Source organism: Mucilaginibacter sp. P4_A11 (assembly GCF_056402535.1).
Map to the genome: position 1 here is coordinate 1 of NZ_JBFUHE010000026.1, position 57671 is coordinate 57671.

General features: G+C 41.2%; 54 protein-coding genes and 2 riboswitches (1 of these 56 running past the window's edge). Of the genes, 31 read left to right on the top strand and 23 right to left on the bottom strand.

Going from position 1 to position 57671, the window contains the following annotated elements; genetic code table 11:
* Nucleotides 1-320 precede the first annotated feature (320 nt).
* Nucleotides 321-1661, bottom strand: a complete 1341-nt coding sequence (locus AC1DUD_RS29915; protein WP_477381414.1) for a sensor histidine kinase — start codon at nucleotides 1659-1661, stop codon at nucleotides 321-323.
* A 150-nt stretch (nucleotides 1662-1811) separates the two neighbouring features.
* Between AC1DUD_RS29915 and clpB the strand changes: the two genes are divergently transcribed.
* Nucleotides 1812-4430 (top strand): ATP-dependent chaperone ClpB, encoded by a 2619-nt coding sequence (gene clpB, locus AC1DUD_RS29920; protein ID WP_477381416.1) that lies wholly within the window; start codon nucleotides 1812-1814, stop codon nucleotides 4428-4430.
* A gap of 80 nt (nucleotides 4431-4510) precedes the next feature.
* On the opposite strand, the gene AC1DUD_RS29925 is transcribed toward clpB, so the two are convergent.
* The 3 genes from AC1DUD_RS29925 to AC1DUD_RS29935 form a co-directional block, all read right to left on the bottom strand.
* Nucleotides 4511-5746 (bottom strand): homoserine dehydrogenase, encoded by a 1236-nt coding sequence (locus AC1DUD_RS29925; RefSeq protein ID WP_477381418.1) that lies wholly within the window; start codon nucleotides 5744-5746, stop codon nucleotides 4511-4513.
* Nucleotides 5746-6801 carry a homoserine O-acetyltransferase family protein gene (locus AC1DUD_RS29930; protein WP_477381420.1) on the bottom strand — a complete coding sequence of 352 codons (1056 nt, stop codon included), beginning with the start codon at nucleotides 6799-6801 and terminating at the stop codon, nucleotides 5746-5748. Before AC1DUD_RS29930 ends, AC1DUD_RS29925 begins: the two co-directional genes overlap by 1 nt.
* Nucleotides 6802-6891: 90 nt before the next feature.
* On the bottom strand, nucleotides 6892-8211 hold the full coding sequence (locus AC1DUD_RS29935; RefSeq protein WP_477381422.1) for an O-acetylhomoserine aminocarboxypropyltransferase/cysteine synthase family protein: 1320 nt from the start codon (nucleotides 8209-8211) through the stop codon (nucleotides 6892-6894).
* A 247-nt stretch (nucleotides 8212-8458) separates the two neighbouring features.
* A riboswitch (SAM riboswitch) is annotated at nucleotides 8459-8569 on the bottom strand.
* 340 nt (nucleotides 8570-8909) lie between these two features.
* Between AC1DUD_RS29935 and AC1DUD_RS29940 the strand changes: the two genes are divergently transcribed.
* The gene (locus tag AC1DUD_RS29940) at nucleotides 8910-9848 is read left to right on the top strand and encodes a hypothetical protein (RefSeq protein ID WP_477381424.1); all 939 of its coding nucleotides are present in this window, start codon (nucleotides 8910-8912) and stop codon (nucleotides 9846-9848) included.
* On the opposite strand, the gene AC1DUD_RS29945 is transcribed toward AC1DUD_RS29940, so the two are convergent.
* A complete protein-coding gene (locus tag AC1DUD_RS29945) occupies nucleotides 9845-10960 on the bottom strand; it encodes a trans-sulfuration enzyme family protein (RefSeq protein WP_477381426.1) in 1116 nt (371 codons plus the stop codon). The genes AC1DUD_RS29940 and AC1DUD_RS29945 overlap by 4 nt on opposite strands.
* A 95-nt stretch (nucleotides 10961-11055) precedes the next feature.
* On the opposite strand from AC1DUD_RS29945, the gene AC1DUD_RS29950 reads away from it, so the two are divergent.
* The 9 genes from AC1DUD_RS29950 (at nucleotide 11056) to AC1DUD_RS29990 (ending at nucleotide 20433) form a co-directional block, all read left to right on the top strand.
* On the top strand, nucleotides 11056-11574 hold the full coding sequence (locus AC1DUD_RS29950; RefSeq protein ID WP_477381428.1) for a hypothetical protein: 519 nt from the start codon (nucleotides 11056-11058) through the stop codon (nucleotides 11572-11574).
* A 92-nt stretch (nucleotides 11575-11666) separates the two neighbouring features.
* Entirely contained in the window at nucleotides 11667-12860 is a 1194-nt protein-coding gene (gene mqnE, locus AC1DUD_RS29955; RefSeq protein ID WP_477381518.1) for an aminofutalosine synthase MqnE, read from the top strand.
* A 106-nt stretch (nucleotides 12861-12966) separates the two neighbouring features.
* On the top strand, nucleotides 12967-13599 hold the full coding sequence (locus AC1DUD_RS29960; RefSeq protein WP_477381430.1) for a histidine phosphatase family protein: 633 nt from the start codon (nucleotides 12967-12969) through the stop codon (nucleotides 13597-13599).
* Between the two features lie 7 nt (nucleotides 13600-13606).
* A complete protein-coding gene (locus tag AC1DUD_RS29965) occupies nucleotides 13607-14350 on the top strand; it encodes a menaquinone biosynthetic enzyme MqnA/MqnD family protein (protein ID WP_477381432.1) in 744 nt (247 codons plus the stop codon).
* A gap of 182 nt (nucleotides 14351-14532) precedes the next feature.
* Nucleotides 14533-15345: an SDR family oxidoreductase gene (locus tag AC1DUD_RS29970; RefSeq protein ID WP_477381434.1), complete on the top strand. Its 813-nt coding sequence runs from the start codon at nucleotides 14533-14535 to the stop codon at nucleotides 15343-15345.
* Nucleotides 15346-15569: 224 nt separating this feature from the next.
* Nucleotides 15570-16046, top strand: a complete 477-nt coding sequence (locus AC1DUD_RS29975) for a hypothetical protein (RefSeq protein WP_477381436.1) — start codon at nucleotides 15570-15572, stop codon at nucleotides 16044-16046.
* A gap of 149 nt (nucleotides 16047-16195) precedes the next feature.
* Entirely contained in the window at nucleotides 16196-18403 is a 2208-nt protein-coding gene (locus AC1DUD_RS29980) for a bifunctional alpha,alpha-trehalose-phosphate synthase (UDP-forming)/trehalose-phosphatase (RefSeq protein ID WP_477381438.1), read from the top strand.
* Between the two features lie 118 nt (nucleotides 18404-18521).
* A complete protein-coding gene (locus AC1DUD_RS29985; RefSeq protein ID WP_477381440.1) occupies nucleotides 18522-19373 on the top strand; it encodes an N-acyl homoserine lactonase family protein in 852 nt (283 codons plus the stop codon).
* A 481-nt stretch (nucleotides 19374-19854) separates the two neighbouring features.
* Nucleotides 19855-20433, top strand: a complete 579-nt coding sequence (locus AC1DUD_RS29990; protein WP_477381442.1) for a cupin domain-containing protein — start codon at nucleotides 19855-19857, stop codon at nucleotides 20431-20433.
* Between the two features lie 154 nt (nucleotides 20434-20587).
* Here the strand turns inward: AC1DUD_RS29990 and AC1DUD_RS29995 are convergent, their stop codons facing one another.
* Nucleotides 20588-22372 carry a glycoside hydrolase family 15 protein gene (locus tag AC1DUD_RS29995; protein ID WP_477381445.1) on the bottom strand — a complete coding sequence of 595 codons (1785 nt, stop codon included), beginning with the start codon at nucleotides 22370-22372 and terminating at the stop codon, nucleotides 20588-20590.
* A 145-nt stretch (nucleotides 22373-22517) separates the two neighbouring features.
* Between AC1DUD_RS29995 and AC1DUD_RS30000 the strand changes: the two genes are divergently transcribed.
* The 8 genes from AC1DUD_RS30000 to AC1DUD_RS30035 all read left to right on the top strand — a co-directional run bounded on the left by AC1DUD_RS30000 (nucleotide 22518) and on the right by AC1DUD_RS30035 (nucleotide 31682).
* Entirely contained in the window at nucleotides 22518-23153 is a 636-nt protein-coding gene (locus AC1DUD_RS30000) for a peroxiredoxin (protein ID WP_243487725.1), read from the top strand.
* Between the two features lie 140 nt (nucleotides 23154-23293).
* A complete protein-coding gene (locus AC1DUD_RS30005; RefSeq protein WP_114937866.1) occupies nucleotides 23294-23491 on the top strand; it encodes a cold-shock protein in 198 nt (65 codons plus the stop codon).
* 126 nt (nucleotides 23492-23617) lie between these two features.
* The gene (locus tag AC1DUD_RS30010; RefSeq protein ID WP_477381448.1) at nucleotides 23618-24850 is read left to right on the top strand and encodes an MFS transporter; all 1233 of its coding nucleotides are present in this window, start codon (nucleotides 23618-23620) and stop codon (nucleotides 24848-24850) included.
* Between the two features lie 280 nt (nucleotides 24851-25130).
* The gene (gene hemF / locus AC1DUD_RS30015; RefSeq protein WP_477381450.1) at nucleotides 25131-26045 is read left to right on the top strand and encodes an oxygen-dependent coproporphyrinogen oxidase; all 915 of its coding nucleotides are present in this window, start codon (nucleotides 25131-25133) and stop codon (nucleotides 26043-26045) included.
* A gap of 96 nt (nucleotides 26046-26141) precedes the next feature.
* Nucleotides 26142-26540 carry a hypothetical protein gene (locus tag AC1DUD_RS30020; RefSeq protein ID WP_477381452.1) on the top strand — a complete coding sequence of 133 codons (399 nt, stop codon included), beginning with the start codon at nucleotides 26142-26144 and terminating at the stop codon, nucleotides 26538-26540.
* 161 nt (nucleotides 26541-26701) lie between these two features.
* On the top strand, nucleotides 26702-29293 hold the full coding sequence (gene gyrA / locus AC1DUD_RS30025) for a DNA gyrase subunit A (protein ID WP_477381454.1): 2592 nt from the start codon (nucleotides 26702-26704) through the stop codon (nucleotides 29291-29293).
* Between the two features lie 5 nt (nucleotides 29294-29298).
* Nucleotides 29299-30417, top strand: coding sequence for a tetratricopeptide repeat protein (locus tag AC1DUD_RS30030; protein ID WP_477381456.1), 1119 nt, complete (start codon nucleotides 29299-29301; stop codon nucleotides 30415-30417).
* Nucleotides 30418-30422: 5 nt separating this feature from the next.
* On the top strand, nucleotides 30423-31682 hold the full coding sequence (locus tag AC1DUD_RS30035; RefSeq protein WP_477381458.1) for a tetratricopeptide repeat protein: 1260 nt from the start codon (nucleotides 30423-30425) through the stop codon (nucleotides 31680-31682).
* Nucleotides 31683-31964: 282 nt separating this feature from the next.
* Here the strand turns inward: AC1DUD_RS30035 and AC1DUD_RS30040 are convergent, their stop codons facing one another.
* On the bottom strand, nucleotides 31965-33182 hold the full coding sequence (locus tag AC1DUD_RS30040) for an epoxide hydrolase family protein (RefSeq protein ID WP_477381460.1): 1218 nt from the start codon (nucleotides 33180-33182) through the stop codon (nucleotides 31965-31967).
* Between the two features lie 851 nt (nucleotides 33183-34033).
* Here AC1DUD_RS30040 and AC1DUD_RS30045 point away from each other — a divergent pair.
* From AC1DUD_RS30045 to AC1DUD_RS30060, 4 genes are all read left to right on the top strand, one after another.
* Nucleotides 34034-34894, top strand: a complete 861-nt coding sequence (locus AC1DUD_RS30045) for a glycosyltransferase family 2 protein (RefSeq protein ID WP_477381463.1) — start codon at nucleotides 34034-34036, stop codon at nucleotides 34892-34894.
* A gap of 172 nt (nucleotides 34895-35066) precedes the next feature.
* Nucleotides 35067-36143, top strand: a complete 1077-nt coding sequence (locus AC1DUD_RS30050) for a GNAT family N-acetyltransferase (protein ID WP_477381465.1) — start codon at nucleotides 35067-35069, stop codon at nucleotides 36141-36143.
* A gap of 20 nt (nucleotides 36144-36163) precedes the next feature.
* Nucleotides 36164-36967 (top strand): phytanoyl-CoA dioxygenase family protein, encoded by an 804-nt coding sequence (locus AC1DUD_RS30055; RefSeq protein ID WP_477381467.1) that lies wholly within the window; start codon nucleotides 36164-36166, stop codon nucleotides 36965-36967.
* Nucleotides 36968-37081: 114 nt separating this feature from the next.
* Complete coding sequence (locus tag AC1DUD_RS30060) at nucleotides 37082-37876, top strand: SDR family NAD(P)-dependent oxidoreductase (RefSeq protein ID WP_477381469.1); 795 nt, start codon at nucleotides 37082-37084, stop codon at nucleotides 37874-37876.
* A 75-nt stretch (nucleotides 37877-37951) separates the two neighbouring features.
* Here AC1DUD_RS30060 and AC1DUD_RS30065 read toward each other — a convergent pair whose 3' ends face one another.
* Nucleotides 37952-38146: a hypothetical protein gene (locus tag AC1DUD_RS30065; protein WP_477381471.1), complete on the bottom strand. Its 195-nt coding sequence runs from the start codon at nucleotides 38144-38146 to the stop codon at nucleotides 37952-37954.
* A 207-nt stretch (nucleotides 38147-38353) separates the two neighbouring features.
* On the opposite strand from AC1DUD_RS30065, the gene AC1DUD_RS30070 reads away from it, so the two are divergent.
* The 4 genes from AC1DUD_RS30070 to AC1DUD_RS30085 are packed head-to-tail and all read left to right on the top strand — an operon-like array spanning nucleotide 38354 to nucleotide 41347.
* On the top strand, nucleotides 38354-38797 hold the full coding sequence (locus AC1DUD_RS30070; RefSeq protein WP_477381473.1) for a DUF4442 domain-containing protein: 444 nt from the start codon (nucleotides 38354-38356) through the stop codon (nucleotides 38795-38797).
* Between the two features lie 9 nt (nucleotides 38798-38806).
* Nucleotides 38807-39262, top strand: coding sequence for a GNAT family N-acetyltransferase (locus AC1DUD_RS30075; protein WP_477381475.1), 456 nt, complete (start codon nucleotides 38807-38809; stop codon nucleotides 39260-39262).
* A gap of 17 nt (nucleotides 39263-39279) precedes the next feature.
* On the top strand, nucleotides 39280-39912 hold the full coding sequence (locus AC1DUD_RS30080) for an AlbA family DNA-binding domain-containing protein (RefSeq protein WP_477381477.1): 633 nt from the start codon (nucleotides 39280-39282) through the stop codon (nucleotides 39910-39912).
* Nucleotides 39913-39964: 52 nt separating this feature from the next.
* Entirely contained in the window at nucleotides 39965-41347 is a 1383-nt protein-coding gene (locus tag AC1DUD_RS30085) for an MATE family efflux transporter (protein ID WP_477381479.1), read from the top strand.
* Here AC1DUD_RS30085 and AC1DUD_RS30090 read toward each other — a convergent pair.
* From AC1DUD_RS30090 to AC1DUD_RS30115, 6 genes are read right to left on the bottom strand one after another with little or no spacing between them, the layout of a single operon-like run.
* Nucleotides 41344-42246 (bottom strand): histone deacetylase family protein, encoded by a 903-nt coding sequence (locus AC1DUD_RS30090; RefSeq protein WP_477381481.1) that lies wholly within the window; start codon nucleotides 42244-42246, stop codon nucleotides 41344-41346. The two genes, AC1DUD_RS30085 and AC1DUD_RS30090, sit on opposite strands and share 4 nt — an antisense overlap.
* A gap of 5 nt (nucleotides 42247-42251) precedes the next feature.
* Entirely contained in the window at nucleotides 42252-43106 is an 855-nt protein-coding gene (locus tag AC1DUD_RS30095; protein ID WP_477381483.1) for a bestrophin family protein, read from the bottom strand.
* A gap of 12 nt (nucleotides 43107-43118) precedes the next feature.
* Nucleotides 43119-44402: a kynureninase gene (gene kynU / locus AC1DUD_RS30100; protein WP_477381485.1), complete on the bottom strand. Its 1284-nt coding sequence runs from the start codon at nucleotides 44400-44402 to the stop codon at nucleotides 43119-43121.
* Nucleotides 44403-44427: 25 nt separating this feature from the next.
* The gene (locus AC1DUD_RS30105) at nucleotides 44428-45030 is read right to left on the bottom strand and encodes a DNA-3-methyladenine glycosylase (RefSeq protein WP_477381487.1); all 603 of its coding nucleotides are present in this window, start codon (nucleotides 45028-45030) and stop codon (nucleotides 44428-44430) included.
* Nucleotides 45027-45674 (bottom strand): alpha/beta hydrolase, encoded by a 648-nt coding sequence (locus AC1DUD_RS30110; RefSeq protein ID WP_477381489.1) that lies wholly within the window; start codon nucleotides 45672-45674, stop codon nucleotides 45027-45029. Before AC1DUD_RS30110 ends, AC1DUD_RS30105 begins: the two co-directional genes overlap by 4 nt.
* On the bottom strand, nucleotides 45674-46150 hold the full coding sequence (locus tag AC1DUD_RS30115; protein WP_477381491.1) for a GAF domain-containing protein: 477 nt from the start codon (nucleotides 46148-46150) through the stop codon (nucleotides 45674-45676). The genes AC1DUD_RS30110 and AC1DUD_RS30115 overlap by 1 nt, the downstream gene beginning before the upstream one ends.
* A gap of 74 nt (nucleotides 46151-46224) precedes the next feature.
* Here AC1DUD_RS30115 and AC1DUD_RS30120 point away from each other — a divergent pair, with 74 nt between their 5' ends.
* Together AC1DUD_RS30120 and AC1DUD_RS30125 are read left to right on the top strand one after the other, a co-directional pair.
* Nucleotides 46225-46926, top strand: coding sequence for a DUF3291 domain-containing protein (locus AC1DUD_RS30120; RefSeq protein ID WP_477381493.1), 702 nt, complete (start codon nucleotides 46225-46227; stop codon nucleotides 46924-46926).
* 7 nt (nucleotides 46927-46933) lie between these two features.
* A complete protein-coding gene (locus AC1DUD_RS30125) occupies nucleotides 46934-47182 on the top strand; it encodes a hypothetical protein (RefSeq protein WP_477381494.1) in 249 nt (82 codons plus the stop codon).
* A 226-nt stretch (nucleotides 47183-47408) separates the two neighbouring features.
* On the opposite strand, the gene AC1DUD_RS30130 is transcribed toward AC1DUD_RS30125, so the two are convergent.
* The 4 genes from AC1DUD_RS30130 to AC1DUD_RS30145 form a co-directional block, all read right to left on the bottom strand.
* The gene (locus tag AC1DUD_RS30130) at nucleotides 47409-48122 is read right to left on the bottom strand and encodes a Dph6-related ATP pyrophosphatase (protein ID WP_477381496.1); all 714 of its coding nucleotides are present in this window, start codon (nucleotides 48120-48122) and stop codon (nucleotides 47409-47411) included.
* 46 nt (nucleotides 48123-48168) lie between these two features.
* Nucleotides 48169-48855, bottom strand: coding sequence for an SIR2 family NAD-dependent protein deacylase (locus tag AC1DUD_RS30135; RefSeq protein WP_477381498.1), 687 nt, complete (start codon nucleotides 48853-48855; stop codon nucleotides 48169-48171).
* An 85-nt stretch (nucleotides 48856-48940) separates the two neighbouring features.
* Nucleotides 48941-49513, bottom strand: a complete 573-nt coding sequence (locus AC1DUD_RS30140) for a DUF6580 family putative transport protein (protein ID WP_477381500.1) — start codon at nucleotides 49511-49513, stop codon at nucleotides 48941-48943.
* Nucleotides 49514-49565: 52 nt separating this feature from the next.
* Complete coding sequence (locus AC1DUD_RS30145) at nucleotides 49566-51518, bottom strand: TonB-dependent receptor plug domain-containing protein (RefSeq protein ID WP_477381502.1); 1953 nt, start codon at nucleotides 51516-51518, stop codon at nucleotides 49566-49568.
* 120 nt (nucleotides 51519-51638) lie between these two features.
* A riboswitch (cobalamin riboswitch) is annotated at nucleotides 51639-51834 on the bottom strand.
* Between AC1DUD_RS30145 and AC1DUD_RS30150 the strand changes: the two genes are divergently transcribed.
* A complete protein-coding gene (locus tag AC1DUD_RS30150) occupies nucleotides 51808-53136 on the top strand; it encodes a serine hydrolase (RefSeq protein WP_477381504.1) in 1329 nt (442 codons plus the stop codon). Its footprint overlaps the riboswitch before it by 27 nt.
* 65 nt (nucleotides 53137-53201) lie before the next feature.
* Nucleotides 53202-53936 carry an SRPBCC family protein gene (locus AC1DUD_RS30155; protein ID WP_477381506.1) on the top strand — a complete coding sequence of 245 codons (735 nt, stop codon included), beginning with the start codon at nucleotides 53202-53204 and terminating at the stop codon, nucleotides 53934-53936.
* Between the two features lie 111 nt (nucleotides 53937-54047).
* On the opposite strand, the gene rplT is transcribed toward AC1DUD_RS30155, so the two are convergent.
* The 5 genes from rplT to AC1DUD_RS30180 form a co-directional block, all read right to left on the bottom strand.
* The gene (gene rplT / locus AC1DUD_RS30160; RefSeq protein ID WP_076369188.1) at nucleotides 54048-54392 is read right to left on the bottom strand and encodes a 50S ribosomal protein L20; all 345 of its coding nucleotides are present in this window, start codon (nucleotides 54390-54392) and stop codon (nucleotides 54048-54050) included.
* Nucleotides 54393-54474: 82 nt separating this feature from the next.
* Entirely contained in the window at nucleotides 54475-54675 is a 201-nt protein-coding gene (gene rpmI, locus AC1DUD_RS30165; RefSeq protein WP_090525627.1) for a 50S ribosomal protein L35, read from the bottom strand.
* Nucleotides 54676-54770: 95 nt separating this feature from the next.
* Nucleotides 54771-55337 carry a translation initiation factor IF-3 gene (infC, locus tag AC1DUD_RS30170; RefSeq protein ID WP_090525629.1) on the bottom strand — a complete coding sequence of 189 codons (567 nt, stop codon included), beginning with the start codon at nucleotides 55335-55337 and terminating at the stop codon, nucleotides 54771-54773.
* Nucleotide 55338: 1 nt separating this feature from the next.
* Nucleotides 55339-57264, bottom strand: coding sequence for a threonine--tRNA ligase (gene thrS, locus AC1DUD_RS30175; RefSeq protein ID WP_477381508.1), 1926 nt, complete (start codon nucleotides 57262-57264; stop codon nucleotides 55339-55341).
* 233 nt (nucleotides 57265-57497) lie between these two features.
* Nucleotides 57498-57671, bottom strand: partial view of a M1 family metallopeptidase gene (locus AC1DUD_RS30180; RefSeq protein WP_477381510.1) — the 3' portion only. The gene runs 2430 nt beyond the window's last position; only the last 174 of its 2604 coding nucleotides appear in the window; the start codon falls outside the window, past its right edge — the gene reads right to left on this strand; it ends in the stop codon at nucleotides 57498-57500.

Sequence of the window (57671 nt, forward strand, 5' to 3'; positions counted from 1 at the left end):
GGAAGGGGCATAGCAAGTTTTTGCAGAAGCGTAGGGAGCGCAGCGGGGCAAAATAATTGCAGCCCGTGGTTCTGTCCGGTTTGCAGGGCAAAGGCCTTGTGCGCAAAGAAGCCTACCTGCTGACTTGACTTTTTGGATACTTTTGTGTCAAGACAAAAGTATCTGGCCCCGCGCGGCCAAGAGCTCGACGATGTAAGTCCATAGAACAAAGATCGTTACCTGCCTGTCGGGGATTGCTTCGTACCTCGCAATGACGTTGTGGAGATGTCATTGCACCTTCAGAGTTCGACGGATTTAAACACTCAGTATGACATCCATTCTTAAAATGAATTAGTTACCGGCAGGGTGATACTAAACGTAGATCCCAGTCCTTCGGTGCTGGTAACATTGATAGTCCCTTTATGCTTTTCAATAATCTGGCGCACTATGCTTAAGCCAAGCCCGGTTGATTTTTCGCCACGTAAACCTGTTCTGCCCGCTTTGGAAAAGCGATTGAATATCTCCGGCAGCATAGCGGCCGGAATCCCCATACCATAGTCCTGTACATCAATAGTGACTAAGTTTCCATGTTGAGACAAGCGGATATCAACGCGATCACGGTCTTTTGAAAATTTCACAGCGTTACTGATCAGGTTATCAATAACCCGGTGAAACTTTTCGTGGTTTATTTGTGCGCTAACTGAATTTACCGAACTAATGAACAGGACGTTTACATTGCTTCTTTGTTGTAGTTTCCAATCGCCCACAACGTTGTTAAGCCATTGATTAAGTTCAATGTTCCGGGTTTCAAAAACCGCAATATTTTCGTCACGTGCCGCCTCCAGCAAATCATCAATAATACTCCGGGCTTTTACACATGAAGCTTTCATCATATTAATATTGTCCTGTGTATCGTCGTCAACCTCATCAAGTTCCATCATCATGGCAATTGATTCAACAGCGGCTATGGGGTTGCGAAGGTCATGGGCTACCATACCTAACACCTGGTTTTTAAACTCGCTTGCCTTCTCTATTTCAGAGTTTTTTTCCCGGATCTCGATCAGCTGCAAGTAGTAGTTAGTTTTATAGGTAAAAAAAAACCTTGATATAAAATAAAAACCCGAAAGCAAAATAGCTGAGATCAACTGGTTATACAGCATATCAGTAGCCGGCGTTTGGCTGTAAAATAGCATGGAAGTAAAAAAAAGCTCAACGGCTATAAGCAGCAATACGGTTTCATAATATTCAAAAACGACTATTACGCTTATTAAACTTAACGCTACAAGATATAAAGTGAGAGCATTGCTTGGGTCAGATGTGGCGATAAAGCTCGAGTACATACCGCAAACAATAATATAAAGCGCAAACAAAAACACAAGCAGCGACATGCCTGTTGTAGATTTTTTATGCCTTTTAAAACCAACTATAAAAAGGTTGCTGGCTATCAAAAAAACGGGAGTAACAATAATAAAAATCCAGTTACTGAAATTAAATTCGGGAAAGTTTTGTGCTTTTGTTAAACTAACCGGGAATACCAGGTAAAGAATGCGGATAATTACATTTAGAACCAAAAAAATGGTACTCGCCCCCCTGATGGCTACCAGGTTTTGGTAAGTATAATGATCACGGTATTGCGATCGGTATTTTATCGGAAGGCTGTTGAAGAAAAAATGGGTATTCACCTCGTTTGATAGTATAGATTACAACAAAAATATGAAAATATTTCCTTTTGATGTAACAGAAATATGACAAAGTGCCATTTGATTTTGTAAACTAATGACATTTTTTCACTATAGGTTAAATGGCAGGTAAATTGATCAGCACTAAGCACTATGAATTTTAACAACTTTACCATAAAAGCTCAGGAAGCCGTACAAAAGGCATCTGAAATTGCTGTTGGTAACCAACAGCAAGCTATTGAGACCGCACATCTGCTTAAAGGCTTATTGCTGGTTGATGAAAACGTAATTACTTACTTATTAAAGAAACTAAACGTTAACCTGAACAGGTTGAATGATACCTTAGATGCGCAGATCGCGTCGTTCCCTAAAGTAAGCGGGAGCAATGTATACCTTTCGTCTGAAGCAAATTCGGCTTTGCAAAAAGCTTCCGGATATTTAAAAGAATTTAAAGATGAATTTGTATCGGTTGAGCATGTGCTGTTGGGCATTCTGGCAGCCGGCGGTGCGGTAAGCACTATGCTTAAGGACTCAGGTGTTAATGAAAAAGACCTGAAAAAAGCTATCATTGAATTACGCGGTGATAGCAAAGTAACAGATCAAAACGCCGAAGCTACTTACAATGCCCTTAACAAATATGCCCGTAATTTGAACGAATACGCAGGTTCGGGCAAACTGGACCCTGTTATCGGCCGCGACGATGAAATTCGCCGTGTTATCCAGATCCTGTCGCGCCGTACCAAAAACAATCCGATATTGGTTGGTGAGCCGGGTGTTGGTAAAACAGCCATTGCCGAAGGTATTGCTTTCAGAATCATTAAAGGCGATGTGCCCGAAAGTCTGAAAACCAAAGTGGTATACTCATTGGATATGGGCGCGCTGATTGCAGGCGCCAAATACAAAGGCGAGTTTGAAGAACGGTTGAAAGCCGTTATAAAAGAAGTTACCCAAAGTGACGGCGAGATCATCCTGTTTATTGATGAGATCCATACGTTGGTAGGTGCAGGCGGGGGAGAAGGTGCTATGGACGCGGCCAATATCTTAAAGCCGGCCTTGGCACGTGGCGAACTTCGCTCGATAGGCGCTACTACACTTAATGAGTACCAGAAATACCTTGAAAAAGATAAAGCTTTGGAACGCCGTTTCCAAAAAGTGATGGTTGAAGAACCTGATACAGCTGATGCCATATCTATTTTACGTGGCTTAAAAGAACGTTATGAAACCCACCACAAGGTGAGGATCAAAGACGAAGCGATCATCGCCTCTGTCGAAATGTCACAGCGTTATATTTCTGACAGGTTTTTACCTGATAAGGCTATCGACCTGATGGACGAAGCCGCTTCAAAACTCCGCTTGGAAATGGATTCGGTACCGGAAGTAGTTGATGAGCTTGAACGTCGTATCATGCAGCTTGAAATTGAGCGTGAAGCTATCAAACGTGAAAAAGACGACCGCAAGGTTGCCGAACTGAGCGAAGAAATAGCTAATCTGTCACAACAGCGAGATTCGTTACGTGCCAAATGGAAAGGTGAAAAAGACCTCGTTGACGGCATTAACACCAAGGTTGAGCTGATAGAAAATTATAAACTGGAAGCTGAACAAGCAGAGCGGGCAGGTGACTATGGCAAGGTAGCCGAATTACGCTACGGAACTATAGTTGAAGCCCAGGCCGAAGTTGAAAAGCTAAAAGCCGCCCTGCTTGAAAATCAAAGCGACAGCCGCATGCTGAAAGAGGAAGTTACAGCCGATGATATTGCCGGTGTAGTAAGCCGCTGGACAGGCATCCCGGTTAGTAAAATGATCCAGAGTGAGCGTGAAAAACTGCTTAACCTTGAAGACGAGCTGCACAAACGTGTTGCCGGACAGGAGGAGGCTATTGAAGCCATAAGCGATGCTATCCGCCGCAGCCGTGCAGGTTTGCAGGATAAACGCAGGCCAATTGGCTCGTTCATATTTTTAGGTACAACCGGCGTAGGTAAAACCGAGCTGGCAAAGGCCTTGGCCGAGTACCTGTTTAATGATGAAGCTGCCCTGGTGCGGATAGATATGAGTGAATACCAGGAACGCCATGCTGTGTCAAGGCTGATAGGAGCGCCTCCGGGCTATGTTGGGTATGATGAAGGCGGACAGTTAACCGAGGCCGTTAGACGCAAGCCTTACAGCGTGGTACTACTGGACGAGATTGAAAAAGCCCATCCCGATGTATTCAACATCCTGTTACAGGTTTTGGATGATGGTCGTTTAACCGATAATAAAGGCCGTGTGGTGAACTTCAAAAATACCATCATCATCATGACCTCCAACATTGGTTCAAACATTATCCAGGAAAATTTCCAGAACCTGGAGGACGAGAACCGCGATGAGCTAATAGCAAAAACCAAGAACGAGCTGTTTAACCTGTTAAGGGTAACTATCCGTCCGGAGTTTTTGAACAGGATAGATGAGATCATCATGTTTACCCCGCTTAACCGCGATGAGATCCATGATATTGTTAAACTACAATTTAAACAGGTTCAGCAAACTCTCGCCGAAATGGGTGTGACTATCGAAGCATCGGATGAGGCTTTGGATTGGCTTGCACAGTTAGGTTATGATCCGCAGTTTGGCGCACGTCCGTTAAAACGTGTGATCCAGAAGAAGCTCCTGAACGAGCTAAGTAAGCAGATCCTGGCCGGTACGGTGGATAAAGACAGCATCATTAAAATTGATATGTTTGATAACCAGTTCGTGTTTCTGAACGCAGCTAAAGAGGCCGTAGAACCGGCCAAATAAGTTTATAACGACAAAATTAATAATAAAAAAGGCTTCCCAATTTGAGAAGCCTTTTTTATTATTAACAACTGAAGAATCTACTAAAAAACTTCGGCTGTTTGTTTAGTTACCGATGCTAAGCTGACCCCCGTAAGCTGATCGGCAAAGGCTACGAAAGCCTTACTTTCCGATATACGTAATTGATTAGCGATCAGATTTTGTAAATTGATTTTTCCTATAACAAATTTGTAATTACCTGAATAGTAACGCTCATTGATATGTACAAAGTTCAGCGCCTCAACCAATTCTTCATCGTCATAACGCAGATAAACGGTTAATTCGATATTATTGGTGAAATTAAGATCTGTTTTTTCCTTAGCTTTTTTGTATTCGTACTGGTAATTATAACGCAATGCAGCAATATCTGATAGCACCGCCGAACCGGTAGGGTGGCCGCCCGCACCTTTTCCGAAAAAGAATTGCTGGTCGGCAAAGGCAGCTTGTACAGTTACGCCATTGTATTCGTACTCAACGTTGTATAAAAACTCTTTATCGTTTACAAATTTAGGCAATACAAACAGTGCAACATTACGGTCGTCGAGTTCTTTAGCTACGGGCACCAGTTTAATTTTCAGGTTTTTCTCGCGGGCATATTGCAAATCGGCAGCCGCAAGGTTCTGGATGCCCAGGTTAAATACCTCATCGGGCTGTACAACTACCCCGTAAGCATGTGCAGCAGCAATCACCAATTTATATTTGGCATCAAAGCCACCAACATCGCTGGTTGGGTCGGTTTCGGCAAAGCCGAGATCCTGGGCTTGTTTTAACGCGCTATCATAATCCAATCCTTCAATAAAACCTTTCGAAAGTATGTAGTTTGATGAGCCGTTAAAAATACCGCTTATTGAGTGCAGCAATTCATTGTCGTAATACTCCTCCAGATTACGGATAATAGGGATACTGCCGCAAACTGCACCTTCATACAATAAAGATGTACCATATTGATGCTGGATCTCGATCAATTCCTCGAGATGAAGGGCAATCATTTTTTTGCTGGCAGAAACAACGTTCTTTCCTGATTTTAAAGCCCTCGAAACAATTTCAAAAGCCGCTTCGGTATCATTAATGAGCTCAACAATGGTATTGATCTCAGGGTTATTAAGCAATTCCTCTTTGTCGGTAGTAAACAGGTGGGCTGGGAGGGAACGCTTTTTATTTGGATCCTTGATAGCAAATTTTACTATCTCGATATTTAAATGCTTTGTTTTGACGATATCATATAAACCCTGGCCTACAACCCCAAATCCGAAGAGGCCGATATTTAACTTTTTACTCATTACGCTGTACGTTGCAATTCTATAATTTTTCCTTTCACATCGGTTTTAAAAAACGATGTGAATATGTTTGTTAATGCTTCTGTTTCAATTAAAAACCCATCGTGCCCATAAAACGAATCCAGTTCGGCAAAGGCCGCTTTCGGGATATGCCTAAATAGGTATTGCTGTTCTTCTATTGGGAACAAAACATCCGAAGAGATGCCGATAACCAAAGTTTTTGCCTTGATGAGGCTTAACGCTTTTTCAACTCCATGACGGCCGCGGCCTACATTGTGCGAGTCCATCACTTTGGTTAAATACCAATAGCTATAGGCATTAAAACGGTTCACCAGCTTTTGCCCCTGGTAATTTTGATAAGTTGAGGCGCGAAAATCGTCCTGTACAGTATCACCTTCTTCCTGCTGGGTAATGCCATAAGTTTTGTAAGTACGATAGCTCAGCAACGCAATACTACGTGCTGCTTTTAAACCTTTCTGGCCGCCATCTGGCGCGTTGGCATAAAAAGTGCGGTCGGCAGTTATAGCTAAACGCTGAGACTCGTTAAAGGCAATACCCCATGGCGAGTGTTTGGCGTTAGTGGCTATCAGGATAAGGTTTTTGATCCGCTCGGGCTCAATAATTGCCCATTCCATAGCTTGCTGGCCCCCAAGAGAGCCGCCAATTAATATATGAATACTGTCAATCTGTAAATGATCGGCAAGTAGCTGATGCGCCTTAATCATATCCCTTGTGGTAAACTGGGGATAGGAGAGATAGTATGGCTGACCGGTAACCGGGTTAATGCTCAGCGGACTGGTAGTACCGTAAGGAGAGCCCAAAATATTGGCGCAAACTATAAAATGCTCTTCAGGATTAATGAAGTAACCTGTACCCACAAGACCTTTCCACCAGTCAAGTACATCGCTGTTGGCTGTAAGCGCATGGCAAACCCAAACAACGTTATTTTTTTCCTTATTTAACCTGCCGTATGTATGAAAGCCTATCTCTAAACCCTCAATCTGCCGGCCCGATTCAAATTCAAAAGTATCAGTGTATTTAAATATCTCTGCGTTCATTCTTTTGTTTGTTATTCCAGGCGCAGCCGGAATTTCCGGCTGCAACCTGTAATAACGTTTACTATATCACTTAAAAAAAACTATACATTGTTAAACTAACTCACCCGCACCTTGCTTAATTTTTGCAAAAGCCTGTTCAAAATCAGCTTTGATATCATCAATATGCTCAATGCCCACTGCAACACGCAATGATGCAGGTTTAACACCGGCTGATAATTGCTCTTCATCAGATAATTGCTGATGCGTTGTTGCCGATGGCTGTATGATCAGTGTTTTTGCATCGCCCACATTGGCTAAATGGCTCACCAGTTTCAGGTTGTTGATGACCTGGCTGGCCTGCGCTTTATCACCTTTGATCTCGAACGACAATACGCCGCCAAAACCATTTTTTAAATATTTTTTAGCAAGATCATGATATGATGATGATTCCAATCCGGGGTAATTCACRCTTGCCACTTGCGGATGCTGCTCAAGCCATTTGGCTAATTGCAGTGCATTATCAACATGGCGTTGTACACGTAATGAAAGGGTTTCCAGTCCCTGGATATTAAGCCACGCATTGAATGGCGATTGCGACGGGCCGAAATCCCGTAAACCTTCTACACGTGCCCGGATAATGAACTGGATATTGCCAAAGGGGCCGCCGATACCGAATACATCGTTAAATACCAATCCGTGATAACCTTCAGATGGCTCAGTGAATTGCGGAAACTTGCCATTGCCCCAGTTATAATTACCGGCATCAATAATAGCACCGCCAATACTGGTACCATGCCCGCCAATCCATTTGGTAGTTGATTCCACAACCACATTAGCACCATGCTCAATAGGGCGGAAGAGGTAACCGCCTGCTCCAAAAGTATTATCAACAATTAATGGCAGATCGTGCCTTTTGGCAACTTCGCTTACTTTTTCAAAATCGGCAATGGTAAAACCTGGGTTGCCGATAGTTTCCAGGAAAATAGCTTTTGTTTTATCGTCAATAAGTGCTTCGATATTGGCTGCGGTATCGTCTTTAGCAAAGCGTACATCGATACCCAAACGTTTAAAGGCTACTTTAAACTGATTATAAGTACCACCATACAGAAAAGGAGAAGTAACAAAATTATCGCCCACCTGCAGGATGTTATTTAAAGCAATAAATTGTGACGCCTGTCCCGATGCCGTTGCCAGCGCCGCTACGCCACCCTCTAAAGCTGCAATGCGTTTTTCAAACACATCGGTAGTAGGGTTCATGATGCGGGTATAAATATTGCCAAATTCTTTCAGCGCAAACAGGTTTGCACCATGTTCGGCACTGTTAAATACGTATGAAGTAGTTTGATAAAGCGGCACTGCACGTGAACCTGTTGTTGGATCAACTTCCTGGCCGGCATGTAATTGTAAGGTTTCAAATTTTAAGGCAGACATAGTTTGATTTTTTTAATGTGTTTAATTTAGATTTTTGAATGTTAGATGGATTTTGACAAGCCGGTTTGAATTAACCGGTTTAACAGCACGCGCATTTTCAATGAAATGAAAGCAGGGGCGTGCTAAGCATCAACAGCAGCAACACATACAAATACAGCTAATAGGGGAGCTAATATATTGTACGTTACCGTTTGAGGTGTAAAAAGTGTTGCGTTGCGTAAATTTAATTAAACTTTTCATGGTTAAAAATTTATATTCCCCGGTGTTATTTGCCGGGACAGGAATTGGCACCTTCTTCAACACTGAAGGGTTGCCAGCGGGTCATGGAGCCTGATCTCTCGCCGCTTCTTTATAAATCAAAACCCGAACTATGTGCGGAGGATTGATCGACTATGGTATCGCTACCAAATAATGTTCCAAATATAAGGCCTTATATGGTAATGTACCAAATTTTATTTCAAAAGGCTTGTAACTAATGCGAATGAAAACTTTTATACCTTAGCAGATATCTTTAATACCTATTCCTTATGCTGGAAAATACGCTTCAATAATCATTTATAATTATTGTAGTCCTATCCGTTTTTTTTACAAATGTTTTTTCTCAAACAAATGATTCAACATCTTTCAAAAAAATCATCGTAAATAATATTTGCCTCTGTCAAACCACAATTGCTGATTTAAAGAAATCTGACCCCGGTTTGAAAGCTACAATAGTTGAAGAAATGGATCTAACGGCAAATTGCGTTGGAGATGATTCAAGATATATAGCAGACGAGGGATATTCGACCCCCAAATATCCGGGAATGATATTTCAGCAAGATCAAAAATCTGATCTAATTAGCAAAATCAGGTTAACAAAAGAATTTGCGGGGAAATTGCCCGACGGGAAAATGATTGATCTTAGTAAATTGGTGCTTAAAGATCTGTTCAAACTATATCCTGCATTTAAAGAGCAATGGAATACCAGAGGTTGTTCCGATTATTGGAATTTTTCCAATGATACTATTTCATTTTATGTTAAGATAGATAGCACTAAAAAGCCATTATTCCCTATAGATGAAGCATATTACATGGAAAAACCCGTGGAAGGTGCAGATTTGATACTATCCTGTCATGGAGTGATGAAAGAAGACACCCATGAGTATGTAACTGGCGAAACTGAAAATAACGAACCAGTATATTTTATCGATAGTGTACGAGTAAGGGGGGATGATTTAAACAAACTTAACTCTAATGATGTTGCAACTGTTTCTGTTTACAAAGATGCAAGTGCAATAATAAAGTACGGCCGTGAAGCAAAATATGGATTGATCTATGTAGAAACCAAAAAATTTGATATCCATCGTTATCAAACGTATTTCAAATCAAAATCTTCGGGTTATGCTAAGCTTATTTCTAATCCGGCTAACATTTCTCAAATTCAATATATCCTCAATAAAAAAATACTTAAAACTAATTACGAAGGAAATTTAGCTGGGATAAATGACAAAATATTCAAGGAATTAATAATCATTGACAAGCATCAACTTATAAAAGAATACGGAATTACAAACAAAAATTATGGTGTAATAATTACCGCTAACATACTAGTAAACTCATTCAATAAAGACAAAGAAAAAGAAAAAAACACGCATTAAGCCAGTGCCTGCTCCATATCAGCAATTAAATCGTCAATATGCTCCAGCCCAACCGAAACCCTTAATAAATTTCTGGGAGTCTTAGTATCAGGCCCTTCAACTGTAGCACGGTGTTCTATTAAACTTTCTACGCCTCCAAGGCTGGTAGCTTTGATGAATAGCTTGAGCTTATTGATAATGTTATGCGTATCATTTTCATCTCCCTTAATAATAAAGGATAGCATACCGCCAAAAGCCAGCATCTGATCTTTAGCGATATCATGCTGAGGGTGCGATGGCAGACCGGGGTACATCACTTTTTCAACATTAGGATGTTGTTCGAGGTATTCGGCGAGCAGTTGAGCGTTCTGTACATGGCCTTTTACGCGGTACGGCAGCGTTTTAATACTACGCACCAGGTAATAACAATCCATAGGCGAGGGGATAGCACCGCCCATTTCCTGCACCTGCCTGATTTTTGCCCACCAATCGTTCTTTTCGGCAGTAATCAAAACGCCGCCCATCAAGTCGCTATGCCCGCCGAAATATTTGGTAGCCGAGTGCATCACCATATCAGCGCCTAATTCAAGCGGCCGCTGACAAACCGGGGTTGCAAAGGTATTATCGCATAAAACCTTAATACCTTTTGATTTGGTAATTGCTACTACCTTTTTTATATCTGTAATTTTCAATAACGGGTTTGAAGGGGTTTCTATCCAGATCAAACCTGTTTCTGGCTTAATATGTTGCTGCAAAACTTCAGTATCGTTTACATCGATAAAATCGAAAGTAAGGATCCCGGCAAACAGGGTTTTAAGCTGATTGCGCAAGCCATGATACATATCATCAGGGGCAATAATGTGCGTGCCTGGTTCAAGCGATTGAAAAACAGACATCCCTGCTGCATTACCCGAAGAAAAAGAAGCAGCCTCAATACCGCCTTCCAGTTTAGCCAGCACGTTCTCCAACGCATGCCTGTTAGGGTTTGCCGAGCGACTGTAAATATAACCTGCCGGAAAACCACCGTCCTCGCCACGCTCAAACGTGGTTGACATAATAATGGGTTGTATTACGGCCCTTGTTGCTTCATCAACATGGTTTCCGGCGTGTATAGCTATAGTTTCAGTTTTCATGGTTTTATGCTTATCGCCCAAAATAAACAAGAATATTTGTTATTAGCTGTAGCGTTTTTTTATTTTTAATCGAATAGGCTGTAAAACCTATCCACATGAAGAGAACCTTTATCCTGATCTTATTTGTTATCACCGGCTTATCAGCCTGCAAAAAAGATGCTAACGAAACTGCTTATGACAAAAGCTATAAAGTATGGCAAAGCTTCAAGACTGAAAGTAAAAACTCATATACCTATACTGTTAACGCCGGTTCAGTTTTTGGTTACGGCTCAGAAACAAAGATTTCTGTTCAAAATGGTGTATTAGTAGCCCGTGACTTTTTATCATATACATTAGTTTACGCACCAAATGGCGCCCCCGGCAAAACGATAAGGGAACAATGGCACGAAGACAAAGTGTCTTTAGGGCAGCATAATTCAGGTGCGTCATTACTTACCCTTGATCAGGTATACCAAAAAGCAAAAAGCGAATGGCTCGCGGCTGATAAGAAAAAAAATACCATTTATTTTGAAACCAATAATAACGGTATGATCTCTGATGCCAGTTATGTGCCTAATGGCTGCCAGGACGATTGCTCAACAGGGATTTCCATAAGTGAGATCAAGGCACTGTAACCTTAATGTAATTTACCGGATAATTTGGCCGATATGTGTCATAACGCATATTACTTTTATGCTTTTTTGTACATTTGGCCAAATTTATAATGATGCATAATTCAGATAATTTACAGGTATTGCTCCAGGATCCGAATTTATCTGCTGACTTAAAGCACATTGCCCAAAAGGTACTAAATAAACAACGCATCACTTTTGATGAAGGCGTTTTGCTTTACGAGCAGGGCGAGCTTGGATACCTTGGCACTTTAGCCAACTATATCCGCGAGGAGCGCCACGGCGATAAAACTTATTTTAATCGTAATTTTCATATCGAGCCAACCAATCTTTGCGTTTACGACTGCAAATTTTGTTCATACTCGCGCCTGCTGAAACAAAAATCAGAAGGATGGGAGTACACCATGGATGAGATGTTCGACATGGTTACCAAATATGACGGCGAGCCGGTTACCGAGGTCCACATTGTAGGCGGCGTATTGCCGCAATATGATGTACCTTTTTACCAGGAGCTTTTTGCCCGCATCCGTGCCCACCGCCCGGAATTGCATATTAAAGCCCTTACCCCGGTTGAATACCATTACATTTTCAAAAAAGCCAAAATTGATTACGCTACAGGCATGCGCCTGATGAAAGAGGCTGGTCTGGATTCGATCCCCGGCGGCGGTGCAGAGATTTTCGATCCTGAAATAAGGGACCAAATCTCGAAAGATAAATGTACTGCCGATCAATGGCTGGCTATTCACGAAGAATGGCATAAGCTTGGCTCCCGTTCAAATGCAACCATGCTTTACGGTCATATTGAAGAATATAAACACCGTATCGACCATATGGATCGCCTGCGCCAACTACAGGACAAAACCGGTGGTTTCCAAACATTCATCCCGCTTAAATTCCGTAACAAGGATAACCAGATGTCGCATGTACCCGAGGTTTCTGTGATTGAAGATTTGCGTAACTATGCTGTGGCCCGTATTTACCTCGATAATTTTGACCACATCAAAGCTTATTGGGCAATGATCAGCCGTACAACGGCGCAGCTTTCGCTTAATTTCGGCGTTGATGATATTGATGGCACATTGGATGACACGACAAAAATTTATTCGATGGCGGGTGCCGAAGAACAGCATCCGGGCATGAGCACCAAACAACTGGTTGAATTAATTAAACATGTAGGCCGTCAACCCATCGAACGTGATACATTATATAATGTGGTAACAGATTATACCAACGTTGAATTTGGCGATGAGCCAAAACCCCAGTATTACAAGTTACCGGTAATTAACTAAGTTTTTTTAAGCTAAAAGCCAAAGGCTGAAAGCTTAAAGCAAAAACAAAATTATTCAAAAAGTAAGAAAGCTTTCGCCTTCGGCTTTTAGCTTTCAGCTCAAAAAAATGGTACAAAAAACCTTATATATAGTACGTCACGGCCAAACTGAGTATAACAAACTTGGTATTATACAAGGCCGCGGGGTGGATACCGATTTAAATGACGAAGGGCGTAAACAGGCCTGCCAGTTTTTTGAGGCTTATAAAACCGTTCCGTTCAATAAAATTTATATATCGGCATTAAAGCGTACGCAACAAAGTATTCAGCCTTTTATCGATCTCGGGATACCTTATGAAAAGCTTTCGGGTTTAGATGAGCTGGCCTGGGGCATTCATGAAGGCCAGGCACCAACTACGAATAATAAGGCAGCTTTCCTGCAGATCATGCGTGACTGGCTGGATGGCAAACTCGACAGTAAGTTTGAAGGTGGTGAAAGTCCTGTTGAGGTTGAGGTGCGCCAGCGTGAGGCCATGGAAGTGATCATGAGTCACCCCGAAGAAAAAAACGTGCTTATTTGCATGCACGGCCGTGCTTTACGCCTGTTGCTTTGCATCCTTACCGGCAAACCCTTATCTGAAATGGATACCTTTCCACATCAAAATCTGGTACTATATAAGGTAACCTACAACGGCGAAAAGTTTGAGATCATCGACTTTAACGACGCCGAACATCTAAAAAATTCCGAAGAAAAGAAATAGCGCATTTGTGAACAAGATCAGAATATCAGCAGTAAGCTACACTAACACCAAACCCTTTTTATACGGCATCCAGCATACCGACATCATTAATAAAATAGACCTGAGCCTTGATATCCCGGCAGATTGCGCCCAAAAGCTCATTGACGATGTGGTTGATATCGGCCTCATCCCGGTTGCAGCTGCGCTAAGCTTGCCGCAATGGGAAATTGTTTCTGATTACTGCATCGGCGCTATCGGAGCCGTTAATTCAGTTTTCATTTTTAGCAATTGCGATATCAAGGATGTAACCACTATCCAGTTGGATCCACAGTCGCGCTCATCTAATAACCTGGCCCGTGTACTCCTTAAAAATCATTGGCAGGTGAACCCGGATCAGGTGACCAATGCGCCAGATTACGCCCAATCAACAGATGAACATACCGCCTTTGTACAAATAGGCGACCGCACTTTTGGCAAAAAGCAACAATATAAATACGTTTACGATCTTGCCGAAGAATGGCAAAAGATGACAGGTCTGCCGTTCACCTTTGCTGCCTGGATTGCCAACAAACCTATCCCGCAGGACTTTATGGACGAGTTTAATGAGTCGTTAAAATATGGCCTTGACCACCGCGAAGATCTGTTCAAGGAATTAACCATGCGTGATGATTTTGACCTGATTGATTATTTAATGGTGAAGATAGATTATGACTTAACAGCGGATAAGAAGAAGGCCTTGTATATGTTTCATGATTATATAAAGGCGTTGTAAACTTTCGTCTGCTTCTTCAAAAGCGTTATTGCGAGGTACAAAGTAATCCCCAATTAACAGGTTCGCCCTGTATAGGCGATTGCCTCCTGCCTCGCAATGAGGGGAGAAGAGAAATCCCCGTTCAGACAAAACAATTCCCCTCTCAATTCAATTGCTTATCTTAAACACAAAAACGTTTATCTATGAGCAATAACCACCAACTATTAAAAGGACAAGCGGCATTAATAACCGGTGCCGATAGCGGCATTGGCAAAGGCGTAGCATTGGCAATGGCCGCTGCCGGAGCCAAACTGCTTATTAACTATGCCCATAATAAAACTGCTGCCGACGATGTTGTAAGCCAGATCAGGGCATCGGGCGGTGAAGCATTTGCATTCCAGGCAGATGTGAGCCACGAGGATGAGGTAAAAGCCATGTTTGCCGAAATATTTAAGCAATATGGTACCGTTGATATTTTGGTAAATAACGCAGGGCTGCAAAAAGACTCCAAATTTGTTGATATGACACTTGACGACTGGAACAAAGTGATCAGCATTAACCTTACCGGCCAGTTTCTTTGCGCCAGGGAAGCCGCTAAAGAATTTATAAAAAGGGGAGTTGTTGAAGAAAGAAGCAAGGCCGCAGGCAAGATCATTTGCATGAGCAGTGTGCATGAAGTAATTCCATGGGCAGGCCATGTTAACTATGCGGCCAGCAAAGGCGGCATCATGATGTTTATGAAAAGCATAGCCCAGGAACTTGCCCCACATAAAATTAGGGTAAACGGAATAGGGCCAGGTGCTGTACAAACACCTATTAATAAAGAAGCCTGGGATACCCCCGAAGCGCTGGATAAACTATTGACGCTCATTCCTTACAACCGGATAGGGCAGCCTGATGATATCGGTAATCTGGCGGTTTGGCTAGCCTCAGACCAGTCGGATTATATTACCGGGGTTACAATTTTTGCAGATGGGGGCATGACTTTATATCCGGGCTTCGCTGATAATGGCTAAATGACATTTTCATGACAACATAAATCGGTTTAGCAAAGGAAAAACGCCATTAATTGGCGTTTTTTCTTTTAGATATTGTAAAATATACACTAAGGTCATTAACAAAATTTAAATTTTGAGGCTACAAAAGGCTATAATTATTAAATATTCATAAAAGTTTCGTAAAATTTGACATATTACTAAGTATACCTTACTTTTGTTATGGATTTAAAATTTAAACGAACATGAAAAAGATATTTTTAACAATAGCAACCGCAGCATTATTTACCGTTAACGCTTTCGCCGATGGTGGCAAAAAATCTGACGGTGGCACTAACGTTTCTTACATTGCTTTACACGGCTTTACTGCTGATTTCGCTGAAGCTACTAACGTTAACTGGACTGTAACTAAAAACGTTCAAAAAGCTGCTTTCACTGTTGATGGCGTTCAAAAAACTGCTTTCTACAACTTGCAAGGTGAATTTTTAGGTGTAACTCAACGTGTTGACAACAAAGCTATCCCTGCGAAAGCCCTTAAACAAATCAGCAACGAATACAAAGGTTACGAAGTAGGCGAAGTTATCGTTTACCAGGCTAACACTTCAATCAATGACGCTATCGAGCCAACTTCATACTTTGTTGACTTGAAAAACGACAAACACGAAGTTTTAGTAAGGATCACTCAACAAGCTAACATCGAGTTTTTCCAACAAGTGAAATAATTCCGAAAATTATAACAATGGAAAGCCGTCCCGAATATCGGAACGGCTTTTTTTATGGCTAAAAATCACGCTCTTATAGCAAAAAAACGCCATTTCATAAAACAAAAACGCTGTTTTTAGCTTTTAAATATTAATTAATATTTATTAGTATGTCGAAAACAATAATTGTATCAAACCGCTTACCTGTTAAAATTTCCAAAACTGATGGTGCTTATCACTCATCACCAAGCGAGGGAGGCTTAGCAACCGGTTTAGGTTCAATATATAAACAGGGCGATAATGTGTGGATAGGGTGGCCCGGGGTAGAAATAGCTGAGCAGGAAGATAAAGACCATATAACAAATGAATTAAAAGATCTGAGCCTGATCCCCGTTTTTTTAGATCAGGAAGAGATCAACCAATATTACGAAGGTTTTAGCAACGAAGTTTTATGGCCGGTTTTTCATTACTACGCTTCAACCTATGCAGCGTATAAACAATCAAACTGGGATTATTATAAAGCAGTAAATAAAAAATTCAGGGATATCATCCTGAGCATTGCCGAACCTGGTGATGTGATCTGGATCCATGACTACCAGCTGCTATTGCTGCCTCAATTGATTAGACAGGAGTTGCCGGATGTTTCCATTGGATTTTTCCTGCATATTCCTTTCCCGTCAAATGAAATGTTCAGGCTGATTCCATGGCGTTCGGAACTGCTGGAAGGGATGCTTGGTGCTGATCTGATTGGCTTCCATACCTTTGATGATGTACGCCACTTTTTGGGAGCAGCAACACGATTGCTCCCTGTATCATCCAGTGCTAACATCATAAGCAACGGGGAGCGTTCTGTTGTAATTGAATCCTTCCCGATGGGAATTGATGAAAAAAGATATTCGTCATTACCGCTGCAAGATGAAGTAAAGGAGCAGATCGGCTTAATTAAAGAGAATTTTCAAAACAAAAAACTCATCCTTTCTATAGACAGGCTCGATTATAGCAAGGGGATTCTGCAAAGGCTTGAAGCCTTTGAACTCCTGCTTGAGCAATGCCCCGAATGTATTGAGCATATCACGCTTTATATGATCGTGGTTCCGTCACGGGATACAGTACCACAATATGCTCATCTTCGTGATGAAATAGATAAAAAAGTAGGTAAGATCAACGCATTGTACCGTACTATGGACTGGAGCCCGATCCATTATTATTACCGGTCTTTCCCAATCGAAACACTTTCGGCGCTGTATTATTCGGCCGATGTTTGCCTGGTTACACCAATGCGCGATGGTATGAACCTGGTAAGTAAAGAGTATGTTGCCAGCAGAATAAACAACGATGGCGTGTTGATTATGAGTGAGATGGCAGGCTCATCTAAAGAGCTTATAGATGCCATTATTGTGAACCCTAATAATACTGGCGAAGTTTGCCGAGCCATTTCACAGGCCATCAATATGCCGCTTGAGGAACAACGCAGGCGCATGATCCCGATGAGACAGCTTGTCGCGAAATTCAACACATCGCACTGGGTTAAAATTTTCATGGACAGGCTGAAAGAAGTAAAACTGATGCAGCGCTCCCTGCAGGCCAGGCACGTAAGCAACACTACCGAGCAAAGCATCATTAACCGCTATATCAAAACCAAAAAGCGGATCATCTTTTTGGATTATGATGGCACATTGGTAAATTTTAAATCAAACATCGATCAGGCCAGTCCCGATAAGGAATTATATAACATCATTAATAAACTTGCCGAAGATCCTGCAAATCAACTGGTTTTGATTAGCGGCCGCAAGCACGAAAACCTCGATGATTGGTTTAAAAACAACGATATCTATCTCATTGCCGAACACGGTTCATGGTTTAAGCAACCGGGCACTTCATGGCATAAAATTGGCGGGCTCAGTGACCAGTGGAAACATGATATTTACCCAATATTGGAAACTTATGTGGACCGTACCCCTGGTTCATTCATTGAAGAAAAAACATACTCATTGGTTTGGCATTACCGTAAGGCCCAGGCTGGCTTGGGCGAATTAAGGGCCAATGAGCTCATGAACAACTTAAAGTATCTTGCCAGCGATAAAGGGTTACAACTGTTGCCAGGGGATAAGGTACTGGAAGTGAAGAATATGGATATTAATAAAGGTAAAGCTGCTTTAACACTTACTGAAGGCCGTGACTATGATTTTGTAATAGCTTTTGGCGACGATTACACCGACGAGGATATATTTAAGGCCCTGCCCGAAAGTGCTATAACCATTAAAGTCGGCAGCAATCTTTCTGCAGCTAAATTTTACTTACGGAATCCCGGCGAAGTAAGGAAGTTGCTTACCAGTTTTGCGAAGTATACACCGGTAGAAGAAATTGTAGACAAATAGGAGGAAGTAGCGGTTGCAGCTTTTTAGCTGAAATGTAAATCATTAAATAATTAATTGTGCCCGTGGTTTAGCCATGGGCATTTTTTATATTCGGGAGCACTTATTCTGCAATTCAATTATGAAAAGAATCAACCTGCTTATTATTTACTTAACCTTAACCAGTTTAGTAGTTCACGCTCAAAAAAATCCGACCTATAAAGTTTACTCAGTAAAATTTGCCGAATCTGGCTACCCCTTCAAAGTCGGCGATTGGGCGCTGAACGGCCCTAAGAATGTGCCGGTAAAAATTGACTTTATGGTATGGTTCATTAAAGGTGAAAATGGCAAAAATATATTGGTTGACGCAGGATTTTTAGGTGATAGTGAAGATGCTAAGGAATTTAAGTTAAAAAGCTATCAACGCCCGGATTCGGCGCTTTTAAAGCTTGGTGTAAAGCCCGGTGATATAACCGATATTATTGTAAGTCACCCGCATTGGGATCATATCGATGGCTTAAGTCTTTTCCCGAAAGCAAAAGTTTGGATGCAAAAGCTGGATTATGAGTTTTTTGTAGGATCAGCCTGGCAAAAGCCTGGTGAGGCTGGCGGCTACGCTAAACGGGATGTTATTAATATGGTAAATTTAAATTTGGCTGGCAGGCTTAAATTGGTTGATGGTGATGATAAAGAGATTATTAAAGGCATAAAAGTTTATACCGGTTCAAAGCATACCTTTAATTCGCAATATGTGTTGGTGCAAGCCGGAAAAAACAGGGTGGTAATAGCATCTGATAACATCTGGACCTATTACAGCCTTCAGCATCTGGTGCCGCCTTCACAAGGTGGCACGCTTGACCCGGCCGGTTATGTCAAGGCTATGAGGCGTATGAAAATGCTTGCCAGGGATGTTAAGTTTATCATCCCTGGACATGATGGCAGGCAGTTAGAGATCTTTCCGAAGGTTGCAGACGGCGTGGTTGAGATAAGGTGACACTTATTTGAAGAGGAATTACTTAATCCAGACTTACGAAGTTTTAAAAGCTTCGTAAGTCTTATCCGCCATTAATTTATGCCAAAGGAGCAAATCCTACAAAAATATCGGCCCGTCAATTTCATAGCAATCCTGTAGGCCACATTCATTAACCTCACATGATTGTAAGCCTCCCGTCGTTGTTGGTGTTGTAGCCAACAATTCTGTGCTCAAATTTTCCTGGTGTATTTGTTAAGGTAATTATTGAACAAGTTTCTGGTGACAACACCAACAACGGCGCAAAATGTTTACATTTATTTCATGTTTCGCGTTACCTAAATCAATGAACTTTAATTTGTTACGTTAACGCAGTGGATTAGATAAAGGTCTTTTACCAAGCGGCGTCATAACGACTTTATATTGGAAAACCTTAATTTTTGTCAGCAGCATAAAACTGAAAGCACTTCTTCTTTAGTTATTCATTTATACTAAAACAAATTTTATGAACCGTAATCACTTTCTGAAATCTTGTTTAGCAGCTGGCTCTTTTCTCTCAATGCCTTTTGCTGTCATGGCCGCATCCTTTGGTAAGAAAAGAGTTGATAAGGGCTTGAAGGTTGACGCCGGAAAAGACCGCTCAGGTAAACCTATTACTTTATTTGAAGGAGATACTTTTTACACAAAGGTATCTACGGCTGACACCGATGGTGATGTATATGTATTTGAGTCAACAAGGGTAAAAGAAGGTGGGCCTTCATTTCATGTACATTACGAACAGGATGAATTTTGGTATATACTCAAAGGAGAGTTTTTATTTAAAGTTGGTGAAGAAACCTTTACTGCGAAATCAGGTGACTCGGTTTTTGGCCCAAGGAATGTTCCTCACGCGTTCGCAAAAGTTGGCCAGGGAGAAGCCAGGCTATTGATGTTTTTTCAGCCAGCTGGTAAAATGGAAGAAATGTTCAAAAAAATCAGCGAGGGTGCTACCAGGAATCTAACGACAGACGAAGAAAAGGAAAAATTCTTTCATGAGTATGGGATAAAAAGAGTAGGGCCGCCACTTACTTATTCTAAATGGTAAAGTTTGGATTGAATGCACAGCATTCAGTTTGTCAAAATGACGAGGCGACAAAGAATATGAAGTTTGCTATAGTCAGACAGCCGTGTAGCGATTTATGAGGATACGGATGGGGAATATTATTGTTATTCCCCGTGCCCGTGTCCTCACTGTCATCTTATAAAAATATCGGCCTATCCAATTTCATGGCAATCCGATATGCGGCATTCATTAACCCCACATGGCTGTAAGCCTGCGGGAAATTGCCCCATTGACTGCCATCTTCCTCATCAACATCTTCGCTAAACAGCAACAGATGGTTTGAATATTGCAACAGGTTTCCAAACTCACGCTGGGCATCATCCAACCGGCCAACAGTTGCCAGTGCTTCTACATACCAAAAGGCGCAGATCAGGAAAGTGGTTTTGGGTTTACCAAAATCATCGGCATATAAATACCTGTAAAATAATCCATTGGGCGTTCTTAACTCTTTTTCAAGTGCAGCTAAATGATCCCTGGCCCTTTCTGAATTTGGATCAAGATAGTTCATCATAATGAGCTGCAAAGTACTGGCATCAAGGTTACTACTCCCGGCCGAATTGGTGTAAACCTTGCGTACCGGGTCATAACAACTTTCAATATGCGCGGCCGCGCGTTCTTTAAGTGAAATGGCCTTATCAATCAGCTCCTGGTTTTGGATGGTGCGCGCCATTTTTTCGGCAGCTGAGGCGCCTGCCCATTGAAACAAGTTGCTGTAACAATGGATATTGGCCATATTCCTGAACTCCCAGATACCAGCATCTTTTTCATCGATTGTATGTTCAATCTTGCTCAATAAAAACTCTATCCAGTGAACAGAGTCTTTGCGTTCCGAAAAAACAAATCGATGATCGGTATACAATGGGAGCAGGGAGATTAGTACCTGGCCGTAAATGTCATTCTGAATATGCTCTGATGCCTGGTTACCAACGCGTACCGGCTGATTACCCATGTAGCCCTTTAAATCGGTTAATATAGTCTCTACCAAATCCTTTTTACCGGTAATGCCGTAAAGCGGCTGGTAGCGCTCCATTTCGGAGAATGTAATATCAGTAACATAACCAAAATACTTTTCCATTTCTTCAAAATGGCCGATGTGGTTAAGTGCGGTTATTACATAATGCGTATCGCGCAGCCAGCAATAGCGATAATCCCAGTTACGGCCGCTTCCCGGCGATTCAGGCAGGCTCGTGGTACTTGCGGCTATAATGGCGCCGGTATCTTCATACTGGTGTATTTTAAGGGCTAAAGCGGATCGGATTACAAAAGGCTGAAAATAAGTAGCAATTGATGAGTGTTTGATCCAGGTACGCCAGTATTGCGCGGTTTCGGCCAAAAAACGATCAGATGTACTAATGAGAGGGGCTTCAAGCGGCTCACCATAGGTCATGGCCAGATATTTGGTTTCATTGAGTACAAATGGCTGTTCGTCAAAAATGTAGCTTATCGGAATATTGGTGGTAAGGCGAATGCTTTCTTCCCCGCCCTGGTACTGGATATGATTACTGCCGCGATTTACACTTAATTTAACAGCGCCATATTCAGACACCGGTTCGCATTTAACAATGATCCTCGGCGAACCTTCAATGGCCTCAATTTTCCTGATCAGCATCAATGGTTTATAGTATCGTTGGTGCTGATAAAACCTTGGTGCAAAATCTGTTATGCGATATTTACCACCACTGGCAGGGCTTATTTCAGTAATTAAAATATTGGTATTTTCCTGGTAATGTTGTTCTGAAGTGTATTCACCCTCCGGGCGGATAGAAAACTCACCGCCTTTTTCGTTATCAAGCATTCCCCCGAAAATAAAAGTGCTGTCAAACCTCGGCCAGCAAAGCCAGTCGACATTAGTATTTTTATTAATATGCGCCAAAAAGGCGCAATTGCCAATTATCCCGGTATCATACGTGTGTTTGCTCATAGATAGCTGTTATTGATTTCAAACTTCAACAACACAGTCTTTGTAATGTTGGCGTAAATAATATGATTATTTAAAGTTTGTTTGCATTTGTCGGGCAATGTATAGTAACTTAGTCGTATTAAATCACAATCAAAAATCTATCATCATGAGTTTAAGACTGGGCGATAAAGCGCCGAACTTCCAAGCAAAAACATCAGCAGGCGAAATTGACTTTTATGAATATTTAGGCGATAGCTGGGGCGTACTATTCTCACACCCTGGCGATTACACACCAGTTTGCACTACCGAGCTTGGCAAAACAGCTGCTTTAAAAGATGAATTTACCAAACGCAATGTTAAAGTACTGGCACTTAGCGTTGATTCGGTAGAATCACACCACGGCTGGATCCAGGACATTAATGAAACTCAGGGTGTTGAAGTTAACTTCCCGATTATTGCTGATGAAGACCGCAAAATTTCTGAAGCTTATGATATGATCCATCCAAATGCTTCAGTGAATGCAACTGTGCGCTCATTGTTCATTATAGGCCCTGATAAAGCAGTTAAACTGATCATCACTTATCCTGCGTCAACCGGTCGTAATTTCCAGGAAATTTTAAGGGTTATTGACTCATTGCAGTTAACCGCCAATTACAGTGTTGCTACACCTGCCGACTGGAAGGAAGGGGAGGACGTTGTAGTAGTGCCTGCAATCAAAACAGAAGACATCCCAGCCAAATTTCCAAAGGGTTTTACAGCAGTTAAGCCCTATTTGCGGCTGACACCACAACCAAATAAATAATTTTATTTGGTTTATTAATAATTTTATATATTTGAGGGAAGCTGGATATCTATTCCTTCTGAACCAATATAAACCTATTTTGTTTTCAGTTTGGTTTTAGTTGATCTTAACACGAATTTTTTATTACGATTATTATAATTATGAAAACTGGAAAAGTAAAATGGTTTAACACACAGAAAGGTTATGGCTTTATTATTACCGAAGAAGGTAAGGATCTTTTTGTACACTTTAAGGACGTGCAAGGCGGTGTAAATGCTATAAAAGATAACGACAGCGTTACGTACGATGTTGAAGATGGCAGAAAAGGATTACAGGCAGTTAACGTGAAAAAGGTATAAAATATATAAAGTTATTGAACAAAATTTACTCACAGAACCTCTGTATCAACAGGGGTTTTTTTGTGCCGATTTTTTTGCTTTTATCTGCATAAATCCCCTACATTAGCCAACCAATTTTTATACTTTATGACCGATGCTACCAATGCCAAAGTTACCAGGAATGCTATTTTCTTAGTAATTGTTGCTTCCCTGGGCTATTTTGTTGATATATATGATCTTTTGGTTTTTTCGATAGTACGGATCCCCAGCCTTAAAGATATTGGCTTAACTGCCCAGGAAATAACTGATAAAGGGCAGTTCATTATCAGTATTCAAATGTTTGGATTACTGCTTGGCGGGATCATTTGGGGCATTATGGGCGATAAGCTTGGCCGCATTAAAGTACTTTTTGGGTCGATATTGCTTTACTCCATTGCCAATTTTGCCAATGGCCTTGTTCATGATGTAAATACTTATGCCCTTGTGCGGTTTATTGCAGGCCTCGGATTGGCAGGTGAGCTTGGTGCAGGTATTACTTTGGTTAGCGAAACTTTAAGTAAAGAGAACCGCGGCTACGGGACCATGATTGTTGCTGTTATCGGTTTATTTGGCGCCACAGCCGCTTATGCAGTAGCTAAATTTGGCTGGCGTAATGCTTATTTTGTTGGTGGTGGCTTAGGTATATTATTGCTGTTGCTGCGCATTGGCACTTTTGAATCGGGCATGTTTAAAAATGTAGAGAAAAGCGACGTATCCAAAGGCAACATGTTCATGCTGTTTACTAACTGGGAACGCTTAAAAAAATACCTGTTTTGTATCCTGATAGGCGCGCCGCTTTGGTATGTGGTGGGTGTATTGATCAGCTTTTCAGATAAGTTTGGCGCCGCTTTAGGGGCTAAAACCCTGATCAAACCCGGCGATGGTATTTTTTACAGCTACATTGGTATCGCTATCGGCGATATTGTGGCAGGCTTGCTGGCCCAGGTTACCAAATCACGAAAATTGACCATGGCTGTATTTTTAATACTTTCATTGGTGAGTGTGCATTTTTACCTGAGTGATAATGGTATCACGCCTGAACGCTTTGCCGTACTAAGCTTCTTTATGGGATGTACTGTGGGTTACTGGGCAACTTTTGTTACGATAGCATCTGAGCAATTCGGTACTAATATCCGCTCGACGGTTACTACCACAGTGCCTAATTTTGTACGCGGTTCGTTGATTCCGATAACATTGGCGTTCAACGCGTTCAATGCTAAATACGGGTATATCAAATCAGGATATATCATGATGGGTATACTAACGGCAGTTGCATTATTATCCTTAAGTCAGCTAAAAGAAACTTTTGGCAAGGACCTGAATTATGTGGAAATAAGCTAAAAAGTCAGGTGTTCAACTTTTGAAAAAGGGGTGTTCAATGTAGCAGGATGCAAATATGCAAGTTACTAATAATCAGCGATTTGAATTTTGCCATTTAAAAAAATAAACACTTAATTAATTGACTATCAATCATTTGTTTTTTTTCATGTGTTCACACTTTAAAAGTTGAACACTTTAAATTTTCTATTATCGGTTCGATATAATAGGCACATTAATCCCCCTTTTCTGCTTTTCAAAAGGCATCCCCGGCAATCTTCAAAATTCACTACTTTTACGGCCTATGATCAGCAAAGAACAAATAGCCGAAGATTATAAGCAAATACAGGATGAGATCTGCGCAGCGCTTGAACAGTTAGATGGCGCAGCAAAATTTGAGGAGGAGCTTTGGGAGCGCGAGGGTGGAGGCGGAGGCCGTACCCGGGTTATCCAGAACGGCAACATTCTTGAAAAAGGCGGAGTTAATTTCTCGGCAGTTCACGGTCATTTGCCCGATACCATGAAGCGGGCGCTACAAGTTGAGCAGGATGATTTTTTCGCTACCGGCGTATCCATTGTAATCCACCCCAACCACCCGCTGGTGCCCATCATACACATGAATATCCGTTACTTTGAAATGCCGTCGACCATGGGAGATAGTCAGAAACCGGTTCGGTGGTTTGGCGGTGGCATCGATTTAACACCTCATTATGTAATTGAAGATGATGCCCGTTTTTTCCATGGTGGCCTAAAAGCTGCCTGCGATCAATATTATGCCGATTTTTACCCGCGTTTTAAAAAATGGGCTGATGATTACTTCTATATCAAACACCGTAACGAAACCAGGGGCATAGGCGGCATATTTTACGACAGGCTCACCGCCAATGATGAGCTGAGCTGGGAAGATATTTTTGAGTTTTCAAAATCTGTTGGCCGCTCATTTGCACCACTATATACCGAATTGGTAAATCGCAACCGTGATAAATCATTTACAGAAGCGCAGCAATTGTTTCAATACCAGCGTCGCAGCCGCTACGCCGAATTTAACCTGGTTTATGACGCCGGCACCAAATTCGGACTGGAGACTAATGGCCGCATTGAGTCGATACTAATGAGCCTGCCGCCTACGGCCAAGTGGGTTTATGACTATCATCCCGTAGCCGGCAGCGAAGAAGAAAAAACATTATCTTTACTAAAAAAAGGCATAAACTGGGCGTAAGGTTAAGCTGAAAGCAGAATACTGAAAGCTAAAAGCAAAGCCCGGAGAAAAAGCGTTCAGCATTAGGCTTTGGGCTTTTAGCTAATAATATCACCAATGAAAAAATCTATCATACCGGTTGTCGGTATTTTACTGTTATGTGCTTTCCGCTTTGACGATAGTCCGCTGAAAGGAAACTGGGAGTATCGCGGCGGTATAATCAATGGCAAGCTTGATGCAGCTCCCACAGCTTATAAACTACAACGGGATTACGACAATGAGCATTATAAAGCCAGAGTAATAGAGGAGGGGGAGAAAACCGTTGTATATGAAAAAGGCGATTACCAGTTAAAAGAGGATACCTGCTTTGAAACCCAAACCTATTGTATGCAGGAGTCGAAACTGCTTAATAAAACCATAAAATACAACTACACAATCAGTAACGATACACTAAAACTGCTTTCGGTTTTACCTAATGGCAATAAGGTTGAAGATTACTGGGTAAAGGTTAAATAAGCCCTGATTAAAGTAACAAAATTGTTGTACCTATGGCAACATACGCCGCGGTTTATTGTTACTAAATTGGCGCAATCCCAAGTATTTTTTTAACTTCGCAGGTCGTTGAAAAATCAATTTTAACACGCAATTATAAGAGAAGGTTCTACAAATAATTTAAAATGGCTGAAGGAACAGAAAACGATAATTCACACGCAGAAGACAGGATAATTTCGATAAATATTGATGAGGAAATGCGATCGGCGTACATTGACTATTCAATGTCGGTGATTGTTTCCAGGGCGCTGCCCGATGTCCGCGATGGACTGAAACCCGTACACAGGCGCGTGCTTTACGGCATGCTTGACCTGGGTTTAACAAACAACAAGCCCTACAAAAAATCTGCCCGTATTGTGGGTGAGGTAATGGGTAAGTATCACCCGCACGGTGATAAATCGGTATATGATACCATGGTACGTATGGCCCAGGAATGGAGCTTACGCTACCTACTGGTTGAAGGCCAGGGTAACTATGGTTCTGTTGATGGTGACGAACCGGCTGCGATGCGTTATACAGAAGCACGCTTGCAAAAGCTTGCCGAAGAGATGCTTGCCGATATCAACAAAGATACCATTGATTATCAATTAAACTTTGACGACTCGCTACAAGAGCCGACTGTATTGCCATCTAAATTCCCTAACCTGCTGGTTAACGGAGCTTCAGGTATTGCGGTAGGTATGGCTACCAATATGGCTCCGCACAATCTTTCGGAAGTTATTGATGCTACTATGGCATTAATTGATAACCGCCAGATAGAGGTTGCCGAGTTAATGAAATATGTAAAAGGGCCCGATTTCCCTACGGGAGGCATCATTTACGGTTACGATGGCCCTCGTGAAGCACTGGAAACAGGCCGCGGCCGGGTGGTGATCCGTGCCCGTGCCGAAATTGAAACTCACAATGGCGAGCGTGAACGCATCATTGTTAGCGAAATACCTTACCAGGTAAATAAAGCTTTAATGATTGAGCGTACCGCCGAACTGGTTAATGAAAAAAAACTGGAAGGTATCTCAGCCATTCGTGATGAATCAAGCCGCGAAGGTATCCGTGTTGTTTACGAGATCAAACGCGATGCGAACGCAGCTATCGTTTTAAATAACCTGTTTAAATATACCTCCCTTCAAACTTCGTTCAGTGTAAATAATATCGCATTGGTTAATGGCCGCCCGATGTTGCTTAACCTGAAGGACCTGATCCATCACTTTGTTGAGCACCGCCATGAAGTTGTTGTACGCCGTACCAAATTTGAGCTTAACGAAGCTGAAAAACGTGCACACATCCTTGAAGGCTTATTGATCGCTTTAGATCATCTTGATGAAGTTATCCGCCTGATCCGCGCTTCACAAACACCAGACGAAGCAAGAGAGGGCTTGATGACCAGTTTTGGTTTATCCGATATCCAGGCCCGTGCTATCCTTGATATGACTTTAAGGAGGTTAACAGGTCTTGAACGTGAAAAGATCAAAGACGAATACGCCGCTTTAATGAAACTGATCGAGCATTTAAAAAGTATCCTGAACGACGAAGGCTTAAGGATGCAGATCATCAAAGATGAATTGCTTGAAATTAAGGAGAAATATGGTGATGAGCGCCGTACTGAAATGGTTCACTCATCGGCAGAAATGCAAACCGAAGACTTTATTGAGGATGAAGATGTTGTAATCACAATATCACGCGAAGGCTATATCAAACGTACTCCGCTTACGGAATACCGCAGGCAGAGCAGGGGAGGAAAAGGCGCCATCGGCAGCAACAGCCGTGATGCGGATTTCATTGAGCACCTGCTTATCGCCTCAAATCACAACTACATGTTGTTCTTTACCGAATCAGGTCAATGTTTCTGGCTCAGGGTGTTTGAAATACCGGAAGGCACACGTACCTCAAAAGGCCGTGCCATCCAAAATATCATCAATATTCCGAAAGAAGAGAATATCAAGGCGTATATTAAACTGATCTCGCTTAAAGATCAGAACTACCTTGAAAATAACTTCATTATCATGTGTACCAAAAAAGGTACCATTAAGAAAACCTCACTTGAGGCTTACTCTCGTCCGCGTTCAAATGGTATCAATGCCATCAACATTAATGAAGGCGACTCGTTACTTGAAGCAAGCTTAACCAGCGGCAGCAGCGAAATAGTAATGGCACTTAAATCGGGCCGTGCTATCCGTTTCAATGAATCAACAGTTAGGCCAATGGGACGTACCGCTACTGGTGTTCGTGGTATTAGCCTTGATGATGAAAATGATGAAGTAGTTGGTATGATAGCTATTGATGATGCTGAAACAACTGTTTTGGTGGTATCAGAAAAAGGTTATGGTAAACGTACCGATATTGAAGACTATCGTGTTACAAATCGCGGCGGTAAAGGTGTAAAAACCTTAAATATTACTGAAAAAACCGGAAACCTTGTTGCCATAAAAGGTGTTACAGATAAGGAAGACCTGATGATCATCAATAAATCAGGTATCATAATCCGTATTGCAATAAGTGAGTTAAGGGTAATGGGCAGGGCTACACAGGGTGTAAGGCTTATCACACTTAAAAATAACGACGAAATTGCGTCAGTAGCCAAAATTGAGCATGATGAGGATGAAGAAGTAAAAGAAGGCGATGAAAATGCAGAAGGCACTGAAACTACCACCGAAAATACAGGTGAAAGTGATACAGCTGAAGATAACGCAGAACCATCAACTGACGATACAACAGAATAATAAATATGCACTACCGCAAGATCATTTTATCGGTTTTAATTACAAGCTTTACTACAACCTTTGCCTTCGCACAAAAAGAAGCGCTGAAGGTTGTGGTAAATAACCTGGCATTTTATAAACAGAAAAACGACCTGAAGTATTTGGCCGCAGCCAAAAAATCTGCAGATAGTTTGATCATTACCAAGTCGGACACAGCTGATATTGAAAAGAACCTGTACAGGGCGATAGTAAACTCAAGTATCCTGTATATAGATTCTTTAAATAAACTTGGGATGCCTGCAGACATGCTTGACAAAACAACTAAGCTGGTTGACAGACTATCGGGCATGAGCAAAGTTTTCAAATATCAGTCTGAACTTGATTACTCCAAACGATGCCTGGCAAATGTTTACATCCGTAAAGGGTTTGAAGCAGTAAATAATTCAGATTTTTCAAACGCTAAAACGGCATTTGAAAATGCAAAGCGATATGCTCCAGGCATGAACCAGATCAATACCTATATTGCTTTCTCAAATAATAAAGCAGGTAACTTACAGGATGCCGCCAAATATTATTCAACGATGCTTCAGGTTGATAGTGCCCGCACTGAATATATTGAAACCGCATCAAATATCTATAAGTCGTTAGGGGATACGGCCAAAGCTTTGCAGATTCTTCAAAAAGGGAGAAAAATTTTGCCTAATGACAGGTTTTTGCTACTTGACGAAGCCAATATTTACAATAACAAGAAAAATTACAAAGCGTTAGAGCCTTTAATCGGACCATTGCTTGACATTAATGCCAATAACGCCGATATTGCATTTGTTGCTGCAAATTGCTACGATCATTTAGATAAATTTGATCAGGCTGAATCCCTTTATTTACACGCCATTGAACTAAGCGGAACGTATTTTGATCCTGTACTTAACTTAGGGTTGTTATATTTAAAGCAAAGTGCAAATACAAAAGGAGAGAGGAGCACCCAAGACCTTGGGCGTGCGATACAATGGCTTGAAAAGGCCAACGAAATTTCACCAAATAATGTGAATAGCTTGCAAGCGTTACAGTTGGCATATGCAAAATCTAATAATCAGGATCAATTAGACAGAATAAACAATAAACTAAAACAGTTAACCAATCAATAGTAATCATGAAAATCAAAATTTTGATGGCGGGCCTGTTAGGCTTGGTTTCAGCAACAGCTTTTGCACAAAAAGGTGAGTTAAATACGGCAAAAGAAGAATATGAAAAATATTCGGGCCTAAGGGGACAACCGGCAATGGCTTCTATGGCAGGCAAAAGTCTTACTACTGCAAAAGAATCAATCGATAAAGCCGCTATTAACGAAAAAACAGCAGTGCTACCGCTCACTTTTGCTTTAAAAGGTTCTATTTATTCTGCTTTGGCACTTCAGGATACTGTGGCAACAACATCGTTACCATTATTCACCACAGCCGATGAGGCATTAAAAAAAGCCAAAGAACTTGATACAAAAGGCGAAAGCAAAAAAATGATTGATGACGCTTACCTTAATCTTGCTCAATATCAATTAACAAAAGGGGTAAAGGAATATTCAGGTGCTAAATATGACCTTGCTTATCGCTCATTTGACTATTACCGCACTATCTTACCTGAAGATACCAATGCTATTTACTACACTGGTTTAGCYGCTGCCAACGCAAAAAACTATCCTGCTGCAATTTCAAACTACAGCAAGCTGGTAACTACTAAATACTCAAAAAATGCCGGTGTTTATCTGGATCTTTCCTCATTATACCTTGCAAGTAAAGATACTGCCAACGCGTTAAAAACAGTTGCTGAAGGTGTTTCAAAATATCCTACCGTTAGCGATTTGCGTAAACGTGAAATAGAAATAAGCCTGCAAACCGGCAAAGAAAAAGAAGTGTTGGACAAAATCCAGGCTGCTTTAACTGCTGACCCCAAAAACAAAACACTGTACTACTATGCAGGTTTAACATATTCTCAAACTGCTGATACTTACGTTAAAGAAATAGCAACAACTAAAGATGCTGCGGCCAAAGCAAAATTACAAACTTCAAAAGCTGACGCTTATGTTAAAGCAGGAGAGATGTATAAAAAAGCTTTAGAAATTGATCCTAACTATTTTGAAGCTAATTTAAACTACGGATATGTGATTTTAAACCCTGCCATTGATGCTTACAATGCTGCGAATAAACTACCTGCTAATAAACAAAAGGAATATGATGCAGCCATAGCCAAAGCTAAAGCTCAATTTGAACAAGCAAAACCATATTTGGTAAAAGCTGTCGAACTTCAGCCAAAATCAATTGATGCGTTGCAAAATTTAAGAACCTATTATTTAGGTGTTAAAGATGATGCAAACGCTACAAAAATAAAAGCTCAGATTGATGCGTTGCCTGCTAACTAATAAATAGGGCAGATAGAAAAAGAAAAGAGGGCCTTGAAAAAGGCCTTTCTTTAAAAAGAACTATTTAACATAATGTTAATTATGAGAATAATTTAAAACGAGTTTTTAACTTATTTAAATAGCCATTAATCAACCGCCTTGAGCATCATCGGCTATTTAAATAGATTGATCACTATCGCGACTTAGTTAGCAAAATGAAATCCTGAGATATTCAGGAAACGAGATTCGAAATCCTGAGACTTTTTTCCAATCTCGTTTCCTGGTTGCATTTTTTAAACTTAATTAACGGAGCGAACTAAAACCTTCGCGAATGTCATTCACGAGAAGCTCTGGTTGCTCCCAGGCAGCGAAGTGACCTCCTTTGGTATGTTTCTTATAATAAATCATATTAGGATATGCTTGCGCGGCCCAACTTCGGGGAGCCTGAAATAATTCCTCAGGAAAAGCACTTACGACAACCGGAATTTTCACACCCAATGGAGCAACAAAAGCGTGTTTGTTTTCCCAATACAGACGGTATCCGGAAACAGCTGTATTCGTTAACCAACACAGTGTGATGTTATCCAAAACATCGTCGCGGGTCAGTCCTTCGGGCACCCCCGCGAATACACGTGATATCAGCGACAAACTTGGCTGATCGTGATCAAGAAACATAGCGGCAAGACCAACAGGCGAATCTGCGGTCGCGAGTAACGTTTGAGGGCGTGAACCCATTATGAGGGCATAAGCGACGTGTTTATATGAAAAAGACAATTGATCATAAGCTTGTTTTTCTTCAGCAGAAAGACTATCTGGTGCCGGCGCGCCGGCAAAAGCGGCGTTGTTAATTTCGACGGGAACCACGCAAGGGAAATTTGTGGCCATACCCAATAAATTGCCAGGTGACTGAAATGCCATAATATCGGTAATAAGGCCCCCCCAATCTCCTCCTTGAGCCAGGAACTTTTGATATCCAAGGCGCTTCATAAGTGTTACCCATGCATAAGCAATTCGGGACGGGCCCCAGCCAGTAGTAGTAGGTTTACCCGAATACCCGTTGCCAGGGATAGATGGGATTACTACATGAAAAGCATCCTCCGCTGTTCCTCCGTGTGAAGTGGGATCTGTGAGCGGGCCAACGAGCTTCAACTGTTCAATAATTGAGCCTGGCCAACCATGGGTTATAATGAGCGGTAAGGCGTTTTCATGTTTTGAACGAATATGAATGAAGTGGATGTCAAGGCCGTCGATCTCTGTTAAAAAGTGAGACAATGCATTCAATTTTGTTTCCATTTTACGCCAGTCATATTCGGTCGCCCAGTAGTGTGCAAGTGCCTTCATTGTCGCAAGTGGCACGCCCTGTGTTTGATCGGAGACGGTTTCTTTTTCCGGCCACCTCGTTGCTAAAATTCGGCGCCGCAGGTCATCAAGTTCAGCTTGAGGAACGCTGCCTAATTCAAAAGGGCGAATCTCCTCTTCAGATCCTATTGCAGGAGCAATAGTGCTTTCGATAGTTTCCATGGTTTTGATTTTTATGATTTCTATTAAATTAATTCACTTGGCGATTTCAGGTTAAATGAAAAGATGGATTGGGCAAATAACGTATTGTATCGGCTGGGGCAACTCCAAGCGATCATCTAGAAACTAAGGCGCAGACGGCTTACTTTATTCTTGCAGTCAAGACAGCATTCAAGTTAAACAACAGGTATAGAATAAGTTATTCGTAGTTGAGCGATATTCTTTAGGAGTCAGCTTTCAAGCCGAACTTTTAATCAGAAAAGCACTTTAGCAGTGTAAATAGAAAAGTAAGGTAGATATGTATGGTGTTATAAAAGACAGGTAGAATTCTTTTATAAATGTCAGGAGAAATTTCGTAAAAAGCAAGGATGACTTTTATGGAAATAATTTATTTTATTAACAATTAACCCTCCTCAAAAAAACAGAGTAATTTAGATCAATTACACAAAAAGACCTGTCACTTCGCTTGGAATAATCCGTTGTAATGAATTGCACGGGTATACACCTAATATTTACAGCCATTCACACGTGTGTAAACTAAATGAAACGTAGTTTACAATTTCAGAGCCAATAAAGTGCCATAGGATATTAATGGATACTAATTAAATATATTTGACATAGCAAAAGTTACTGTATTAGCCGACTCGTCGTCATTGATTTTTTTAATCGAAACCCAATTAAAATTAAAGCTATTTATACAATAAGCTTTTCGATTAAACAGGAAAATGTGAGTCATATGGCGAAGCATTGTGCAGTGATCAATGCATTCCTGGTTTTTCATCTCTTTATGAAATACCAAACAAATAAAGAAAATTCCGTTTATAACAAATCCGCAAATAAATTTTACTTTTTTTATGATAACAGATCAGAACTTAATGGTTAGTGTTTGCTGTACTACTTATAACCATAAAGATTTCATCAGCCAAACTATCGAAAGCTTCCTGATGCAGGAAACCAATTTTAGATATGAAATTGTTATTGGAGACGATTGCTCAACCGACGGCACAACGGAAATACTAAGATCATACAAAGAAAAACACCCGGATATAATCAAGATAATTTACCCCGAAAAAAATCGTGGCGCACATCTGAATACAATTAACACTTTAGGCGCATGCGAAGGAAAATACATTGCACTTTGCGATGGAGACGACTTTTGGACAAGTCCGCAAAAGCTGCAAAAACAGGTCGACTTTTTGGAAAACAATCCTGAATATATTATTTGCTGTCATTACACCCGGGTAATTGACATCAACAATAATACGCTAAATCTGGAGCCCAATCCGGTGCCGTTGGAATATAGTTATCATGACCTTTTAGTAGGCCGGCAGGTAGAAACTAAAACTGCTACTGTTGTTTATCATAATATTCCCGAAGTACATGAATTATTTCAAAAACAATGGTATACGAGCTGCTATGCAGCTGATAAATTTTTTAAACTTTTCGCGACATTTAATACCGGTCGTAAAATATATGTGATGCCCGAGGTCATGAGTTGTTACCGTAATCATGCTGGAGGCATATGGAGCATGATACGGAATGAGGCCCGCATGGAAATGGTTATTAGTGATTTCAACCTGATCATCAGGCGTTTTCATTATCGTGGCATGCAAAAAAAAATGCTCTTGTTACTATATCTTAGGAGATATATACTATTTGAGTTAGGCAGGTTTCGCTTGCGCAAAGCTTTTGATACTGTAAAATACCTGCTTTAAATAAGGTCTCCCCTATCTTCCTGATACTATCACTTGCCCCCAGCCATAGTGCCCGGATAGTTTTTTTCCTTTTTTAATCATAATCCGTCGAATATTATTGACTGACCTGTACCCTGTGCCCTCCCCCCGGGCATTCAATTAATAACATTATACAACAATTAAAAATCCACTTATGAATCACCGAAGTTTCACCATACGTAATAGAAAAGATTGGGACGAATATATTAGTCGTTCATATATACACGAGGGTTTTCACACCTGGTATTATCATTCTTTAAATACTGAGGGAGAGCCACTTTTATTTATCTACGAAGAAGAAAAATTATTCATAGCGCTACCGGTGATCAAAAGGAAAATTGAAAGTTCTGAATATTTCGATATGACCTGTGTGTATGGTTATGCAGGCCCTCTATCCAATGTTCCTTTTACAAATTTATCTGCCTTAACTATTGAACAATTTAAAGCCGCGTTTACAAACTTCATGAAAGAGGAATCGTCAATTTGCATCTTTTCAAGATTGCACCCGTTCCTTGATCAATATCATCTGTTAGAAAACATTGGCGGTATCAAGGACAACGGGACAACATTGTACGTTGACCTTTCGATATCTGAGGAAGAACAACGGGACAGGTACGATAAAAGGCTTGGTCGCCAGATAAGAAGTCTGCGCAAAATGGGCTTTGTTATTAAAGAAGCTGATACGGCTCAGGAAATTGAAGATTTTGCCAAAATGTATTATAGAAACATGGACCGGCTGAATGCATCATCCAATTATTATTTTGATGTTCAGTACTTCATCAATCTTCTTAATGAAGAGTACATGAAAAACAAACTCATTTTAATTTACGATGGAGCTAACCTCATGTGCGGAGCGCTTATTTTGTTATCAGATGCTATTGTCCGGAATCACCTTTCGGCAACTTCACCTGACTACCTGAATATTTCTCCAAGTAAATTGATGACAGACGAAATAAGTATGATTGGGAGGAGAATGGGAAAAAAGATTTTCCACCTTGGCGGCGGCGTGGGTGGAAAAGAAGATTCTCTTTTCAATTTCAAAAAGCTATTCTCAAACCTGCAGGTAAAAGATCGGATATGGTGCTATATCAACGATGAACCTACTTACAACGATCTGGTTTCAAGATCAGGCATAGAAATCAACCAGGAAATCCCATTCTTCCCCCTATATCGTCATCCAAAAATAAAAACACAAACAGCTGACTCAGAACCAGAAACCACCACAATTTAAAACCTTAACTAATTACAACAATGAAAAATAAATTTAAATATTCCGATGCCGATCTTGTAGTATTTGACCAGGTGATGGATGAATACGGATGGATCGTATATGAAGATGCCCTGGATGATGCCTTCGTTGACGAAATAAGAGACTCATTGGTACCTGCATATGACGTAAGACGCAAAATTCAAATCGCAAATGGCATAGGCGACAATATGAACGGTACGCTGCACCACCTGGTTGAACGTGAAAGATTTTCATTAAAGTTTCTTGAACGAAAATACTGCGCAGATCAGATCAATCATTTTTTAAAAGGAAATTATATTATAAACTCATTGGGGGYTGTTATCAACTTAAGAGATGAAAAACCATATGTTCAGAACATACATCGGGATATAAGAAGTTTCACCGGAGATTTCAAAATGATGATCCAGATGATGATCGTATTAGATGATTTTACTTCTGAAAACGGATCAACTTATTTTTTATCCGGCTCTCATAAAAGCGATGACAAGCCGGAAAGTGATTCCTTTTATAAAAACGCTGACCGTGCCAATACCAAAAAAGGCAGCATCATTTTGTTCGACTCCAATTTATGGCATGCCGCCGGTAAAAACTATACCGATGCAACAAGGCGGACACTAACCATGGCTTTTACGAAACCATTCTTTAAACAGCAACTTGATTACCCAAGATTTTTAGGATATGAATTTGGCGAAGGGTTGAGTGATGACTTGAGGCAAATATTGGGCTATAAATCCCGTGTGCCGGAAAATCTGAATGAATACTATCAACCCGTCGAAAAAAGAATGTACCAACCAGGTCAGGGTTAAATTCAAATCACTTAAACTCCGCTTCAATTGTCAGTATTGTTTAATCTTTGATTTTAAAATCAGCTGATAGCTAACAACAGTGTTACACTTGTGTTATAAGCTAAAAATAAAATCATGGATCTTAAACTTAATGATAAAACAGCACTTGTAACGGGATCAACAGCCGGCATTGGTTATGCTATTGCGAAATCATTGGCTGGTGAAGGCACTGCAGTATATGTAAATGGGCGTAACCAAACTAAAGTTGATGAAGTTGTAAAAAAGTTGATTACCGAAACCGGTAATAATAAAATCAAAGGTATTGCCGCCGATTTTTCAAATATTCAACAAGTTGAAGCTTTAATAACTCAATTGCCTGAGGTTAATATCCTCGTAAACAATGTTGGCATTTTTGAGYCGAAACCATTTGCCGAGATTAGCGACGCTGATTGGTTGAGATTTTTTGAAGTCAACGTATTAAGCGGGGTGCGATTGTCAAGGGCTTATTTCAACAAAATGATCAGTAAAAACTGGGGCCGTATTATTTTTATCTCCAGCGAATCGGCCTATCAGATCCCCGAAGAAATGATCCATTACGGAACGACCAAAACCGCCCAGATTGCTGTGGCTCGTGGTTTAGCCGAACTCACCAAAAATACTGGTGTTACTGTTAATACCGTTTTACCCGGGCCTACTTTATCTGAAGGTGTGGGCGATTTTATAGACGCTTTAGCAAAAGATCAGGGCTTAAGCAATTCGGAAGTAGAAAAGGAGTTTTTCACCAATGTGCGTGGCACGTCATTAATAAAACGCTTTATAACTACAGATGAAATTGCCAACCTGGTTACTTATGTTGCAAGCCCCTTATCGGCAGCAACCAACGGCGCAACTTTAAGGGCCGATGGCGGTGTTATAAAAACGGCATTCTGAAGTTTTAAGAAAAATAGCATAAAAAAATCCCGGTCAGGTGAAATACCCGGCCGGGATTTTTTTATGCTATTTAAACTACAAATGTTTTGTAGTATCTTTTTTGGTGGTATCGGTTTTAGTCGTGTCTGTAGCGGCAGGTGCGCTTTGACTTGTTGAATCCATTTTTGTGGTATCAGACCCATCGCCTGCTTTTTTTTCTGAACTGCAGCTGGCCGCAATAGMGCCGATCATTGCCGCGACAAGTGCGAAACTTAAAAATTGCTTTTTCATAGTTATTTGCTTTTGATTAAATTATCAATTTATGTTTGAACCATATGATAAACCAAACTTTGGACTTATTGTTTACCTGCAATTTGGGATTTATCATCTTTTTATTTTTAAACATCGGTCAATTTGATCCACATTTACGGCTCATTATTTAATTTTTTCCGATATTTAAGCGCTATGGTTATATCCGAAGGATTATTAAAGTGGGTAATGCGCTTCTACCCCCCTCTCCTTTTCCAGCGGATCTGGGTAGTTAAGTTCAGCAAAGGATACCGTGGCGTTAAAGTGAGGATCAGGAAAAGTTTCCTTAACAAAAATTACAACAATTCAATTTTTGGCGGCACACTATTTTCGGCTGCCGACCCGTTTTATCCCCTGCTCTTTTATCAAATATTTAGCCACAAAGGCTATAAATTGACGGTTTGGTCAAAATCAGCAAGTGTAAAATATACCAAGCCTGCGGCAACAAATTTATTTTTTAATATTGAGCTGACGGATAGCGATATAGCCGACGCGGAGCTCATTTTAAATACTACCGGTAAATTTATTCGCTTCTTCCCTATTGACATTTACAATAAAGATGGCGAAATATGCGTATCCGTCATGATTGAGGTTTATGTACGCAACTTAAACTTTATTGATACTACTATATAACTTATACTGATGACTGTAATTATGAATGACGAAGCTTTTGAGAAAAAAGGCTTCATGATCTCAACCGATAAAAACCTGCTTAATGTTGATGTTATTTATGATTACCTTAATAATGAATCGTACTGGGCAAAAGGTATCCCAAGGCAAAAATTAGCCAGGGCCATTGAAAACTCCATGTGTTTTGGTATTTATTTAAACAACGAACAGGCAGGCTTTGCACGTGTAGTTAGCGATAATGCAACGTTTGCCTATATCTGCGATGTATTTGTTTTGCCTGCTCATCGTGGCAGGGGGCTTTCTAAATGGCTGGTACAAACCATTGTTAAACATCCCGATCTGAAAGGTTTAAGGAGATGGTCGTTAGCTACTAAAGACGCTCACAACTTGTACAGCCAGTTTGGTTTTTCGCCTATTTCCCGCCCGGAAACATGGATGGAGATCTTTACACCATATATTAAGCCCTAATAATTAATGAACAGGCTATGAGCAGAACAAACGTTAAGAAGCTAATTTTTGAGGGTGAAAGCGTAACAGTCGACTTTAAAAAAACGATAACAAGCTGCGAAAAGATAGCCCGCACAATGGTGTCGTTTGCCAACAACAAAGGCGGTAAATTACTTATTGGCGTTACTGATGATGGCACGATAAAAGGTGTAAAATCTGACGACGAGGAACGTTATATGATTACCAAAGCGGCACATCTTTTTTCGCGCCCTGCCCTTGAACCTACTTTTGAAGAGGTATATTTTGATGATAAATTAGTATTGGTTGTTGACACCCCTGCAAGCGAACTAAAGCCACATTATGCCCTTGCCGAAGATGGTAAATGGTGGGCTTATGTGCGTGTGAAAGATAAAAGTGTATTGGCCAGCAAAATTGTACTGGAAGTTTTAAAACGCTCATCAAATGATCAGGGTGTTTTAATTGAGTATTCTGACAATGAAAGAACATTGCTTGGCCATCTTGAAAAGGCAGGCCGCATTACCATAAAAGAATGCAGCGAACTGCTTAAAGTTGGTCGTCGTCGTGCTCAAAACGTACTGGTCGACCTGATATTGTCAGGAATCATCAAGATCAACACTACCGAAAAGGAAGAATATTATACAGCCTGCTGACTTTTGTGTGTGCCCAAATGGTTACTTTTGCGCTCCTGTTGCCTGAGTAATTATGAGAGCCGTTTACCAAAAATACAAACCTTATTATCTTGAAAGCCTTAAACTGGCTATCCCGGTAATTATCTCAAACGTTGGGCATACGGCTGTACAAATGTCTGATACCATCATTGTGGGCCATTTTGCAGGCACTGTTTCTTTGGCCGCGGTATCAACAGTAAACAGCCTTTTTATGGTTCCGCTGGTTATTGGTATGGGCATCTCTTATGGTTTAACACCGCTCATTGCTCAAAATAATGGCCGGAAAAATCATAAAGAATGCGGGCTGTTACTTTCCAATAGCTTATTCCTGAATATCCTGAGCGGCATTATCCTGTTTTGCGGGATTTACTTCGGCACCATGTTGCTTATTGGCCATCTTGACCAATCGCCCGAGGTGGTGAAAGAAGCTAAGCCTTATTTATTCCTGCTTAGCCTGTCACTGATCCCCTTACTTATCTTCAATACGTTTAAGCAGTTTGCCGAAGGCCTGGGCTTTACCAAGCAAGCCATGATGATATCTATCTGGGGTAATTTGATCAATATTTTATTGGGGATAATTTTTGTTAAAGGTTTGTTCGGCATACAACCAATGGGCATCAGAGGTGTGGGTTATAGTACCCTTATCGATCGATGTTTGATGGCTACCGTGATGGGGATCTATGTTTTCCGGTCGAAGAATTTTAAAACCTATTTAACAGATTTTGCCATTAAAAATATCGACAGGCTGCGCGGTATTCAGATCATGAAAATTGGCGCGCCGGTTGCCATGCAATATACTTTCGAGATCAGTGCCTTTGGTGGAGCTGCCTTACTTGTGGGTACTATTGGCGTGGTTGCACAGGCAGCACACCAGGTAACTATAACCATGGCTTCCATGACGTATATGATGGCAAGCGGTATTGGTGCGGCTGCAGCCATTAAATCAGGTAACTATTTCGGCGTAAGTGATCACCGCAATTTAAGGCTTGCAGCTATTTCCAATTACCATATCGTATTGCTGTTCATGAGTTTTACCGCTGTCATATTTGCGTTAGGTAGACATCTTTTACCATGGATAATTACTTCTGATGAAGCTGTAATAACAATTGCATCACAGCTACTTATCATTGCAGCATTCTTCCAGTTATTTGATGGAGCACAAGTTGTTGGGCTTGGGGTGTTAAGGGGAATGGGCGATGTAAATATCCCAACCGTGATCACTTTTCTGGCCTACTGGGTAATTGGTTTACCTGTTGGTTACCTGCTCGGTATTAACTTAAACCTTGGTGTTTACGGGGTTTGGTATGGCCTTGTGTTAGGATTGGGTGTAGCGTCGGTACTATTATTTGCACGTTTCAATGTGCTTAGTAAAAGTCACAAGATCAAACCGGCAATACCGATAATAGTCAAAGATTAAAAATAAAGGTCGATAGCCACTTTAAAGGTATTGCAATGTGCCTCAACAATATCTTTTATTTGTGGCGAATAACCGCCTCCCATACTTACCTGTACTGGTACGCTTTGTTTATTGCATTGTTCAAAAACAAATTGATCGCGGGCTTTGCAGGCTTCTTTGCTTAATGAGAGCTTACCCAATTTATCAGTAGCTAAAATATCCACCCCCGAAAGGTAAAAGATGAAATCAGGTTTCTGTTGTTCGATTAATCGCGGCAGCGTTGTTTTAAGAATGTCAAGGAACTCATCATCGCCTACGCCGTCCTGCAAAGGAATATCCAAATCAGAGCGCTCCTTTCTGTAAGGGAAATTATTGGCTCCATGCATAGAGAAAGTGAATACCCTTGGCTCGTTTTCAAAGATCTGGGCAGTGCCATTGCCCTGGTGCACATCTAAATCAACTATTAAAATAGATTTAGCTAACTCGTTATCCAATAAATAATTAGCAGCTATTGCCTGATCATTCAACAGACAAAAACCTTCACCCCAATTACTGCCTGCGTGATGAGTCCCTCCAGCTACATTGAAAGCAACTCCACTTTCGAAAGCATACCTGCAACCATCAATTGTACCTTTTGCAATCATTATTTCCCGCTCCACCAACCGGGCGGATAAAGGAAAGCCCGTACGACGTTGTTCTTTTGGAGGCAATGTGAGATCGCGGAGCTGATGCCAGTAATTTTCATCATGAGTACTAATGATGATATCTTCTGCCAGCAGATCAGGAGAAAACAAGTTGTCCTTGCCTATCACGCCTTCATGCAATAGCTGTGCGGGGATCAGTTCGTACTTCAGCATCGGAAAGCGGTGACCTTCGGGCAGCGGATGGGCGTATATCGGATCGTAAGCTATCTTAAGCATAGCTTCTATCCTATCAACTCCCCTACATGTCTCTGGATATTCTCACAAATGCTATCCAATGGTAAATCATTAGCATCACGGCCAAATGGATCCTCAATTTCTTCGGCCAATAGCTCAATACTCGCAAAAACAAAAAGCACAAAACAGATCACCGGAATAATAAAATACTTCAGGTCAAAAGCCCAGGTGAACGGCAGGGTCATGATATAGGTGAAGATAAACTTCTTGATAAATACATTGTACGAAAACGGGATAGGTGTTTTCTTGATACGCTCGCAAGCACCACAAATATCTGTAAAAGAAGTAATTTCGGCAGTTATGCTAAACAATTGCTCCGGGTTAATTATGCCTTCTTTGTTTAACCGGTAAATATTTTTGATCATTTCAGAAGCAACCTGGTTGGGCACATGCTTCAGGGCATCAATGCTGATAAACGGCTGTTCTTCGGGAACGTATTCGTCACGCAAATGATCACGCAATGTCCGTGCGTAACGCGGGATTGCATAATTGAAAAAGGCAAGATCATCTTCACTAATGAGATGCTTTAGCTTGATGGCGAGGTTACGGCTATTATTAACTAAACTCCCCCAGATCTTACGCCCTTCCCACCAGCGGTCATAAGCCGAGTTAATACGAAATGCCAGCAATAAGGAGAATACAAAACCTATTGTCTGATGAATGTAAATCACCTTTTTTAGTATGCTGGTATCGGGCAACTGCCAAAAATCGATCAGGAAATAAGTAACAACACCGGCATACGCGCCTACCGCGATCATAAGCGGAAATAGTTCACGCAATGTTTCGGCCTTGTTTATTTTAAAAATGAATGAAAACCATTCTTTGGGATTGTAATAAACCATATCTCTTTAAATTTAAACAGCTTTTAATGCATCCGCCATCAAACCAGCTGTCTTGTAAACATCTTCAAAGGTATTGTAAAGTGGCACAGGACTCAAACGGATCACATCGGGTTCGCGCCAGTCGCCAATAACGCCGTTTTGTGCCAGATAGTTAAAAATCGCCCGTGCATTTCGATTGCAAACTACCGAAAGCTGGCAGCCGCGGGTAGCCGGATCTGCCGGAGTAATGATCCTGTAAACCTCCTGGCCTTGCTCATGATTGATCTCTTGAATTAAAAACTCCAAATAGCTCGTTAAACGAACGCTTTTTCCCCGAAGGATATTTAACCCGCCTGCATCATCAAAAATCACCATAGAGGCTTTAAATAAAGCGAGAAGCAATATTGGACTCGTGCTAACCTGCCAGCCAGCCGCCCCAACTTCAGGATCAAAGCCCGGAGCCATCAGAAATTGCTTATCCCGGCGGTAGCCCCACCAGCCGGCAAACCTGTTCATCTCCTTGTCTGTAAAATGCTTTTCGTGTACAAAAATGCCACTTATCCCGCCAGGCCCGGAGTTCATATACTTGTACGAGCACCAGCATGCGAAGTCTGCACCCCAATTGTGCAGCTGCAAAGGGACATTGCCTGCAGCATGCGCCAGATCAAAACCGGCATAAGCCCCTGCTGCATGAGCCGCATCGGTTATCGCTTTAAGATCGAAGAATTGTCCCGTATAATAATTGATCCCACCAAACAACACTAAAGCCAGCTCATTTTTATGTTGATCGATAGTGCGGATGATATCTTCAGTCCGTAATGTAACCTCACCCTCCCGCGGAAAAATCTCAATTATCGCATCTTTTGGATCAAGACCATGGAACATTACCTGGCTTTCCATAGCATATTGATCCGAAGGGAAAGCCCCTCCTTCCATGATAATTTTAAAACGCTTATCATTTGGTTTATAGAAACTTACCATCAATAAATGAAGATTTACTGTAAGTGAGTTCATTACAGTAACTTCATTTTCCTGTGCGCCAACAATGCGGGCAATTGAGCCGGTAATTGATTTATGATAGTCAAGCCAGGGGTCGTCTCCCTGAAACCAACCTTCAACGGCAAGGTTTTTCCACGCGTCTAATTGATCGGCAAGATATTGTTGCGCCGATACAGGTTGCAAGCCGAGCGAATTACCGCAAAGGTAAACTGCATCTTCACCGTTGTGCGTTGGGATTAAGAAGCGGCTTCTGAAATCCTTAAGCGGATCCTGCTCATCCTGTTGCCGGGCAAATGCCAGATCGTTTTGATAGTTCATACGCCAATATTACAAAATAGGAACCTTATTTATTGGGCTTGCTTACGTAAATATTGCCTTTTACATAGAAACGATAAGGCAACAAGGCATCTTCGGCAGCATACGCTACCCCTATCCTTGGGCCCGCTTTTATTTGCTCATCAGAAAAAGTTAAACCACGATCTTCAAGCCATATAGTATCACTTTGCAGACTAAAAGCATTGATATTGCGCGAAATCCCTAAAGCTTTGGCTACCGAACCGGGACCCGCCGTAATATTTGGTTTAAGCGCCAGCATATTGCGGCGCGCCTGCATAGCTTCTATACCATCAGTAGGCTCAATGGCCCGGATAAGGATTGCCTGCGGATGCCCTTCGCTTGAGGTAACGATATTAAACATTTCATGAATGCCATAACAGAGATAAACGTAAGCAATACCGCCTTGCATGAACATGGTTTTAGTCCGGGGTGTAATTCGATTACCGAAAGCATGCGACGCTTTATCTATGACACCATTATAAGCCTCTGTTTCAACAATATATCCGCCGGTAATTACATCATCAATACAGGTAAATAAATACTTACCTAACAGATCTTTACTGATGCTCACCACATCGTTGCCCAGGTAATAACTTTCGGGTAGCTTCATTTTTTTAGGATTCCCTTCAATAATTTATTAATCTCTTTTGCCTTATCAAAGATCATGATATGCGTACCACCCTTAACAATGGTAGCGCCTTTTATTCTTTTATAATCAAATACCAGGTCTTTATCGCCGATGACATGATAGAGATTTGGTGGGATAGTTTCGTTCTTCCAATGTAAAATGGCGTACATGGCCCATTTAATAAATACCGGCGATGACTTTTTGAGCATATCGCTGAATAACCATGCATCCTCCTTGCTCATATGACCAAACAAAGGTTTAACCATGAAACCCATTGAATTAAATATTTTACCCGGAATTATTTTGTAAACAGGCAGCGTGCGGAAAAGCTTAAAATACCCTGGCGCCTCATCGCTGGTTTTAATACTGGAGATCAGGATAACCTTTTCTACCGGTATAAACTTTGCCATTTCAACAGCAATGATGCCACCTAAAGAATTGCCGACAAGCACAGAATTAGGCTTGATATTATATTGATAAATAAGCCTTTGTGCATAATCAGGTAAAGTGTCGTTTAAGTCAGGTTCAACCCAATCAACAGTAATTACCTCATGTTCATTAAGGTTGATATTATTGTAGACACGGGTGTCGGCGCCGAGACCTGCGATCAGATAGATCCTGCTCATTAAAAATTAACAAGCTTTACAATTTGCCCAAGATACTGCGCATCGGTTTCGTTGAACTGATCCAGCAATTCACTATCCACATCAAGTACCGCCACTACTTTATCGCCTTTAAATATCGGCACTACGATCTCCGAGCGCGAAAGTGAACTACAGGCAATGTGCCCTGGAAATGCCTCAACATCGGGTACAACCAATGTTTTAGCCTGCTGCCATGCTGCGCCGCAAACACCTTTCCCCAAGCCAATGCGGGTACATGCTACGGGACCTTGAAATGGCCCTAACACCAACTCGTTTTCTTTAACCAGGTAAAAGCCCACCCAAAACCATTTAAACTGCTCTTTTAAAGCAGCCGCAACATTGGCCATGTTGGCCACCAGATCAGGCTCGCCATAAAGCAAAGCCTCAATTTGTGGGATAAGCGTGGTATACTGTTCGGTTTTATCGGTTGATGCGGTAATTGTTAAATCCTCTGCCATGTTACAAAAGTAAGGATGTAGTGTTGAAAGTAAATAAGACAAATATCATATTTAATCTTTTATTTAGCATCTGCATGATCGTTAGCCTCACTATAATCCGCTACCGCAAACTGTTTATTCCTTTTGCCCTATTGGCTATGGCTATTCATCGCCTCCCCTTGTTAACGCAAAAAGGATGCAGCTTTTACAAGCTTCTGGGCTCGGGAAAAAACGGAACCTTTGATCTTGAACCCGACTGGCAGCAATGGGGCTTATTGGCCTGCTGGGATAGCCGCGATGATTTTGATACATTCTACAACCATTCGTTTGTGTCTTCCTGGTGGAAGCTATTAGGCACTGAAAGCTGTACTATACTTTGTCAGCCGCTGCAAAGCCATGGAAGCTGGGATGGAAAAGAACCTTTTGGCAAGCCGGCCGTAAGCGATAATAGCGGCCCGGTTGCGGTACTTACACGCGCAACTATTAAAGTTAGCAGGTTAAAGAATTTCTGGGCTAATGTAGATACCGTTGCAAATATGATGACATCCGCTCCCGGGTATATAAATTCATTTGGCGTTGGCGAAGCGCCGGTATACCGGCAGGCTACATTTTCTGTTTGGGAAAGCATGGATCATGTAAAAGCTTTCGCCTATAAAAGCCCCGAACATACCGAAGTAATAAAAAAGACAAGAAGCGAAGGCTGGTATAGTGAAGAGTTATTCGCACGGTTTAAACCGATTGCCAGCTTCGGCACCATCCATGGAAAAGACCCATTAAACGGATTACTGGATAAATAAAAAAGACATGAGAATTATTGCAGAACTCCCGCACCCCGATTTCAAGATCTCTATCCTGAATATGAACAATAAATTTATTGTGAAGATAGAGCAGGGCTCCCTTGAGCAAAGTTACAAGATCCCCGAGATGGATTTAACCGATGGCGTTAACAGTGTTTTCGAATTACTTGACGAAGAATTTTTGAAGAAAATAACAGTCCGGTTCAATGATATGCGTGCTGATTACAAGGATGCATATTTCAGATATAACTATTAAGCTAATCAATGCAAGTAACTAACAATTAGGCACTTATAAATAACTAAAGCCTTAAACAGAATTTAATTTGGCAAATTGATTACCTCTTGAGCGGCACTGATTTTGCCATTTGATTATACTTAAATAAAATATTAAGATTTATTAATTTAAAATACTGGTAATTAGAATACTTATATAATCAAACAAAATTTTATTCTGCGTTGAATTTGGCAAAATAAACAGAAAGCTAAGCCAATAACAGGTCGCAATACCAAAATCCGGAAGGTTTTAAGTCGGCAGTCGAAACACAGGAATCATCAGCGTTTTTAGGCGCGGCGTATTCCTTCAAAATCTTTACTCCAGTTTTGTATTCTATCTCGTGGGCAAAGATTGGCCCTTTAAAAGTGAAGGTATGAAACTCCCCGTTCTCGCCGCATACATCAACATCATCGGGTAAAACATCAATCAGTTCGCGGGTAATTTCTTTTCCAACTATCCTTTCCAAACGCTGCTGGGTACAGGCTATCACTGTTCCGAAACCGAGATTTAAAAATTCATTTATAAGTTCAGCTGTATCCCGTTTCCATAACGGATAAATCCCTTTAAGACCGACTTCACTTAACCGTGCGTCGCGATAATCTTTAAGGTCCTGTAAAAAGATATCGCCAAAAATGGAATGGGTTATGCCCTCGTTTTTGAAACGGGTTAAATGATAACGCATCACCTCGTCATATTCTTTCATCCCAGGCATTTCGGGCAGGCGGATCTGGTATAAAGGAATACCGATAGCTTCGGCCTGTTTGATCAGTAACTCTGTTCTTACACCATGCATCGAAATTCTGTCGGCCGCATCATTAATAGTGGTTACAAGATAAGCGATCTCAATCTCCGGGTTTTGCAGACAATAATATAAGGCGAGGGCGCTGTCTTTACCGCCGCTCCAGTTGAAGATGCACTTCATATTTAATTTGTGATTTAGGGCGTTAGCGAATTAGTGATTTAGTGATTTAATCTTTCAATAATTGATTCACCAATGCCGGTACACCAACTGTAGCTTTCTCCTGGATCTTAATTACAGGCCCTTTAACATTTACCGAAGGGATATTAGGATCGATAATATATTTCGGCGCTTCCCGGTCAACGTAACCGATCAGCCCGGCTGCCGGGTAAACTGCCAGCGAGGATCCAACGAGGATAAATAAATCGGCACCAGCACAGATCATAGCTGCCGTTTCTATCATTGGCACGGCTTCACCAAACCAAACTACATGCGCGCGCAATTGCGAGCCTAATTCGCATTTCTCTCCCATTTTAATTTCCCAGCCATCGATGGGATAAGTAAGCTCAGGTTTAATACTTGATTGCGACCGGGTGATGATCCCATGCAGGTGCACCACATTGGTTGAGCCCGCCCTTTCATGCAGGTCATCTATATTTTGGGTAACGATGGTCACTTTATATTTTTCTTCGAGCGCGGCAAGCGCGTAATGGGCCGCATTGGGTTTTGCCTCCAACACAGATTTACGGCGCTCGTTATAAAACTGCTGCACCATAACCGGGTTATGTTCCCAGGCTTCGGGTGTGGCAACGTCTTCAATATTATACCCCTCCCAAAGTCCATCGCTGTCCCTGAAGGTTTTTAAGCCGCTTTCGGCGCTGATCCCGGCTCCGGTTAGTATTACTATATTTTTCATATTGATTTGAGTAGACAGGCTGGATAGGCCATAAAAAAAGCGGATCGTTTTTCAACAATCCGCTTTAAATTTAAGTTCATTTATCTTATAAAGCCAATTGCTTTTTTTCCTGCAGAAAAGTGTACTTGCTCTTAGCCAACTCAAAACCGCCAAAAAGTATCGCACTGAATACTAATGTACCAAGCGCCATATTGCGCTCAAAAGGGATTGCTTTAACCAACGATTCGCCATAACCTGATAAGGTATGCGGATAAAGTGTACCATATAACCAAGGCAGATCTGTAATTAACCAATGAATTAAAACAGCTGCAATTGAACCTAAAAGCACATTGATAACATTTACTTTCTCAAGCAAATTACCTACCAGCACCATCAAAGCAAAACATAAGTACACCCATGCGGCACCGCCGTACCATAAAGTTAACTTTGAAGTATACAGGTAATTAATCACGATATCAGTTGTGAACAGTGTAAGCAATACTGTTGCATAACCCTTCCATTTCGATGTAAAATAAGCACCGCCAAACAATGCAATAGCACCTACCGGGTTAAAATTGCTCAATTCCTTATACTTAAATGCTAAAAGCCTGAAAGCGGCAGCAACCAGGATCATCAGGATCAGGAACAGGTTGCGGTTGGTGTTATCTTTTGCGGTCATGATTTTATATATGGCGTAAAATTACTTAATAATATCTGAACAATAAAAATTACTAATTGAACTGATACCGCGCACCAAGCATGAAGTTGATACCGCGTGTGTTGTATCCTAACCAGTCTACGTACTTAGTATCCAAAACATTGTTCAGGTCGCCAAAAACATTCAGTTGTTTGGTGGCTTTGTATTCCAAATGCAGGTCTACCAGGTTATAATGCTTCAGCGTAATCACTTTTGATGGATAGGTTGAAAAGTCCTGATCGGTACGGCTACCTGTATATTTGTAATTAACGCCAAACTGCAAGTTAGCTAAAACCTCGTAGTTTACGTTAGCACCAAAAGTACTCTTTGGTCTGCGGTACAGATTGCTTGTTTGCAAGCCTGTTTCGTCAGTAAGTTTGCCGGTTACATATGCGTAGTATACAGATGCGTGTATTTTGTTAGCATGATATTTTAACTCGGTTTCAAAACCTTTGTCTTTTTGCTCCTGCCCGTTTTTATAGAAAGAATCATAAGGTGGCTGCGACTCAGAGAAAAAGTAGATCACATCTTTTGTATTGCGCTTAAAAAACTGTGTATTAAATGAAAGCTCGTTCCTGACAATTTCCCAGTCAAAACCTGCTTCATATGATGTAGTGATCTCAGGGTTTAATTTGGGGTTGCCATATTGCGAAAACAACTGGTATAATGAAGGCGACCTGAATGCCGAGGCTATTGTACCGAAAATCTTAAACTGATCGGCAAGGTACAATGACGGGTTTATAGTATAGGTAAACTTATCGCCGTATTTGCTATGATTGTTATACCTGCCACCTAACTCCATATGGAAGATATCGTATTTAAAAAACAACGATGTATACGCACTGAATATGTTATTGGCAGCATCACCGGCTTTGATAATGCTCGGTGCCCCCTGATAAGCGGTTGATTCAAACAAGCTATACTGGCTGGTGTTACTGTATTTAAAGCCTGCGCCGCTGGTAATATCCAGATACTTATTCAACTCATAGTAAAACACAGCTTCGGCGTTGGTTATACGGCCTGTGTTTTTCGTAACCTGGTGGGTTCCGCCATTATCAGATGGCAGGTTATTAAAATCGTTCTGAACTGTATTTTGCGACAGGTTCACATTAAGGTCACCTTTAGGTAAGATCCATTTTGCACCTACACCGCCAAATAAGAAGGTGTTTTTGTAGGTGTAATCGTTATCATTTGTAAAAGCGCCATATGGCAGATCGCCGGTGTTATGGCTTACCTGCAAATTTCCGTTCAGGATAAATTTAGATGATATGTTTTGGCTCAGGTTTACACTGGCAGAGCGTTGATGAAAACCATCTTTCTTAAAACCGCCTTTGCCTGTGGTATCTGTAGCTGCTGCAAAACCTTTTGAATCGGTATTTGACAGATTAATGGCTATGCCTGTATTTTTTACCTGTCCAATTAATGATGCCGATTCTTTAAACGTATTATAGCTGCCGCCCATTAACTGCAAGCCGCCGGTTAATCCCTGCTCTTTAGCCTTTTTGGTGATGATATTGATAACACCGGCTACCGCGTCGGAGCCATACAGTGTTGAGCCGCTTCCTTTTAAAATTTCGATATGATCTATCAAATCCACCGAAAAGGCATTAAGATCATAACTGCCGTCTATACCGGATGCATTATTTACCGGGAAACCATCAACAAGGATAAGGGTATTACCCGATGATGCCCCGCGCAGGAAAACTGATGTACTGATTCCCGGCGCGTTGTTCGCTCCTGAAAATGTTATGCCTGCAACATTATTTAGTAATTGAGGCAATGATTTGCCTTGGGATTTATTGATCTCATCGGCAGAGATAATAGTAACAACCCGACCAATATCTGACAGTTTTTTAGGCGAACGGCTTGCAGTTACTACCACCGTATTTAATGTGCGTGTGGTATCCTGCGCGTATGCAGCATTGGCCGATAAACCAACTGCTAATAAGCCGAAACCCAAAGTAATTTTAGCGTACTTTTTTTCCATGTATGATTGATATGTGTAAAATAATAATGCAGCCTGAATAGCATACACGGAAATGAGCAAAATGAAAACACGCCAATTGAAGAGCATTCACATTCAAGCTTCAATCCCCGAAAGCTATGAATAACATATAATGCCTTGGCAGGTCTTCTGACTTACTCCCCATTTGCCTGGCCTTCCCTCCTGTTTTCAGAAAGTGACTTTATAGATTTGGCAACGGTTACGGAGCTTACAGCTGCGGGACAGTTACGGACTTACACCGTATTCCCTTTTAATTCATTAAACAATTTTAATGAAACCTAAAGCGCTGCAAAAGTACAATAAGTATCCGTTAACCTCAAACTACATAGCTATATTTATCAGGATGAAACATTTCTGTATTTTATTATTGATGATGAGTGCCTTTTGCGGTTTTGCCCAGGGGCCTGACACTGTTTTTCTGAGAGGATTACTAAATAGCCATCTGCAGCTATTTTCGGGTATCCTGAAGCATCATACACAAAACGAAGTACAGATCTTATATACCCGGATAGACAGGGACAAAAACAATGTTCCCCATTTTACTTCATACAGTTATCGCCTTAATGCGCAGCATTATTTTTACCCGGCAAGTACCGTAAAGCTTCCAACAGCCATATTTGCGCTTGAAAAACTAAACGAGCTAAAGGCAAAAGGCTTAAGCCGAAAATCGGTTATGATTACTGACTGTTCATTTGCCGGCCAAACTAAAGTCAGGACAGATACATCATCCGCAACAGGTTTGCCAAGCGTCGAAAACTACATTAAAAAGATCCTTCTGGTAAGCGATAACGATGCCTATAACCGGCTATATGAATTTGTAGGCCGGGCGGAGATCAACCAAAAGCTTAAAAAATACCATCTCAATCATACACGTATTGTAGGAAGGTTAGCCATCGGCGATGCCGGTGAAAGTACAAGGCACACCAATCCTGTCGATTTTTACGACGCTGATAAACTGGTTTATCACAAACCGGCGCTATATGATGCTTTGAATTATCCTATGCTCCTGGAAAATATGCTGCAAGGCAAAGCTTATTTAGATAGCAGCGACCGGATGGTTAATAAACCGCTCGATTTTTCTGAAAAGAACGTTTATTCCCTTGCCGATCAGCAGATCGTACTTAAACGATTGCTGTTCCCCGAAGCTTTCCCGAAGACACAGCGCTTTAATTTAGAGCAGGATGACTATCGCTTCATTTACCGTTACATGAGCACCTTCCCTACCGAAAACACTAAACCCACTTATAACCGCCCCGAATATTTCCCTGCCTATTGCAAATTCCTGTTTTATGGAGGAGACAGTACAGCTGTTATCAGCCCCTATATCAGGATCTTTAATAAAGTTGGTGACAGTTATGGTTACGATATCGACAATGCCTATATTGTAGATTTTAAAAACAAGGTGGAGTTTATGCTCAGCGCCGTTGTGCAATCAAATGAGGACGGGATACTGAACGATAATAAATATGAATACGCTACTGTGTGCCTGCCTTTCCTGAAAAACCTTGGCCAGGTGATATATCAATATGAATTAAAACGCCCTAAAAAGCGCCTGCCCGATTTAACTAAATTTAAATTTACCTATAGCAAAAAGCAATAAAATTCACTTTAAGCAAACTTAGTAGCACCAATAGTGTTTTAAAAACGATAACTATTTAAAAACCTATGGCAACTACAATAGTAAAATATACCGACAACTTCCCCGTACTTTATGGTGATGACCGCATAAACCTGAATTGGCCCGAGCGCGTTAGCTCTATAGCAGGTGGCATGAAGCTCGGTTTTTCAGGCTTTAAAAACATTTTTAAAAACCCGTTTGCGAGCATCGTGAAAATAGGTGCAGGTGGTTACCTGTTAAACCGGGGCATTACCGGGCATTGTGAACTTTACAAACGTATTGGCAAGTTATCAACCAATCCCATAAATGTAAATATCCGCTCCTCGTTCATTGTAAATAAACCAAGGCAAAAAGTATATGAATTTTGGCGCAAGCTGGATAACCTGCCGTTGTTTATGAAACACCTGGAAAGCGTGGAGGTCATCGACTCAAAATATTCGCATTGGGTATTGAAATTACCTAAAAATGTAGCAACAGTTAGCTGGCATGCCGAAATTGTTCATGACGAACCTAATGAAATGATCGGCTGGAGCTCATTGTCCGATTCCATGATCAACAATGCCGGTAAAGTACGGTTTCAGGATACTGTTGACGGAGATGGGACCATTGTTGATGTGGTGATCAGCTATCAGCCTCCGGCAGGCGGCGTTGGCGCAGGTATAGCTAAAATACTAAACCCTGTATTCAAAAATATGGTTGATAAAGATATCCAGAATTTTAAGCAGTATATGGATATCAATAATGATGCGGATGAATTTACCGAGGTGATTATAATTAAATAATCGTAGCCCCTTCATTAGGCAGGCAATACTTTTGTGAGGACACAAAAGCCGGGGAGATAAAACAAAAAAGGCCGCAAATTGCGGCCTTTTTCTTGCATTGATAATGCGATATTATTTTACTGCATCAATTACGGCTTTGAAAGCATCAGGATGATTCATTGCTAAATCAGCTAATACTTTACGGTTTAAACCGATTTCTTTTGCTGCTAATTTACCTATTAATTGAGAGTATGAAATTCCGTGCTGACGGGCACCAGCGTTGATACGTTGGATCCATAAAGCTCTGAACTCTCTCTTTTTGGTTTTACGGTCGCGGTAAGCGTATTGTAAACCTTTTTCAACTGTGTTTTTTGCAACGGTGTAAACCTTGCTACGTGAACCCCAATAACCTTTGGCGAGGTTCATGATCCTTTTCCTGCGTCTTCTCGACGCTACTGCGTTAACTGAACGTGGCATCTTTTTTGATTTTTGGTAGTGAGTGCCTGCATCTCGTGTGCCGGACTTAAAACTCTAATACCTGGTTTTTAAAATTTGTGAATTACTTTCCGATACAAAGCATACGTTTTACGTTACCCATGTCGGCATCAGATACTAAGCTGGTTTGACCAAGGGCACGCTTACGTTTTGTCGACATCTTGGTTAAGATGTGGCTTTTGTATGCGTTCTTTCTTGCGATTTTACCTGTTCCAGTAAGCTTGAAGCGCTTTTTAGCACTGGAATTGGTTTTCATTTTTGGCATAACTCTATTTATTTGTGTTAGATATTAACGTTTCTCAACGTTTTACTTTTATGGTATTTGCACGTTTATGATCCGCGCAGATACACATGTTAATCTTATTTTTTTGCAGCTTTAGGCGCAAGGGTTAAAAACATCCTTTTTCCTTCAAGCTTAGGTAATTGCTCTACTTTACCTACTTCTTCTAATGCCTGGGCAAAGCGAAGTAACAAGATCTCACCTTGTTCTTTGTAAACAATGGCACGACCTTTAAAGTGTACGTAAGCTCTTACCTTTTCACCGGCTTCCAAAAACTTAATGGCATGCTTTAATTTAAATTCAAAGTCATGGTCATCAGTATTCGGTCCGAAACGGATCTCTTTAATAACCGTTTGCTTGGCATTGCTTTTTATCTCTTTAAGCTTCTTCTTCTGCTCGTAAATAAACTTATTATAGTCAGTTACTTTACAAACCGGCGGTACGGCGTTTGGAGATATTTCAACCAGATCCAGTTCCTGCTCTTGCGCAATTGCAAGGGCATCTCTTAATGAGTAAACTCCCTGCTCAACGTTATCACCTACAAGGCGAACTTCCTGAGCCCTAATGAATTGGTTTATGTTGTGTTCGGCTTCTTTTTTCTTAAAAGGAAGCCTTGGTCCTCTATTGAAAGGTTTGTTTAATGCCAAGTTATACTGTTATTTCTTTAGTTATCTGTTCTTTAAAATCTTCAATGCTCATACTTCCCAAATCACCGGTACCGTGCTTACGTACAGAAACCAACCCTTCGGCAGCTTCTTTTTCGCCTACAACCAGCATGTAAGGGATTTTTTTAACTTCAGCATCTCGTATCTTTCTGCCTATTTTCTCGTCCCTGAAGTCGATTAGCCCGCAAATATCGGAATCTTTTAATATATCAGAAACTTTTTTTGCATATTCTTCATATTTTTCTGATATGGGTAGTATAATGAACTGTTCGGGCGATAACCACAGCGGGAAATTACCTGCACAATGCTCAATTAACACCGCTATAAAACGCTCCATTGAACCAAACGGCGCCCTGTGGATCATCACCGGGCGGTGCTTTTGATTGTCGCTGCCTGTATATTCAAGTTCAAAACGCTCAGGGAGATTGTAATCAACCTGGATAGTACCCAATTGCCATTTACGGCCAAGGGCATCTTTCACCATGAAGTCAAGCTTAGGGCCGTAAAACGCAGCCTCGCCTAATTCCACAACAGTAGTCAATCCTTTTTCCGCAGCTGCTTCAATGATCGCGCTTTCGGCTAAAGCCCAGTTTTCATCTGTACCGATATATTTTGCCTTGTTTTCAGGATCACGTAATGACACCTGCGCAGTATAGTTTTCAAAGCCCAAAGCTTTAAACACATATAACACCAGGTCAATCACTTTTTTAAACTCATCCTTCACCTGGTCCGGACGACAAAATAAGTGGGCATCATCCTGAGTAAAGCCACGTACCCGTGTCAAGCCATGCAACTCACCACTTTGCTCGTAACGGTATACTGTACCAAATTCGGCAAAACGGACCGGCAGGTCTTTGTATGAACGTGGTTTAGTTTTATAAATCTCGCAGTGATGCGGGCAGTTCATCGGTTTCAGGAAAAACTCCTCGCCTTCCTGCGGTGTTTTTATCGGCTGGAACGAATCGGCACCATATTTTTCATAATGGCCTGATGTTACATACAGGTTTTTATGACCGATGTGCGGAGTAATTACTTGCTCGTAACCGGCTTTAACCTGTGCCTTTTGCAAAAAGTTAACCAGGCGCTCACGCAAAGCAGTGCCTTTAGGTAACCACAATGGCAAACCCATGCCTACTTTTTCAGAAAAAGCAAACAGTTCCAACTCCTTACCTAACTTGCGGTGATCGCGCTTTTTAGCTTCTTCGATCATGTGCAGGTATTCAGTAAGCTCGCTGGCTTTAGGGAAAGTAACACCGTATATACGGGTTAATTGCTTGCGTGTTTCGTCACCACGCCAGTATGCACCGGCAAGGCTCATCAATTTAACCGCTTTTATAAAGCCTGTGTTAGGGATGTGAGGCCCGCGGCACAGATCAGTAAAATTTCCTTGCGAATAGAATGTGATAGCGCCATCAGGCAGGTCTTTAATCAGATCCAGCTTATACTCGTCTCCTTTATCAGTGAAATATTCAATAGCATCAGCCTTGCTCACCGGTTTGCGGATGTACTCCTCTTTGGTTTTTGCAAGCTCGATCATTTTATCCTCGATCTGCTTAAACTCGTCAGAAGATAAAACCTTGTCGCCAAAGTCAACATCGTAATAAAAACCGGTTTCAATTGCCGGACCGATACCGAATTTAGTACCCGGATAAAGGGCTTCCAAAGCCTCGGCCATTAAGTGGGCTGATGAATGCCAAAAAGTTGATTTACCGTCAGCATCGTTCCAGGTTAATAATTTAACGTGGGCGTCCTGCTCAATGGGGCGGCTTGCGTCCCAAACCTGGCCGTCAACTTCGGCCGCTAATACGTTACGGGCTAAACCTTCGGAAATCGACTGGGCGATTTGCATGGAAGAGATCCCTTTGTCATACTGACGAACTGATCCATCAGGAAGTGTAATGTTAATCATCTACAACTATGATTTAAAGTTTAATAAAATTACGTTTAAACGGTCACCTACAAAGTGACCCTCATTTTGTGGGTACAAAAATAGAATTTTAAATAGCATTTAGCATCATAGCATTTTCAAAATTTTATTCGATGATTTATAAAGGAATTGACGCATCTAAACAGAAACGGGGTATTCTTATTTCCGCATAAATTGGAAACACGAATACCCCGCTTTGCTTATACTAACTAAGCCTATTTAAAGGCTTCGTTTGAAGGATTTGAATTAACCGAGGTTTCCTTAACCTTAAACTCAATTGGCTGCCCAACAAGGGTAGTTTTTATAGAGAACGGAATTTTTATACCTCCGTTTATGCCTTCATAGTTACCAAATTCAACAGACAGATCATTTGCCCCCTCAATAGTTTG

What these genes read in the sequence shown, in the direction of transcription:
- clpB (WP_477381416.1), top strand. Translation starts at nt 1,812, where the DNA reads ATGAATTTTAACAACTTTACCATAAAAGCTCAGGAAGCCGTACAAAAG.
- AC1DUD_RS29925 (WP_477381418.1), bottom strand. Translation starts at nt 5,746, where the DNA reads ATGAGTAAAAAGTTAAATATCGGCCTCTTCGGATTTGGGGTTGTAGGC.
- AC1DUD_RS29930 (WP_477381420.1), bottom strand. Translation starts at nt 6,801, where the DNA reads ATGAACGCAGAGATATTTAAATACACTGATACTTTTGAATTTGAATCG.
- AC1DUD_RS29945 (WP_477381426.1), bottom strand. Translation starts at nt 10,960, where the DNA reads ATGAAAACTGAAACTATAGCTATACACGCCGGAAACCATGTTGATGAA.
- AC1DUD_RS29950 (WP_477381428.1), top strand. Translation starts at nt 11,056, where the DNA reads ATGAAGAGAACCTTTATCCTGATCTTATTTGTTATCACCGGCTTATCA.
- mqnE (WP_477381518.1), top strand. Translation starts at nt 11,667, where the DNA reads ATGCATAATTCAGATAATTTACAGGTATTGCTCCAGGATCCGAATTTA.
- AC1DUD_RS29960 (WP_477381430.1), top strand. Translation starts at nt 12,967, where the DNA reads ATGGTACAAAAAACCTTATATATAGTACGTCACGGCCAAACTGAGTAT.
- AC1DUD_RS29970 (WP_477381434.1), top strand. Translation starts at nt 14,533, where the DNA reads ATGAGCAATAACCACCAACTATTAAAAGGACAAGCGGCATTAATAACC.
- AC1DUD_RS29975 (WP_477381436.1), top strand. Translation starts at nt 15,570, where the DNA reads ATGAAAAAGATATTTTTAACAATAGCAACCGCAGCATTATTTACCGTT.
- AC1DUD_RS29980 (WP_477381438.1), top strand. Translation starts at nt 16,196, where the DNA reads ATGTCGAAAACAATAATTGTATCAAACCGCTTACCTGTTAAAATTTCC.
- AC1DUD_RS29985 (WP_477381440.1), top strand. Translation starts at nt 18,522, where the DNA reads ATGAAAAGAATCAACCTGCTTATTATTTACTTAACCTTAACCAGTTTA.
- AC1DUD_RS29990 (WP_477381442.1), top strand. Translation starts at nt 19,855, where the DNA reads ATGAACCGTAATCACTTTCTGAAATCTTGTTTAGCAGCTGGCTCTTTT.
- AC1DUD_RS29995 (WP_477381445.1), bottom strand. Translation starts at nt 22,372, where the DNA reads ATGAGCAAACACACGTATGATACCGGGATAATTGGCAATTGCGCCTTT.
- AC1DUD_RS30000 (WP_243487725.1), top strand. Translation starts at nt 22,518, where the DNA reads ATGAGTTTAAGACTGGGCGATAAAGCGCCGAACTTCCAAGCAAAAACA.
- AC1DUD_RS30005 (WP_114937866.1), top strand. Translation starts at nt 23,294, where the DNA reads ATGAAAACTGGAAAAGTAAAATGGTTTAACACACAGAAAGGTTATGGC.
- AC1DUD_RS30010 (WP_477381448.1), top strand. Translation starts at nt 23,618, where the DNA reads ATGACCGATGCTACCAATGCCAAAGTTACCAGGAATGCTATTTTCTTA.
- hemF (WP_477381450.1), top strand. Translation starts at nt 25,131, where the DNA reads ATGATCAGCAAAGAACAAATAGCCGAAGATTATAAGCAAATACAGGAT.
- AC1DUD_RS30020 (WP_477381452.1), top strand. Translation starts at nt 26,142, where the DNA reads ATGAAAAAATCTATCATACCGGTTGTCGGTATTTTACTGTTATGTGCT.
- gyrA (WP_477381454.1), top strand. Translation starts at nt 26,702, where the DNA reads ATGGCTGAAGGAACAGAAAACGATAATTCACACGCAGAAGACAGGATA.
- AC1DUD_RS30030 (WP_477381456.1), top strand. Translation starts at nt 29,299, where the DNA reads ATGCACTACCGCAAGATCATTTTATCGGTTTTAATTACAAGCTTTACT.
- AC1DUD_RS30040 (WP_477381460.1), bottom strand. Translation starts at nt 33,182, where the DNA reads ATGGAAACTATCGAAAGCACTATTGCTCCTGCAATAGGATCTGAAGAG.
- AC1DUD_RS30045 (WP_477381463.1), top strand. Translation starts at nt 34,034, where the DNA reads ATGATAACAGATCAGAACTTAATGGTTAGTGTTTGCTGTACTACTTAT.
- AC1DUD_RS30050 (WP_477381465.1), top strand. Translation starts at nt 35,067, where the DNA reads ATGAATCACCGAAGTTTCACCATACGTAATAGAAAAGATTGGGACGAA.
- AC1DUD_RS30070 (WP_477381473.1), top strand. Translation starts at nt 38,354, where the DNA reads ATGCGCTTCTACCCCCCTCTCCTTTTCCAGCGGATCTGGGTAGTTAAG.
- AC1DUD_RS30075 (WP_477381475.1), top strand. Translation starts at nt 38,807, where the DNA reads ATGACTGTAATTATGAATGACGAAGCTTTTGAGAAAAAAGGCTTCATG.
- AC1DUD_RS30080 (WP_477381477.1), top strand. Translation starts at nt 39,280, where the DNA reads ATGAGCAGAACAAACGTTAAGAAGCTAATTTTTGAGGGTGAAAGCGTA.
- AC1DUD_RS30085 (WP_477381479.1), top strand. Translation starts at nt 39,965, where the DNA reads ATGAGAGCCGTTTACCAAAAATACAAACCTTATTATCTTGAAAGCCTT.
- AC1DUD_RS30090 (WP_477381481.1), bottom strand. Translation starts at nt 42,246, where the DNA reads ATGCTTAAGATAGCTTACGATCCGATATACGCCCATCCGCTGCCCGAA.
- AC1DUD_RS30095 (WP_477381483.1), bottom strand. Translation starts at nt 43,106, where the DNA reads ATGGTTTATTACAATCCCAAAGAATGGTTTTCATTCATTTTTAAAATA.
- kynU (WP_477381485.1), bottom strand. Translation starts at nt 44,402, where the DNA reads ATGAACTATCAAAACGATCTGGCATTTGCCCGGCAACAGGATGAGCAG.
- AC1DUD_RS30105 (WP_477381487.1), bottom strand. Translation starts at nt 45,030, where the DNA reads ATGAAGCTACCCGAAAGTTATTACCTGGGCAACGATGTGGTGAGCATC.
- AC1DUD_RS30110 (WP_477381489.1), bottom strand. Translation starts at nt 45,674, where the DNA reads ATGAGCAGGATCTATCTGATCGCAGGTCTCGGCGCCGACACCCGTGTC.
- AC1DUD_RS30115 (WP_477381491.1), bottom strand. Translation starts at nt 46,150, where the DNA reads ATGGCAGAGGATTTAACAATTACCGCATCAACCGATAAAACCGAACAG.
- AC1DUD_RS30120 (WP_477381493.1), top strand. Translation starts at nt 46,225, where the DNA reads ATGATCGTTAGCCTCACTATAATCCGCTACCGCAAACTGTTTATTCCT.
- AC1DUD_RS30125 (WP_477381494.1), top strand. Translation starts at nt 46,934, where the DNA reads ATGAGAATTATTGCAGAACTCCCGCACCCCGATTTCAAGATCTCTATC.
- AC1DUD_RS30130 (WP_477381496.1), bottom strand. Translation starts at nt 48,122, where the DNA reads ATGAAGTGCATCTTCAACTGGAGCGGCGGTAAAGACAGCGCCCTCGCC.
- AC1DUD_RS30135 (WP_477381498.1), bottom strand. Translation starts at nt 48,855, where the DNA reads ATGAAAAATATAGTAATACTAACCGGAGCCGGGATCAGCGCCGAAAGC.
- AC1DUD_RS30140 (WP_477381500.1), bottom strand. Translation starts at nt 49,513, where the DNA reads ATGACCGCAAAAGATAACACCAACCGCAACCTGTTCCTGATCCTGATG.
- AC1DUD_RS30145 (WP_477381502.1), bottom strand. Translation starts at nt 51,518, where the DNA reads ATGGAAAAAAAGTACGCTAAAATTACTTTGGGTTTCGGCTTATTAGCA.
- AC1DUD_RS30150 (WP_477381504.1), top strand. Translation starts at nt 51,808, where the DNA reads ATGAAACCTAAAGCGCTGCAAAAGTACAATAAGTATCCGTTAACCTCA.
- AC1DUD_RS30155 (WP_477381506.1), top strand. Translation starts at nt 53,202, where the DNA reads ATGGCAACTACAATAGTAAAATATACCGACAACTTCCCCGTACTTTAT.
- rplT (WP_076369188.1), bottom strand. Translation starts at nt 54,392, where the DNA reads ATGCCACGTTCAGTTAACGCAGTAGCGTCGAGAAGACGCAGGAAAAGG.
- rpmI (WP_090525627.1), bottom strand. Translation starts at nt 54,675, where the DNA reads ATGCCAAAAATGAAAACCAATTCCAGTGCTAAAAAGCGCTTCAAGCTT.
- thrS (WP_477381508.1), bottom strand. Translation starts at nt 57,264, where the DNA reads ATGATTAACATTACACTTCCTGATGGATCAGTTCGTCAGTATGACAAA.